General features: G+C 74.9%; 56 protein-coding genes and 1 pseudogene (1 of these 57 running past the window's edge). 33 read left to right on the forward strand and 24 right to left on the reverse strand.

The features are described from left to right. Both ACI6QG_RS15580 and ACI6QG_RS15585 read left to right on the forward strand, forming a co-directional pair. Positions 1–508, forward strand: a pseudogene (locus tag ACI6QG_RS15580) (hypothetical protein); the annotation flags it as partial. Next, positions 505–2,460 carry a molybdopterin biosynthesis protein gene (locus ACI6QG_RS15585; protein ID WP_407025502.1) on the forward strand — a complete coding sequence of 652 codons (1,956 nt, stop codon included), beginning with the start codon at positions 505–507 and terminating at the stop codon, positions 2,458–2,460. The pseudogene ACI6QG_RS15580 and the gene ACI6QG_RS15585, both read left to right, overlap by 4 nt. Here the strand turns inward: ACI6QG_RS15585 and ACI6QG_RS15590 are convergent. After that, positions 2,447–3,439 carry a LacI family DNA-binding transcriptional regulator gene (locus ACI6QG_RS15590; RefSeq protein ID WP_407025503.1) on the reverse strand — a complete coding sequence of 331 codons (993 nt, stop codon included), beginning with the start codon at positions 3,437–3,439 and terminating at the stop codon, positions 2,447–2,449. The genes ACI6QG_RS15585 and ACI6QG_RS15590 overlap by 14 nt on opposite strands. A gap of 109 nt (positions 3,440–3,548) precedes the next feature. Here ACI6QG_RS15590 and ACI6QG_RS15595 point away from each other — a divergent pair, with 109 nt between their 5' ends. From ACI6QG_RS15595 to ACI6QG_RS15635, 9 genes are all read left to right on the forward strand, one after another. Continuing rightward, the gene (locus ACI6QG_RS15595; protein WP_407025504.1) at positions 3,549–4,451 is read left to right on the forward strand and encodes a PfkB family carbohydrate kinase; all 903 of its coding nucleotides are present in this window, start codon (positions 3,549–3,551) and stop codon (positions 4,449–4,451) included. After that, a complete protein-coding gene (gene rpiB, locus ACI6QG_RS15600; protein ID WP_407025505.1) occupies positions 4,448–4,891 on the forward strand; it encodes a ribose 5-phosphate isomerase B in 444 nt (147 codons plus the stop codon). The genes ACI6QG_RS15595 and rpiB (ACI6QG_RS15600) overlap by 4 nt, the downstream gene beginning before the upstream one ends. Beyond that, the gene (locus ACI6QG_RS15605) at positions 4,888–5,742 is read left to right on the forward strand and encodes an NAD(P)-dependent oxidoreductase (RefSeq protein WP_407025506.1); all 855 of its coding nucleotides are present in this window, start codon (positions 4,888–4,890) and stop codon (positions 5,740–5,742) included. The genes rpiB (ACI6QG_RS15600) and ACI6QG_RS15605 overlap by 4 nt, the downstream gene beginning before the upstream one ends. Beyond that, positions 5,742–6,425 (forward strand): amino acid ABC transporter permease, encoded by a 684-nt coding sequence (locus tag ACI6QG_RS15610; RefSeq protein WP_407025507.1) that lies wholly within the window; start codon positions 5,742–5,744, stop codon positions 6,423–6,425. Before ACI6QG_RS15605 ends, ACI6QG_RS15610 begins: the two co-directional genes overlap by 1 nt. Beyond that, positions 6,425–7,093 carry an amino acid ABC transporter permease gene (locus tag ACI6QG_RS15615; protein ID WP_407025508.1) on the forward strand — a complete coding sequence of 223 codons (669 nt, stop codon included), beginning with the start codon at positions 6,425–6,427 and terminating at the stop codon, positions 7,091–7,093. Before ACI6QG_RS15610 ends, ACI6QG_RS15615 begins: the two co-directional genes overlap by 1 nt. Continuing rightward, positions 7,090–7,818 carry an amino acid ABC transporter ATP-binding protein gene (locus ACI6QG_RS15620; RefSeq protein ID WP_407025509.1) on the forward strand — a complete coding sequence of 243 codons (729 nt, stop codon included), beginning with the start codon at positions 7,090–7,092 and terminating at the stop codon, positions 7,816–7,818. Before ACI6QG_RS15615 ends, ACI6QG_RS15620 begins: the two co-directional genes overlap by 4 nt. 26 nt (positions 7,819–7,844) lie before the next feature. Further along, entirely contained in the window at positions 7,845–8,648 is an 804-nt protein-coding gene (locus ACI6QG_RS15625) for a transporter substrate-binding domain-containing protein (protein ID WP_407025510.1), read from the forward strand. Between the two features lie 48 nt (positions 8,649–8,696). After that, a complete protein-coding gene (locus ACI6QG_RS15630; RefSeq protein ID WP_407025511.1) occupies positions 8,697–11,768 on the forward strand; it encodes a TRCF domain-containing protein in 3,072 nt (1,023 codons plus the stop codon). A 69-nt stretch (positions 11,769–11,837) separates the two neighbouring features. Next, positions 11,838–12,029, forward strand: coding sequence for a YgaP family membrane protein (locus tag ACI6QG_RS15635; protein WP_407025512.1), 192 nt, complete (start codon positions 11,838–11,840; stop codon positions 12,027–12,029). Here ACI6QG_RS15635 and ACI6QG_RS15640 read toward each other — a convergent pair whose 3' ends face one another. The 10 genes from ACI6QG_RS15640 to ribD form a co-directional block, all read right to left on the reverse strand. Further along, entirely contained in the window at positions 12,030–13,877 is a 1,848-nt protein-coding gene (locus tag ACI6QG_RS15640) for an ABC transporter ATP-binding protein/permease (RefSeq protein WP_407025513.1), read from the reverse strand. Next, positions 13,874–14,503, reverse strand: a complete 630-nt coding sequence (locus ACI6QG_RS15645; protein WP_407025514.1) for a hypothetical protein — start codon at positions 14,501–14,503, stop codon at positions 13,874–13,876. Before ACI6QG_RS15645 ends, ACI6QG_RS15640 begins: the two co-directional genes overlap by 4 nt. 5 nt (positions 14,504–14,508) lie before the next feature. Then, on the reverse strand, positions 14,509–14,673 hold the full coding sequence (locus tag ACI6QG_RS15650) for a DUF1328 domain-containing protein (RefSeq protein ID WP_407025515.1): 165 nt from the start codon (positions 14,671–14,673) through the stop codon (positions 14,509–14,511). Positions 14,674–14,756: 83 nt separating this feature from the next. After that, positions 14,757–15,941, reverse strand: coding sequence for an MFS transporter (locus ACI6QG_RS15655; RefSeq protein WP_407025516.1), 1,185 nt, complete (start codon positions 15,939–15,941; stop codon positions 14,757–14,759). A 26-nt stretch (positions 15,942–15,967) separates the two neighbouring features. Continuing rightward, entirely contained in the window at positions 15,968–16,891 is a 924-nt protein-coding gene (gene thiL / locus ACI6QG_RS15660) for a thiamine-phosphate kinase (RefSeq protein WP_407025517.1), read from the reverse strand. Positions 16,892–16,893: 2 nt separating this feature from the next. Continuing rightward, positions 16,894–17,382 carry a transcription antitermination factor NusB gene (gene nusB, locus ACI6QG_RS15665; protein ID WP_407025518.1) on the reverse strand — a complete coding sequence of 163 codons (489 nt, stop codon included), beginning with the start codon at positions 17,380–17,382 and terminating at the stop codon, positions 16,894–16,896. Next, entirely contained in the window at positions 17,379–17,855 is a 477-nt protein-coding gene (gene ribH, locus ACI6QG_RS15670) for a 6,7-dimethyl-8-ribityllumazine synthase (RefSeq protein WP_407025519.1), read from the reverse strand. The genes nusB and ribH overlap by 4 nt, the downstream gene beginning before the upstream one ends. Then, complete coding sequence (gene ribB, locus ACI6QG_RS15675) at positions 17,852–18,976, reverse strand: 3,4-dihydroxy-2-butanone-4-phosphate synthase (RefSeq protein WP_407025520.1); 1,125 nt, start codon at positions 18,974–18,976, stop codon at positions 17,852–17,854. The genes ribH and ribB overlap by 4 nt, the downstream gene beginning before the upstream one ends. Continuing rightward, positions 18,973–19,575 (reverse strand): riboflavin synthase, encoded by a 603-nt coding sequence (locus tag ACI6QG_RS15680; protein WP_407025521.1) that lies wholly within the window; start codon positions 19,573–19,575, stop codon positions 18,973–18,975. The genes ribB and ACI6QG_RS15680 overlap by 4 nt, the downstream gene beginning before the upstream one ends. A 3-nt stretch (positions 19,576–19,578) precedes the next feature. Continuing rightward, positions 19,579–20,703, reverse strand: a complete 1,125-nt coding sequence (gene ribD / locus ACI6QG_RS15685) for a bifunctional diaminohydroxyphosphoribosylaminopyrimidine deaminase/5-amino-6-(5-phosphoribosylamino)uracil reductase RibD (protein ID WP_491630743.1) — start codon at positions 20,701–20,703, stop codon at positions 19,579–19,581. A gap of 240 nt (positions 20,704–20,943) precedes the next feature. Between ribD and ACI6QG_RS15690 the strand changes: the two genes are divergently transcribed. Further along, positions 20,944–21,138 (forward strand): hypothetical protein, encoded by a 195-nt coding sequence (locus tag ACI6QG_RS15690; RefSeq protein WP_407025522.1) that lies wholly within the window; start codon positions 20,944–20,946, stop codon positions 21,136–21,138. Positions 21,139–21,330: 192 nt separating this feature from the next. Here the strand turns inward: ACI6QG_RS15690 and ACI6QG_RS15695 are convergent, their stop codons facing one another. The 8 genes from ACI6QG_RS15695 to ACI6QG_RS15730 all read right to left on the reverse strand — a co-directional run bounded on the left by ACI6QG_RS15695 (position 21,331) and on the right by ACI6QG_RS15730 (position 27,604). Continuing rightward, entirely contained in the window at positions 21,331–21,861 is a 531-nt protein-coding gene (locus ACI6QG_RS15695) for a hypothetical protein (protein ID WP_407025523.1), read from the reverse strand. 58 nt (positions 21,862–21,919) lie between these two features. Beyond that, entirely contained in the window at positions 21,920–22,372 is a 453-nt protein-coding gene (gene nrdR, locus ACI6QG_RS15700) for a transcriptional regulator NrdR (RefSeq protein ID WP_407025524.1), read from the reverse strand. Between the two features lie 205 nt (positions 22,373–22,577). Further along, positions 22,578–23,876 carry a serine hydroxymethyltransferase gene (gene glyA, locus ACI6QG_RS15705; protein WP_407025525.1) on the reverse strand — a complete coding sequence of 433 codons (1,299 nt, stop codon included), beginning with the start codon at positions 23,874–23,876 and terminating at the stop codon, positions 22,578–22,580. Positions 23,877–23,916: 40 nt separating this feature from the next. After that, positions 23,917–24,357, reverse strand: a complete 441-nt coding sequence (gene rpiB, locus ACI6QG_RS15710; RefSeq protein WP_407025526.1) for a ribose 5-phosphate isomerase B — start codon at positions 24,355–24,357, stop codon at positions 23,917–23,919. A 46-nt stretch (positions 24,358–24,403) separates the two neighbouring features. After that, positions 24,404–25,315 (reverse strand): dienelactone hydrolase family protein, encoded by a 912-nt coding sequence (locus tag ACI6QG_RS15715; protein ID WP_407025527.1) that lies wholly within the window; start codon positions 25,313–25,315, stop codon positions 24,404–24,406. Then, positions 25,312–26,388: a methylated-DNA--[protein]-cysteine S-methyltransferase gene (locus tag ACI6QG_RS15720; protein ID WP_407025528.1), complete on the reverse strand. Its 1,077-nt coding sequence runs from the start codon at positions 26,386–26,388 to the stop codon at positions 25,312–25,314. The genes ACI6QG_RS15715 and ACI6QG_RS15720 overlap by 4 nt, the downstream gene beginning before the upstream one ends. Before the next feature lie 49 nt (positions 26,389–26,437). After that, a complete protein-coding gene (locus tag ACI6QG_RS15725; RefSeq protein WP_407025529.1) occupies positions 26,438–26,992 on the reverse strand; it encodes a tetratricopeptide repeat protein in 555 nt (184 codons plus the stop codon). A gap of 45 nt (positions 26,993–27,037) precedes the next feature. After that, a complete protein-coding gene (locus ACI6QG_RS15730; protein ID WP_407025530.1) occupies positions 27,038–27,604 on the reverse strand; it encodes a peroxidase-related enzyme in 567 nt (188 codons plus the stop codon). A 118-nt stretch (positions 27,605–27,722) separates the two neighbouring features. Here ACI6QG_RS15730 and ACI6QG_RS15735 point away from each other — a divergent pair, with 118 nt between their 5' ends. The 3 genes from ACI6QG_RS15735 to ACI6QG_RS15745 all read left to right on the forward strand — a co-directional run bounded on the left by ACI6QG_RS15735 (position 27,723) and on the right by ACI6QG_RS15745 (position 31,460). Further along, positions 27,723–29,351, forward strand: a complete 1,629-nt coding sequence (locus ACI6QG_RS15735) for a long-chain-fatty-acid--CoA ligase (protein WP_407025531.1) — start codon at positions 27,723–27,725, stop codon at positions 29,349–29,351. A 139-nt stretch (positions 29,352–29,490) separates the two neighbouring features. Beyond that, positions 29,491–31,089 (forward strand): ABC transporter substrate-binding protein, encoded by a 1,599-nt coding sequence (locus tag ACI6QG_RS15740; protein WP_407025532.1) that lies wholly within the window; start codon positions 29,491–29,493, stop codon positions 31,087–31,089. A gap of 44 nt (positions 31,090–31,133) precedes the next feature. Beyond that, entirely contained in the window at positions 31,134–31,460 is a 327-nt protein-coding gene (locus ACI6QG_RS15745; RefSeq protein WP_407025533.1) for an NIPSNAP family protein, read from the forward strand. Here ACI6QG_RS15745 and ACI6QG_RS15750 read toward each other — a convergent pair. Continuing rightward, positions 31,450–32,310 carry an HpcH/HpaI aldolase/citrate lyase family protein gene (locus ACI6QG_RS15750; protein ID WP_407025534.1) on the reverse strand — a complete coding sequence of 287 codons (861 nt, stop codon included), beginning with the start codon at positions 32,308–32,310 and terminating at the stop codon, positions 31,450–31,452. The genes ACI6QG_RS15745 and ACI6QG_RS15750 overlap by 11 nt on opposite strands. A 32-nt stretch (positions 32,311–32,342) precedes the next feature. Beyond that, on the reverse strand, positions 32,343–33,404 hold the full coding sequence (locus tag ACI6QG_RS15755; protein WP_407025535.1) for an alpha/beta hydrolase: 1,062 nt from the start codon (positions 33,402–33,404) through the stop codon (positions 32,343–32,345). 85 nt (positions 33,405–33,489) lie between these two features. On the opposite strand from ACI6QG_RS15755, the gene leuS reads away from it, so the two are divergent. The 7 genes from leuS to rplI all read left to right on the forward strand — a co-directional run bounded on the left by leuS (position 33,490) and on the right by rplI (position 39,946). Then, positions 33,490–36,048 (forward strand): leucine--tRNA ligase, encoded by a 2,559-nt coding sequence (leuS, locus tag ACI6QG_RS15760; RefSeq protein WP_407025559.1) that lies wholly within the window; start codon positions 33,490–33,492, stop codon positions 36,046–36,048. Next, positions 36,038–36,577 (forward strand): LPS assembly lipoprotein LptE, encoded by a 540-nt coding sequence (lptE, locus tag ACI6QG_RS15765; RefSeq protein ID WP_407025536.1) that lies wholly within the window; start codon positions 36,038–36,040, stop codon positions 36,575–36,577. The genes leuS and lptE overlap by 11 nt, the downstream gene beginning before the upstream one ends. Continuing rightward, a complete protein-coding gene (gene holA / locus ACI6QG_RS15770) occupies positions 36,577–37,587 on the forward strand; it encodes a DNA polymerase III subunit delta (RefSeq protein WP_407025537.1) in 1,011 nt (336 codons plus the stop codon). The genes lptE and holA overlap by 1 nt, the downstream gene beginning before the upstream one ends. 139 nt (positions 37,588–37,726) lie before the next feature. Beyond that, positions 37,727–38,194, forward strand: coding sequence for a 30S ribosomal protein S6 (gene rpsF, locus ACI6QG_RS15775; protein ID WP_407025538.1), 468 nt, complete (start codon positions 37,727–37,729; stop codon positions 38,192–38,194). A gap of 4 nt (positions 38,195–38,198) precedes the next feature. After that, the gene (gene rpsR, locus ACI6QG_RS15780) at positions 38,199–38,477 is read left to right on the forward strand and encodes a 30S ribosomal protein S18 (RefSeq protein ID WP_407025539.1); all 279 of its coding nucleotides are present in this window, start codon (positions 38,199–38,201) and stop codon (positions 38,475–38,477) included. A gap of 19 nt (positions 38,478–38,496) precedes the next feature. Continuing rightward, positions 38,497–39,381 (forward strand): hypothetical protein, encoded by an 885-nt coding sequence (locus ACI6QG_RS15785; protein WP_407025540.1) that lies wholly within the window; start codon positions 38,497–38,499, stop codon positions 39,379–39,381. A gap of 13 nt (positions 39,382–39,394) precedes the next feature. Beyond that, the gene (gene rplI, locus ACI6QG_RS15790) at positions 39,395–39,946 is read left to right on the forward strand and encodes a 50S ribosomal protein L9 (protein WP_407025541.1); all 552 of its coding nucleotides are present in this window, start codon (positions 39,395–39,397) and stop codon (positions 39,944–39,946) included. A gap of 225 nt (positions 39,947–40,171) precedes the next feature. Here rplI and acnA read toward each other — a convergent pair whose 3' ends face one another. Beyond that, positions 40,172–42,868, reverse strand: coding sequence for an aconitate hydratase AcnA (acnA, locus tag ACI6QG_RS15795; protein WP_407025542.1), 2,697 nt, complete (start codon positions 42,866–42,868; stop codon positions 40,172–40,174). A 56-nt stretch (positions 42,869–42,924) separates the two neighbouring features. On the opposite strand from acnA, the gene ccmA reads away from it, so the two are divergent. The 3 genes from ccmA to ACI6QG_RS15810 are packed head-to-tail and all read left to right on the forward strand — an operon-like array spanning position 42,925 to position 44,351. After that, positions 42,925–43,527, forward strand: coding sequence for a heme ABC exporter ATP-binding protein CcmA (ccmA, locus tag ACI6QG_RS15800; RefSeq protein ID WP_407025543.1), 603 nt, complete (start codon positions 42,925–42,927; stop codon positions 43,525–43,527). Continuing rightward, a complete protein-coding gene (ccmB, locus tag ACI6QG_RS15805; protein WP_407025544.1) occupies positions 43,524–44,174 on the forward strand; it encodes a heme exporter protein CcmB in 651 nt (216 codons plus the stop codon). Before ccmA ends, ccmB begins: the two co-directional genes overlap by 4 nt. A gap of 30 nt (positions 44,175–44,204) precedes the next feature. Next, complete coding sequence (locus tag ACI6QG_RS15810; RefSeq protein ID WP_407025545.1) at positions 44,205–44,351, forward strand: hypothetical protein; 147 nt, start codon at positions 44,205–44,207, stop codon at positions 44,349–44,351. Positions 44,352–44,439: 88 nt separating this feature from the next. Here the strand turns inward: ACI6QG_RS15810 and ACI6QG_RS15815 are convergent, their stop codons facing one another. Next, positions 44,440–45,435: an SGNH/GDSL hydrolase family protein gene (locus ACI6QG_RS15815; RefSeq protein WP_407025546.1), complete on the reverse strand. Its 996-nt coding sequence runs from the start codon at positions 45,433–45,435 to the stop codon at positions 44,440–44,442. A gap of 155 nt (positions 45,436–45,590) precedes the next feature. Continuing rightward, the gene (ubiG, locus tag ACI6QG_RS15820) at positions 45,591–46,304 is read right to left on the reverse strand and encodes a bifunctional 2-polyprenyl-6-hydroxyphenol methylase/3-demethylubiquinol 3-O-methyltransferase UbiG (protein WP_407025547.1); all 714 of its coding nucleotides are present in this window, start codon (positions 46,302–46,304) and stop codon (positions 45,591–45,593) included. A 66-nt stretch (positions 46,305–46,370) separates the two neighbouring features. Here ubiG and ACI6QG_RS15825 point away from each other — a divergent pair, with 66 nt between their 5' ends. From ACI6QG_RS15825 to ACI6QG_RS15860, 8 genes are all read left to right on the forward strand, one after another. Continuing rightward, a complete protein-coding gene (locus ACI6QG_RS15825; RefSeq protein ID WP_407025548.1) occupies positions 46,371–47,588 on the forward strand; it encodes an aspartate kinase in 1,218 nt (405 codons plus the stop codon). Between the two features lie 300 nt (positions 47,589–47,888). Next, positions 47,889–48,932, forward strand: a complete 1,044-nt coding sequence (locus ACI6QG_RS15830) for an NAD(P)H-dependent flavin oxidoreductase (RefSeq protein WP_407025549.1) — start codon at positions 47,889–47,891, stop codon at positions 48,930–48,932. Positions 48,933–48,942: 10 nt separating this feature from the next. Further along, on the forward strand, positions 48,943–49,989 hold the full coding sequence (locus tag ACI6QG_RS15835) for a helix-turn-helix domain-containing protein (protein WP_407025550.1): 1,047 nt from the start codon (positions 48,943–48,945) through the stop codon (positions 49,987–49,989). Positions 49,990–50,057: 68 nt separating this feature from the next. Further along, entirely contained in the window at positions 50,058–51,200 is a 1,143-nt protein-coding gene (gene ispG, locus ACI6QG_RS15840; protein WP_407025551.1) for a flavodoxin-dependent (E)-4-hydroxy-3-methylbut-2-enyl-diphosphate synthase, read from the forward strand. Positions 51,201–51,240: 40 nt separating this feature from the next. Continuing rightward, positions 51,241–52,491: a histidine--tRNA ligase gene (gene hisS, locus ACI6QG_RS15845; protein WP_407025552.1), complete on the forward strand. Its 1,251-nt coding sequence runs from the start codon at positions 51,241–51,243 to the stop codon at positions 52,489–52,491. After that, entirely contained in the window at positions 52,488–53,543 is a 1,056-nt protein-coding gene (prfA, locus tag ACI6QG_RS15850) for a peptide chain release factor 1 (RefSeq protein WP_407025553.1), read from the forward strand. The genes hisS and prfA overlap by 4 nt, the downstream gene beginning before the upstream one ends. Next, complete coding sequence (prmC, locus tag ACI6QG_RS15855) at positions 53,540–54,397, forward strand: peptide chain release factor N(5)-glutamine methyltransferase (protein ID WP_407025554.1); 858 nt, start codon at positions 53,540–53,542, stop codon at positions 54,395–54,397. Before prfA ends, prmC begins: the two co-directional genes overlap by 4 nt. Positions 54,398–54,532: 135 nt before the next feature. After that, positions 54,533–54,608, forward strand: partial view of a DUF4167 domain-containing protein gene (locus ACI6QG_RS15860; RefSeq protein ID WP_407025555.1) — the beginning only. 386 nt of this gene lie beyond the right edge of the window; 76 of the gene's 462 nt are visible here — the first part of the coding sequence; it begins with the start codon at positions 54,533–54,535; its stop codon lies off the right edge, out of view.

The following is a 54,608-nucleotide window of genomic DNA, read 5'->3' on the forward strand; positions in this document are numbered from 1 at the left end:
GCGCCGCCCGCGCCGGGCGGGGCGGGGCGGGGGCGGCGCGGCGGCGCTGCTGCGCGCCCTGTTGCCGGCGCCGCTGGACGGCCCGCCCGACCTGACCCTGGCGGTGGGCGAGGCGTCGCCGGGCGCCGCGTGGCTTTGCGCCGGGCTGGGCGCGCGCCCGGGGCTGGCGGTGCGCGCCGGCACGCTGGGTGGCGCGGCGGTCATCGCCCTGCCGGATTCGGCGGAGGAAGCCCTGGCCGCCTGGGCCCTGCTGGCCCGCCCGCTGTGGCGCGCCCTGGCCGGCGCGGCGCCGGAGCCGCCGCTGCGGCTGCGGCTGCGCGCCAGCTTGCCATCCGCCCCCGGCCTGGCCGAGCTGGCCCTGCTGGCGGTGCAGGGCGGGGAGGGGACGCCGCTGGCGGTGGGCGCCGCCCCGCTGGGGGCGCTGGCCGCCGCCGGGGCCTGGATGGTGGTCCCCGCCGCCTCCGAGGGCTACGAGGCGGGGCAGGAGATCGAGGCGGTGCCCTGGTGAGCGACGACCCCCTGCTGGCCCGCCTGCGCCGCGCCGCGCGCCAGGAGCAGTTCCTGGAGGTGGTGGACGAGGCCGAGGCCCGCCGCCGCTTCCACGCCGCGCTGGACCTCTCGCCCCTGCCGGCGGAGGAGGTGGCGCTGCACGCCGCGCTGGGCCGCGCCCTGGCGCGGGACGTGGCGGCGGCGGTGGACGCACCGCCCTTCGACCGCGCCCTGGTGGACGGCTTCGCCCTGCGCGCCGCCGACGCCGCCCAGGCCGGCGACGCCGCCCCGGTGCGCCTGCGCCTGAATGCCGAGGTGCTGGCCTGCGGCGCCGCCCCGGCCATCGAGGTGGGGCCGGGCACCGCCACCGCCATCGCCACCGGCGCCCCCCTGCCGCGCGGCGCCGACGCGGTGGCGATGATCGAGTGGACCGCGCTGGACGACGCCCCCGGCGGCCCGCACGTGCTGCTGCGGCGCGCGGTGGCGCCCGGCCAGTTCGTCGGCTTCGCCGGCGGCGACATCGCCCGCGGCGAGGTGCTGCTGCGCCGCGGCGCCGTGCTGGGCAGCCGCGAGATCGGGATGCTGGCCGCCGCCGGCCACGCCACGGCCCCCGCCGTGCGCCGCCCGCGCGTGGCCGTGCTTTCCACGGGGGATGAGCTGCACCCGCCCGGCGCGCCGCTGCCGCCCGGCGGCATCCCCGACAGCAACGCCGCCATCCTGGCCGCCATGGTGGCGGAGAATGGCGGCGAGCCGCTGCCCATGGGCATCTTCCGCGACGACGAGGCCACGCTGCGCGCGGCGCTGGAGGCGGCGCTGGCGCGGGCCGACATGGTGGTGATGTCCGGCGGCACCTCCAAGGGCGCGGGCGACGTCTCCCACCGCGTGCTGGGGGGGCTGGGGGCGCCCGGGGTGCTGGTGCACGGGGTGGCGCTGAAGCCGGGCAAGCCGCTGTGCCTCGCCGCGGTGGGCCGGACGCCGGTGGTGGTGCTGCCGGGCTTCCCGACCTCGGCGGTGTTCACCTTCCACGAGTTCGCCGTCCCGGTCCTCCGCGCCCTGGCCGGCCTGCCGCCGCGCGAGGAGACGGAGATGGCGGCGACGCTGGCCACCCGCACCCCCAGCGAGCTGGGGCGCACCGAATACGTCATGGCCTCGCTGGCCGAGGGCGGGGATGGCGGGCTGCGGGCGGTGCCGCTGGGCAAGGGCTCGGGCAGCGTCACCGCCTTCGGCCAGGCGGACGGCTTCTTCGCCATCCCCGCGCTGAGCGAGGGGATGGCGGCGGGCGCGCCGGTGCGGCTGCGGCTGATCGGCGGCGCGGCCCGCCTGCCGGAGCTGGTGGTGGCGGGCAGCCACTGCACCGGGCTGGACGTGGTGCTGGGCCGGCTGGGGCTGCGTGCGCGCGTGCTGGCGCTGGGCAGCCTGGGCGGGCTGGCGGCGGCGCGGCGCGGCGAGTGCGACCTGGCCGGCGCGCACCTGCTGGACGCCGCCACCGGCCTGTACAACACGCCCTTCCTGCAGCCCGGGCTGCGGCTGGAACGCGGCTGGGGGCGGATGCAGGGGGTGGTGTTCCGCCCCGGCGACGCGCGCTTCGCCGGGCTGGACGGCGCGGCGGCGGTGCGGCGCGCGGCGGCGGACGGGGCGCTGCTGCTGGTGAACCGCAACGCCGGCTCGGGCACGCGCATCCTGCTGGACGGGCTGCTGGCCGGGGCGCGGCCGCCCGGCTACGCCAACCAGCCGAAATCCCACAACGCCGTCTGCGCCGCGGTGGCGCAGGGCCGCGCCGACTGGGGCGTGGCCATCGCGACCGTCGCGCAGGGCTACGGGCTGGGCTTCCTGCCGCTGGCGGAGGAGCAGTACGACTTCTTCCTGCCCGAGGAACGCGCCGGCCGGCCGGCGGTGCAGGCCTTCCTGGGGGCGCTGCGCGACGACGCCGTGCGCGCCGCGCTGCGGGAAGCCGGCTTCACGCCGGCCTGACGGTGCCGCGCTCCACCCAGGCGCAGGGCAGCAGGCGGCGGGCGGGGGCGCCGTCCTCCAGCGCCGCCACCGCCGCGGCGGCCAGCCCGGCGACGTCCTGGCGCAGGGTGGTCAGGGCGTAGCCTTCCAGCGCCGCGGGGGCGATGTCGTCGAAGCCCAGCACGGACAGCTCCTCGGGCACGCGCAGGCCCAGCTCGGCGCGCGCGGCGTCCAGCACGCCCAGCGCCATCTCGTCGTTCGCGCAGAAGATGGCGTCGGGGCGCGGGCGGCGCCCGAGCAGGGCGCGTGCGGCGGCGGCGCCGCCGGGGCGGGTGTAGTGCCCCACCGCCCGCCCGGCCAGCGCCACTCCGCCCGCCGCCAGCCCGCGCAGGAACCCCGCCTCCCGCGCGCGGGAGGTGGCGGTGTCCTCGATGCCGGCGACGAAGGCGGGGCGGCGGTGGCCGCGCGCCAGCAGCGCCCGCGCCGCCAGCGCGCCGGCCGCCTCGTTGTCCGACGCCACCTCGCGCACGCCGCGCGGGCGCGCGGTGCCTTGCCGGTCCAGCAGCACCACGGGGATGCGCGCGGCGGCGCACAGCCGGGCCATGCGCGAGCCCAGCGTGGCGGAGGCGATGATGACGCCGTCCACCCGCCAGCCGGCCAGGCTGGGCAGCAGCTCGTCGGTGCGGTCGGCCGCCGGGGCCAGCAGCAGCAGGGGCGCGCGGCCGGCGGCGCGCAGCTCCTCGGCCACCGCCGCCGTCAGGGCGGCGTAGAAGGGGTTGGACAGCTCGGCCACCACCAGCCCCACCAGCCCGGTGCGCGCCGCCACCAGCCCGCGCCCGACGGCGGAGGGCGCGTAGCCCAGCCGCGTGGCCGCCTGCATGACGCGCGCCCGGGTGTCCGGCGCCACGGAGGCGCCATCGGTGAAGGCGCGCGACACGGCGGAGCGCGAGACGCCCGCCGCCTCCGCCACCTCCGCCGCCGTGACCCAGCGCCGCCGCATGCCCGAACCTTCCGTGCTTGACGGCGCATGGGCCGTGCGCCTAGCCTCGCATTGCACACGTGTGCAAAGCAAGGCGGCCCGAAGCCGCCGGACGGAGGGGAACCCAGCCTTGGCCACCGGCCACGTCGCCGTCATCGGCTCCTTCAACGCCGACCTGGTGCTGGACCTGCCGCGCATGGCCGCGCGGGGCGAGACGCTGGCCGCCCGCGCGCTGCACCGCTTTCCCGGCGGCAAGGGCTCCAACCAAGCCATCGCCGCGGCGCGCGCCGGGGCGCGGGTGACCATGCTGGCCAGCCTGGGCACGGATGCCGAGGGCGACGCCGCGCTGGCGCTGTGGGCGCGGGAAGGGGTGCAGGCGCGCGCCGTGCGCCACCCGGTCCTGCCCACCGGCATGGCGGTGATCCTGCTGGAAGGCGGGGACAACCGCATCATCCTGGCACCGGGCGCCAACATGGCCCTGGCCGCCGCCGACGCCGCGCCGCCGCCCTGCGACGTGGTGCTGGCGCAGCTGGAGGTGCCGGCCCCCGCCATCGCCGCCGCCTTCGCCGCCGCGGGCGGGGCGCGCCGCGTGCTGAACGCCGCGCCGGCCGACGCCGCCGCCGCCACGCGGCTGCTGCCGCTGACCGACATCCTGCTGGTGAACGCGGGCGAGGCGATGGCCCTTGCCCCCGCGGCCGGGCAGGACGCGGCCGCCCTGGCGCAGGCGCTGGCGGGGCAGGTGGGCCAGGCCGCGGTGGTCACGGCCGGGCCGGCCGGCGCCGTCCTGGCCATGCGCGGCGGCGCCGTGCTGCGCGCCCCCGCGCCCCCGGTGGCGGTGCGCGACACCACGGGCGCGGGCGACGCCTTCGCCGGCGCCTTCTGCGCCGCGCTGGCCGGCGGGGCGGACCACGCCGCGGCGCTGCGCGCCGGCGTGGCCGCGGGCAGCCTGGCCTGCACCGTGCTGGGGGCCGTGCCCTCCCTGCCGCACCGCGCCGCCATCGCGGCGCTGCTGGATGAAGGACTGGTGAGATGAAGGTTGTGATCGGCTGCGACCATGCCGGCTTCCCGATGAAGGCGCTGGTGATCGCGCGCGTGAAGGCGCTGGGGCACGAGGTGGAGGAGCTGGGCTCCTTCACGCCCGAGCCGGTGGACTTCCCCGACATCGCGCGCGCGGTGTGCGACAGCGTGCGCGAGGGGCGGGCGGCGCGCGGCATCCTGGTCTGCGGCACCGGGGTGGGCGCCTCCATCGCCGCCAACAAGCTGCGCGGCATCCGCGCCTCGGTGGTGCACGACGCCCACTCGGCGCACCAGTGCGTGGAGCATGACGACGTGAACGTCGCCTGCATCGGCGCGCAGATCATCGGGCCCTGGCTGGCGGCGGACCTGGTGGAAGGGTTCCTGAACGCCGAGTTCCACGCGACGGAGGACCACGTGCGCCGCGTGCGCAAGCTGGGCGAGATGGAAGGCGAATGAGCATCGCCTTCATCGGCCTGGGCACCATGGGCCGGCTGATGGCGCGCAACCTGGCGCGCGCCGGCCACGCCGTGCGCGGCTTCGACGCGCTGCCGGACGCGGCGGCCGAGGGCGTGGCGCGCGCCGCCACCCTGGCGGAATGCGTGGCGGGCGCGGACACCGTCATCCTCATGCTGCCCGACACGCCGGACGTGGAGGCGGTGGCGGCGGAGCTGGAAGGGCTGCTGCCGCCGGGCACGCTGGTGCTGGACATGTCCTCCATCGCCCCCGGCGCGGCGTGGGGCATCCAGGCGCGCCTCGCCGCGCGCGGCGTGGGCTTCGTGGACGCGCCCGTCTCCGGCGGGCCGATGGGCGCGGACCTTGCGCGGCTCACCATCATGGCCGGCGGCACGGCGGAGGATTTCGCCCGCGCCGAGCCCGTTTTCGCCGCCATGGGCACCACCATCACCCACATGGGCGGGCCCGGCGCCGGCCAGGCCACCAAGCTGTGCAACCAGGTGATGGTGGGCCTCAACATCCAGGCGGTGTGCGAGGGCCTGGCGCTGGGCCGCGCCGCCGGGCTGGACCTGGAGCGCCTGCGCGAGGTGCTGCTGGGCGGCTCCGCGGCGTCCTGGATGCTGGACGTGCTGGGGCCGAAGATGATGGCCGGCGACGTGGCGGCCGGCTTCCGCATCGACCTGATGCTGAAGGACCTGCGCCTGGCCGGCGAGGCGGCGCGCGCCCTGGACCTGCCGCTGCCCGGCACCGCGCTGGTGACGCAGCAATACGTGGAGTGCCGCGCCCATGGCGAGGGCGGCAACGGCAACCAGGCGCTGATGCGCCATTACGACCGGCTGGCGGGGCTGCCCTGATGGACCTCCGCCTCGATTTCGGGGTGGTGCTGGAGCGCTGGCCGCTGTTCCTGCAGGGCGCGCTGACGACGCTGGAACTCGCGCTGATCGCCACGGTGGGCGGCTTCGCGCTGGGGGTGCTCTGCGCCGTGGGCCGGCGCGGCTCCGTGCGCTGGGTGTCGGTGCTGTGCGGCGCCTATGTGGAGGCGATCCGGAACACGCCGCTGCTGGTGCAGCTGCTGCTGGTGTTCTTCGGCCTGTCCTCGCTGGGGCTGCAGCTGCCGGCCTTCGGGGTGGCGGCGGCGGCGCTGTGCATCAACGTCGGCGCCTATTCCAGCGAGATCATGCGCGCGGGCTTCGACAGCATCCCGGCCGGGCAGGTGGAGGCCGGGGAGGCGCTGGGCCTGTCGCGCGCGCAGCTCTACTGGCACGTGCTGCTGAAGCCGGCGATGGAGAAGGTGTATCCGGCGCTCACCTCGCAATTCGTGCTGCTGATGCTGGCTTCCTCCGTCACCTCGCAGATCAGCGCGGAGGAGCTGACGGCGGCGGCCAACTACGTCCAGAGCGACACCTACCGCGCCTTCGAGAGCTACATCCTCGTGGCGCTGGCCTACCTTCTGCTGGCCTTCCTGCTGCGCGGGATGTTCTGGGGCTTGGGGCTGTGGCTGTTCCCCCGCCGCCGCGCGCTGGGGACGCCGCTGTGATGGGCGGTTCCCTGGGCCCGCAACACCTGCAGTTCCTGGCGCAGGGCGCGGCCTGGACGCTCGCGCTCTCGCTGGTGGCGCTGCTGGGCGGGGGCCTGCTGGGCTTCGCCTTGGCGCTGTGCCGCGTCTCGCCGCTGCGCGCGGTGCGGGTGGGCACGGGCGTGCTGGTGCAGCTGGTGCAGGGCACGCCGCTGCTGGTGCTGATGTTCCTGGCATTCTTCGGCATGCCCGCGCTGGGCTGGCGGCTGACGCCCTTCCAGGCCGCCGGCGGCGCGCTGGTGATCTACACCGCGGCCTACCTGGGCGAGATCTGGCGCGGCTGCATCGAGGCGGTGCCGCGCCCGCAATGGGAGGCGGCGGAGGGGCTGGCGCTGTCGCGCCTGCAGCGCATGCGCCACGTGGTGCTGCCGCAGGCGGTGCGCATCGCCGCACCCCCCACCGTGGGCTTCCTGGTGCAGATCGTGAAGAACACCTCGCTGGCGTCCGTGGTCGGCTTCGTGGAGCTGATGCGGGCGGGGCAGGTGCTCAACAACACGCTGTTCCAGCCTTTCGCCATCTACGCGATCATCGCCCTGGGGTATTTCGCCATGTGCTACCCGTTGTCCCTGTGGTCCCGCCGGCTGGAGGCGCGCCGCGCCGCGCCGGCGCGGCTGGCGGCGGCGCCGTGACGCCGGCCGTCTCCCTGCAAGGGGTGCGCAAGAGCTTCGGCGCGCTGCGCGTTCTGGACGGCGTGAGCTTCGACGTGGCGCCCGGCGAGGTGGTGGCGGTGATCGGGCGCTCGGGTTCCGGCAAGTCCACGGCGCTGCGCTGCATCAACCGGCTGGAACGCATCGAGGAAGGGCGCATCCTCGCCTGCGGCCACGCGGTGCACGACCCCGGGCTGGACCTGCGGGCGCTGCGGCGCGACGTCGGCATCGTCTTCCAGGCCTACAACCTGTTCCCGCACCTCACCATCGAGGAGAACATCTGCCTGGCGCCCACCGTGGTGAAGCGGGTGGGCCGCAAGGAGGCGCGCGAGGTCGCGGCCAGGGTGCTGGCGCAGGTGGGCCTGGCCGACAAGGCGCAGTCCTGGCCCGAGCAGCTCTCCGGCGGGCAGCAGCAGCGCGCCGCCATCGCGCGCAGCCTGGCCATGCAGCCCAAGGTCATGCTGCTGGACGAGGTGACCAGCGCCCTGGACCCCGAGCTGACCGGCGAGGTGCTGCGCGTGATCGAGGCGCTGGCCGAGGGCGGCATGACCATCGTGATGGTGACGCATGAGATGGGCTTCGCCCGCCGCGTCGCCGACCGGGTGCTGTTCATGCACCAGGGCCGCGTGCACGAGCAGGGCGGCCCGGACATCCTGGACAGCCCCGCCACGCCGGAGCTGGCGCAGTTCGTCGGAAGCGCGCTGTGACGCGCGAAAGCAAGGAGGAAACAGGAATGAGCATCACCCGCCGCGGCGCCCTGGCCGCCATCCCCGCCCTGGGGGCGCTGGCCCTGGCCCGCCCCGCCCTGGCCAACCAGCTGGAGGCCATCCGCCGCGCCGGCCGCATCCGCGTCGCGACCGACCTCGCCATCCCGCCCTCCGGCATGATGGACGGGCAGATGCGTCCCACCGGCTCCGACGTCGAGGTCGCGCAGGCCCTGGCGCGCGACCTGGGCGTGACGCTGGAATTCATCCCCACCGTGGGCGCCACGCGCATCCCCAACATCCAGACCGACCGCGCGGACATCATCATCTCCACGCTCTCGGTCACGCCGGAACGGGCGCGGGTCATCCAGTTCTCGCGGCCCTATGCCGCGCTCGCCTCCGTGGTGGGCGGCCGGCGGGACGTCGCCGTGCGCGACCTCGCCGGGCTGCGCGGCCGCACCGTGGCCACCGTGCGCGGCACCACCCAGGACACCGAGCTGACGCCGCTGGCCAACGAGCACGGCTTCCGCATCCAGCGCTTCGACGACGACGCGACGATGGTCACCGCCGCCGTCACCGGGCAGGCGGAGCTGGTGGCCACCAGCGCCACCATCGTCGGGCAGATCGCGCAGCGCGCGCCGCAGCGCGGCTTCGAGCCCAAGTTCACCCTGCGCAACTTCGACCTCGCCATCGGGCTGCGCCAGGGCGAGACGCAGCTGCTGGAATGGGTGAACGCCTGGATCGAGACCAACGTGGCCAACGGCCGGCTGAACGAGATCTACAAGCGCTTCCACGGCGTCGACCTGCCGGAGAACCTGCGCGGCCGCGGCTGACCTGCCGCCGCCACCCATCCGTCCGCCCCGCCGCGCGTTGCGGCGGGGATGAACGACGCCCGCCTCGCCGCCCTGCTCCTCGAACGCGCCGCCGCAGCCGGCGCCCACCTGCATCTCTGCCGCTCGGAAAGCCGGGCGGCGCGGCTGGCGGCGGCCGCCGCGGCGCTGGGGGCGGGGGTGGAGGTGGTCCACCTGCCGGCCCCCGACGCCGCCCCCTATGACCGCGCCCCCGCCACCCCCGGCAGCCTGGGGGCGCGGCTGGACGCGGTGCGGCGGCTGCGCGCCACCCCCACCGGGCCGCGCCTGCTGCTCGCCGGGCCCGCCGCCGCCGTGCGGCGCTGCCCTGCCGACCTGCCCGGGGGCCTGCTGCTGCGCCCCGGCGACCTGCCGGAGGATTCGGCGCTGGCGGCGCTGGGCTACGCGGCGGAGGAAATCGTGGACGACCCAGGCGAGTGGGCCCGGCGCGGCCAGGTGCTGGACGTGTTCCCCGCCCTGCCCGGCGCCCGCCCGCACCGTCTCGAACTGGACGAGGAGGGGCGCATCCTCGCCATCCGGCCCTTCCACCCGCTGACCCAGCGCACGGAGGGCGAGGCGGCGTCGCTGCACCTGCCCCCCGCCGTCGCGGCGGAGGAGGGCGAGCTGCCCGGGCTGGCGGAACTGGCCCCCGGCATCGGCGCCACCGCCGACCCCGAGGCGGCGGAGGCCCGCGCCGAGGCCTGGCGCGAGGCGGAGGACGGCTTCCGCCTGCGCCTGGCCGCCGGGCTGGAGGAAGGCGAGACCCTGCGCGAGCCCGCCGCCCTGTTCACCCGCGACGCCCCGCCCGCCACCGTGCTGCCGGAGGGGGAGGAGGAGGACCCGCTGCCCTTCCTCGGCGCGCCCGACCCGGAGGCCGCCTTCCTGGACGCGGTGGCGGAAGCCCGCGCCGCCGGCCGCCGCGTGGCCCTGGCCGGCGCCGGCCGCCGCGCCGCCGCCCTGGCCGATGCCCTGCGCGAGCGCTTCGGCGAGCTGCCCGAATGCCCCGGCTGGCTGGCGCTGCGCGACTTGCCGCCGGGCACCCTGGCCTGGCTGCGCGCGCCGCTGGTCACCTCCTTCGGCACGGAGGAAGCGCTGGTGGCCGCGGCGGCCGAGATCCTGCCCCCCGGCGAGGCCGGACCCGCCCGCCTGCCGGTGGAGGAGGCCGCCCTGGCCCCCGGCGACCTGGTCATCCATGAGGAGCACGGCATGGCCCGCCTGCTGGGCCTGGCCGAGGCCGAGGGCATGGACGCGCTGCGCCTGGAATTCGCCGGCGGCACCACCCGGCTGGTGCCGGCGGAGGAGCTGGACCGCATCTGGCGCTACGGCCACGAGGCGCAGGGGGTGGCGCTGGACCGTCCGGGCGGCGAGGCCTGGGCCAGGCGCCGCGCCGATGCCGAGGCCGCCCTGGCCGACACCGCCCGCGGCCTGCTGGACAAGCTGCGCGAGGCCGCCGGGCGCACCGCCCCCGCCTGGGTGCCGCCCGCCCGTGCCTATGCCCGCTTCCGCGCCGGCTTCGCGCACGAGCTGACGCCCGACCAAGCCCAGGCGGCGCGCGAGGTGGAGCGCGACCTGGCGGCGGGCCGGCCGATGGACCGGCTGGTGTGCGGCGACGTCGGCTTTGGCAAGACGGAGATCGCGCTGCGCGCCGCCGCCTGCGTGGCCCTGGCCGGCGGGCAGGTGGCGGTGCTGGCCCCCACCACCGTGCTGGCGCGCCAGCACCTGGAGGCGTTCCGCCGCCGCTTCGCGCCGCTGGGCGTCGCGGTGGCCGGGCTGTCGCGCCTGACCCCGGCGCGGGAGGCGCGGCAGGTGCGCGAGGGGCTGGCGGAAGGGCGGTTGCTGGTGGTGGTGGGCACCCAGGCCGTGCTGGCCAAGGCCACGCGCTTCCGCAAGCTGGGCCTGGTGATCGCCGACGAGGAGCAGCGCTTCGGCGCCCGCCAGAAGGCGGCGCTGCGGGACCTGGCGGCGGATGCCCACACCCTGGCGATGACCGCCACGCCCATCCCGCGCTCGCTGCAAGGGGCGATGCTGGGGCTGCAGTCGCTGTCCGTGCTGGCCACGCCGCCGGCGCGCAAGCGCCCGGTGCGCACCGCCATCGCCGCGCTGGACGACGCCCTGCTGGGCGAGGCGCTGCGGCGCGAGGCGCGGCGCGGCGGCCAGTCCTTCCTGGTCGCCCCGCGCATCGAGGACCTGCCGGAACTGCGCGCCCGGCTGAAGCGCGCCGCCCCGCGCCTGCGCGTGGCGGAGGCGCATGGCGACATGCCCGCCGCTGAGGCCGACGACGCCATGCTGCGCTTCGCCGAGGGGCGGGCCGACGTGCTGCTGTGCACCGCCATCGTGGAAACCGGGCTGGACGTGCCGCGGGCGGGGACCATGCTGATCACCGGCGCCGAGCGCTTCGGCCTGGCGCAGCTGCACCAGCTGCGCGGGCGCGTCGGCCGCGGCGGGGCGCGCGGCACCTGCTGGCTGCTGACGGAAGGCCCCCCGCCGCCCGCCGCCGCGCGCCGGCTGAAGGCGCTGGCGGCGCAGACCGAACTCGGCGCGGGCTTCGCCATCGCCGCGCGCGACCTGGACCAGCGCGGCGCCGGCGACCTGCTGGGCGAGGCGCAGGCCGGCCACGTGAAGCGCCTGGGGCTGGAGCTGACGCGCCACCTGCTGGACCGCGCGCTGCGCCAGGCCCGCGGCGAGGCGGAGCCGCCGCCGCCCCCCGCCCTGGTGCTGGAGCTGCCCGCCGGCCTTCCCGCATCCTACGTGCCGGAGGAGGCGCTGCGCCTGTCCCTGCACGCGCGGCTGGGCGCCGCGGCGCGCGAGGCGGAGCTGGAGGACATCGCGGAGGAGATGACCGACCGCTTCGGCCCGCTGCCGGAGGCGGTGGAGAACCTCCTGCTCCGCGCCCGCCTGCGGCTGCGGGCGCGCCGGCTGGGGGTGGCGCGGCTGGAATGCGGCCCGCTGGCGGTGGCCGCGCGCCTGCACGCCGCGCCGCCCGAGGTGGCGCCGCCGCTGGAGCGCAAGGAGGACCGCGTGATCCTCCGGCGGGAAGCGGCGGACGGCGCCGCCATGGCCCGCACCGCCCTGGCCCTGCTGGCCCGGCTGCGCCGCGCCGCTTGATCCGGCGCAAGGCGGCGGCGCGGCCGCAGATATATAAGGCCTCCTGCATATCCAAGGCAGGAGGCGGTGATGTTCGAGGCGAACGTGGGTGGACTGGACCGGGTGCTGCGCGTGGCCATCGGCGCGGCGCTGGTGCTGGCCGCGGTGATGGGCTGGATCGGCGCCTGGGGCTGGATCGGCCTGCTGCCGCTGCTGACCGGGCTGCTGTCGCGCTGCCCGGCCTATTCGCTGCTCGGCGTCAGGACCTGCGGGCGGGCCTGATCACGCCGGCTCCTCCCGCCGCCGTTTCAGCGGGTTGCGCAGCTTGGGCACGTTCCAGCGGCGCTGGGGCTTGGGCAGGCGCGGCGGCCGGGTCAGCCGGGCGCCGCCCTCGGCCTTCTGCAGCTTCAGCGTGCGGGTGTGGAAGGCCTCCAGCCCCGGCCGGTGGCCGATGCTGACCAGCGCGCTGTCCGGCAGCTCGTCCAGCACCATCTGCATCATGGCGTCCTGGTTGCGCTCGTCCAGCGCCGCCGTCGCCTCGTCCATGAAGATCCAGGCGGGGCGTTGCAGCAGCAGGCGGGCGAAGGCCAGGCGCTGCTGCTCGCCCAGGGACAGCACGCGGTCCCAGCGCTCCAGCTCGTCCAGCCGCTCGGGCAGCATCACCAGGCCGACGCGCTCCAGCGCCGCGCGGCACTGCTCATCCGTGTAGGCGTCGGGGCCGGCGGGGTAGCACAGCGTCTCCTTCAGCGTGCCCAGCGGCAGGTAGGGGCGCTGGGGCATGAACATCATGCTGTCGCGCGGGGGGGTGATGATCTCGCCCGCGCCCCAGGGCCACAGCCCGCCGATCGCGCGGAACAGGGTGGACTTGCCGGTGCCGCTCTCGCCCTGGATCAGCACGCGCTCGCCGGCATGGATCTCCGCCGTGGCGTCCTGGATGACGGTGGTGCCGTTGGCGAAGGCGACCTCGATGCCCTTGAAGATCAGCTTGTCCTTCTCGCCCTCCGTCACCGTGATGGTGGGCTGGTCCTTGTCGGCCACCAGGGCGTCCAGCTCGTCCACCACGGCGCGGAAGTTCACGAGGCGCGTGACGGAGGACCGCCATTCGGCGATGCGGGGGAAGCTGTCCACGAACCAGGAGAGGCTGCCCTGCACCTGCCCGAAGGCGCCGCCGATCTGCATCAGCCCGCCCAGGGTGATGGCGCCGGAGAAATAGGCCGGCGAGGCGACGATGGTGGGGAAGATCATCGCCAGGGTGCCATAGGCGGAGGTGAGGTACATCAGGTTGCGCTGCGAGCGCATGAGGTCGCGCACACGCTCGCGCACGTTGCCGAAGGCGCGGGCCAGGCCGCGGCGCTCATCCGTCTCGCCGCGGATCAGCGCGATGCCCTCGCCGGATTCGCGGGCGCGGGTGAGGCCGAAGCGGAAATCGGCCTCCGCCGCCACGCGGGCGATGTTGTGCTGCACCATCGGCCGCCCGACCAGGATGGTGAGCGTGGAGCCCACCAGCGCGTAGGCCAGCGCCGCCCAGACCATGTAGCCGGGGATGGAGGCGTCCACCCCGATGAAGCCCAGGTGCAGCGGCCCGGAGACGGACCACAGGATGCCGACGAAGGCCGCCAGCATCATGGAGCAGGTCAGCAGCCCGCCCACGAAGTCCACCGCGAGGTCCACCGAGACGCGGATGTCCTCGGCGATGCGCTGGTCGGGGTTGTCGGCGCCCTCGCCGGCCATCTCCAGTTGGTACTGCCGCCCCTCGGCCAGCCAGGAGGACAGCACGCGCCGCGTCAGCCATTCGCGCCACGCGAGCTGGATGAGCTGCTTGGTGTAGAGCTGGTACACCGCCACCAGCATGGCGCCGACTGCCAGGCCCAGGAACACCACCATCTGCCAGCGGAAGGCGGCGAAGTCCCGGTTCTCCAGCGCGTTGAAGAAGTCGCGGTTCCACAGGTTCAGGCGGATCTGGATGGCCACCTGCCCCACGGTCAGCAGCACCAGCCACAGGATCAGCCAGCGCGCGTTGCCGCGGTCGGGCGCGGTCAGCCATTCCTTGGTGATGCCCCAGAAGGCCCGCATGGGCGAGCGGACGCGCTCGGCCTTCGGAAGGGGGGTGTCGGGGGTCGTCTCGCTCATCGGGTGGGCACCGCCTCCATGCGCTCGGGCGCCGGGCCCAACCGGGCGGCGTCCAGCGCGGCCATGGCCTCGCGCCGGGCGCCCAGGCCGGCGGCCGCCACCTCGGCGCCGGGCTTCAGCCAGTCCAGCCGGTCATACAGGCCGATGGGCAGGCGGATCACGCCGCCATCCTCCAGGATGACGCCCATCGCCTCGCCCTGGGGCGAGAGCAGGGGGGCGCGGACCTTGCCGCGCAGCGCCAGCTCCTCGCGGCCCACCGCGTCGGAGGCGAACCAGGAGGGCGAGGCGATGAAGTTCGCCGGCTCGGAATCGCTGCGGGCCCAGGCCAGCATGATGACCACGGGCGCGGTGCGGGCGCGCACGCCGTAGGCCACCAGCGTCTCGTCCTGCTTGACGGCGGCCATCAGGGCCTCGGCCTCCTCGGCGGGAAAGATCACCTGGGTGCCTTCGCGGAACAGGGCGCGGGTCACCGCCCCGTCGGGCGAGAGGAGCCAGCGCTCCAGCCGCCCGGAATAGGAGGGGAGCTGCGTCGGGTCGAACCACAGGCCGCGCGGGGCGCGTGCCAGGGCGGGGGCGGCGGCGGCCAGGGCCACGGCGCTGAGGAGCAGGGAACGGCGAGGGATCATGGTCGTCAGGCGGTGAAGCCGCGCCCGGTGATGAGCGAGACGGCGAAGAGGACGAGGAACACGAAGAACAGCACGCGGGCGATGCCGCCGGCGGTGGAGGAGATGCCGCCGAAGCCGAGCACCCCGGCCACCAGCGCCACCACCAGAAAGACGAGGGACCAGTAGAGCATGGCGGGAACTCCTGGGTTCGTGAGGGCTTGCCACGTCGAACGCCAGGGCTGGCACGGGGTTTGCTGCGCCGGCGCCGTGCCCCTCAGGCCACGGCGCGGCGCCGTCCGCCCGCGGCCACCAGCGCCAGCGCCGCCAGCGCCAGCGGCAGGAAGGACACCCACAGCACCGCGTCCCAGCCATGGCTGTTCAGCAGCCCGCCCGACAGGAAGGAGCCGACGGCCATGGTGCCGAAGACGATGAAGTCGTTCAGGGACTGCACCCGCGTGCGCTCCTCCGGCCGGTGGCAGTCCAGCACCATGGCCGAGGCGCCGGTGAAGCCGAAGTTCCAGCCCAGCCCCAGCAGGATCAGGCTGGCCCAGAAATGCCCGGCCTGCTGGCCCAGCAGCCCGGCCACGGCGGCGGCGCCGGTCAGCGCCAGCCCGGCGGCCACCACGCGCGGCGCGCCGAAGCGCGCGATCAGGTGGCCGGTGAAGAAGCCCGGGCCGTACATGGCGATGATGTGCCATTGCAGCCCCAGGTTGGCGGCTTCCTGCGGCAGGCCGCACAGGCGCATGGCCAGCGGCGCCGCCGTCATCAGGAAGTTCATCAGCAGGTAGGTGACGACGCCGCAGGTGACCGCCACCAGGAAGCGCGGCTGGCGCGCGATCTCGCCCAGGGGGCGGCCGCCGGCCATCTCGGCCGCGGTGGGCCGGGGCAGGCGCACGCCCAGCAGCACCAGGGCGCAGAGCGCGGCCACCGCCGCCTGGCCGAGGTAGGTGGCGGCGAACAGGAAGGGCGGCCACAGGTACATGGTGTGCGTCACCAGCTGCGGCCCGATGACCCCGGCGAAGACGCCGCCGGCCATCACCAGGGACAGGGCGCGCGCCCGCCCCTCGGGCGGCACGCCGTCGGCGGCGGCGAAGCGGAAGGACAGCACCACCGCGGCATAGGCCCCGCCCAGGAAGGTGCCCAGGCAGAACAGCGGGAAGGAGGCCAGCAGCACCGCCAGGAAGGCCACCAGCCCCGCGGCCACGCCGCAGCCGGTGCCGGCCAGGAAGGCGGCGCGGCGGCCGTGCCGGCGGGCGATGGCCCCGGCCGGCAGGGTGCAGGCCGCCATCCCCACCACGAAGACCGAGATGGGCAGGGTGGCCAGCGCCTTGTCCGGCGCCAGGGTGTTGCCGACCACGGCGCCGGTGGCGAAGATGACGGCGGCGTTGGCCCCGGCCAGCGCCTGCCCGATGGCGAGGCGCGCGGTGTTGCCGGTGGCGTGGCGATGGGCGTCGGACATGGCGTTTCCGTGATCAGGGCCGCTGGTCACACGTGGCTCCAGCCCAGCCGCGCCGGGGTGATGTCCCGGCCTTCCTCGTCCACCATGGTCACACGCGGCGGGCCCGCCGTGAAGCGGCCGATGCGCGCCAGCCCCAGGGCGGCGCAGCGCGCGGCGTCCTCCGGCGCGGCAGCCAGCAGCAATTCGTAGTCGTCGCCGCCGGTGGCCAGGGCCGCGACGGGCGCCGCGCGGTCGCTCACCGGGATGCATGCGGCCTCCACCACCGCGGCGCAGCCGCCGGCGCGGCACAGGTGGCCCAGGTCCTGCAGCAGCCCGTCGGAGACGTCCATCATCGCCCGCGCCACCCCGCGCAGCGCCTGCCCCGTCGCCAGCCGGGGCTCCGGCAGGCGGTAGCGGCGGGCCAGCCGCCCGTCCGGGTCCGGCCATTCGCCGCGCGCCGCGCGCAGCCCCAGCCAGCCATCGCCGATGCGGCCGGACACCCAGGCCTCGTCGCCCGGCCGCGCCCCGGTGCGGCGGATCGCCGCCCCGGCCGGCACCCGGCCCAGGATGGTGAGGGAGAGCGACAGCGGCCCGGGGGTGGAGACGGTGTCGCCGCCCAGCAGGTGCAGGCCGAAGGCGGCTTGGTCCTCCGCCAGCCCGGCGGCGAAGGCGGCCAGCCAGGAATCGTCCGTGCCCGGGGGCAGGGCCAGGGTCAGCAGGTAGCCCAGCGGCTCGGCGCCCATGGCGGCCAGGTCGCTCAGGTTCACCCGCAGCGCCTTGCGGCCCAGCGTTCCCGGCGGGTCGTCGGGCAGGAAGTGCACCCCGGCCACCAGGGCGTCGGCCGCCAGCACCAGCTCGGTGCCGGCGGGGCCGGGGAGCAGGGCGGCGTCGTCCAGCAGGGCCAGCGCGCCCGGCCCGGCCAGGGGGGCGAAGTGGCGGGCGATCAGGCCGAACTCCGCCGGCAGCGCCATCGCTAGAAGTCCTGCGGCTTCAGCGTCCGGGCCATGGCGTCCAGCACGCCGTTGCAGAAACGCGGCTCCTCGCCGCCGAAGAAGCCATGGGCGATGTCCATGTACTCCTTGATGACGACGCGGCCGGGCGGGCCGTCCTTTTCCCGCAGCTCGCCGCCGGCGGCGCGCAGGATGGCGCGGATCACCGGGTCCAGCCGGTGCATGCCCCAGCCCGGCGCCAGGTGGCCGGCGATGACCGTGTCCAGCGTGCCCGGCTCGGTGGCCGCGGCCCGGAGGATGCGCACGAACAGGGCGGCGTCCGCGTCCTCCACCCGCCCGTCCTCGAAGCCTTCCTGGCCCGGCACGGCGCCCAGGCGGTGGCGCAGGAACTGGTCCAGCACCGTCTCCACGCTCTCGCCCGAGGCCTCGGCGTTGAACAGCGCCTGCACGGCGGCGACGCGCGCGCCGGTGCGCTTGCGGCCCTTGGCCGGGTCCCTGGCCGCGCCGCTCACGCCGCGCCCCACGTGCGGCGCAGCGCCACCTGCATCAGGCAGGCGATGGCGGCCTCGGCGCCCTTGTTGTGGCGGTCGTCGCGGGAGCGCGCCTCGGCCTGCTCCAGCGTGTGCACCGTCAGCAGGCCGAAGCCCACGGCGGCGCCGGTCTCCGCCGTGATAGCCATGACGCCGCTGCACGCCTCGCGGCAGATGTGGTCGTAATGGTCGGTCTCGCCCTTCACCACGCAGCCCAGCAGCACCACGCCGTCATAGGGTTGCGAGAGCGACAGGCGCAGCGCCGCCGGCAGCTCGAAGGCGCCGGCCACGTCCACCTTGGCCAGCGTGCCGCCGGCCTCCGCCACCACCCGAGCCACGCCCGCGGCCATGCCGCCCACCACCTCCGCGTAATAGGGGGCCTGGATCAGCAGGATGCGGGGCGGGGCGCCCTCCAGCGTCGGGAGGGCGCGTTCGGGCGCGTCGGCGGTGCTCATTGGCGGCGTTCTTGCGCCAAGGGGCGGGTTTCGACAACCCGCAGCCCCCAGCCCTCCAGCCCCACCAGCGGCCGGGGGTTGTTGGAGAGCCGGATGATGTCCTTCAGTCCGAGGTCGGCCAGGATCTGCGCGCCGATGCCGTAGTCGCGCAGGTAGGGGGTGGCGTTGCGGTCCCGCGTGGCGCGCAGCTGGGTGGAAACGCCGTCCAGCCGCCAGTCGCGCAGCAGCACCACCACGCCGCGGCCTTCGGCGCTGATCGCCTCCATGGCGGCGTGCAGCTCCCGCACGCCCTTGCCGCCCACCAGGTCCGTCAGGATGTTGGAGGCGTGCATGCGCGTCAGCACCGGACCGGGCGCGCCGATGTCGCCCTTCACCAGCGCCACGTGCTCGCCGCCCTCGACGGTCGAGGCATAGGCGATGCAGCGCCAGTCGCCGCCCACCGCGTGCTGGATGGCGGCCTCCTCCACCCGCCTCACCAGCCGCTCGGTGCGGCGGCGATGCGCGATCAGGTCGGCGATGGTGCCGAGCTTGAGGTTGTGGTGCTGCGCGAAGGCGACGAGGTCCGGCAGGCGGGCCATCGAGCCGTCCTCGTTCATGATCTCGCAGATCACGCCGGAGGGGTTGAGGCCGGCGAGGCGGGCGAAATCCACCGCCGCCTCGGTGTGCCCGGCGCGGACCAGCGTGCCGCCGTCGCGCGCCACCAGCGGGAAGACGTGGCCGGGCGTGGTGATCTCCTCGCGCCCCAGCTCCGGGTTGATCGCCACGGCCACGGTGCGCGCGCGGTCGGCGGCGCTGATGCCGGTGGAGACGCCCTCGCGCGCCTCGATGCTCACGGTGAAGGCGGTCTGGTGGCGGGTGCCGTTGCTCTGCGCCATCAGCGGCAGGCCCAGGCGCTCCACGCGCGCGCGCGTCATCGCCAGGCAGATCAGGCCGCGGGCGAAGCGGGCCATGAAGTTGATGGCGTCCGGCGTGGCGAATTGCGCGGGGATGACCAGGTCGCCCTCGTTCTCCCGGTCCTCGTCATCCACCAGGATGAACATGCGGCCGCGGCGGGCCTCCTCCAGCAGCTCCTCGGTGGGGGAGATGAACTGGTGCAGGCTGGTGGCGAGCGGTGCGGTCAACGGCGGAACTCCAGCAGGCGGGCCACGTAGCGCGCCAGGGTGTCGATTTCCAGGTTCACCGCGTCGCCGGGCTGCAAGGTGCCGATGGTGGTGTGGGCGGCGGTGTGGGGAATGATGTTGACCCCGAACTCCCGCCCGTCAACCTCGTTCACCGTGAGCGACACGCCATCCACCGCGATGGAGCCCTTGGACGCGATGAAGCCCGCGATGGCCTCCGGCGCGCGGAAGCGCCAGCGCACCGAGGCGTTCTCCGGCGTGGCGGACAGCACCTCGCCCACCCCGTCCACATGGCCGGAGACGAGGTGCCCGCCCAGCTCGTCGCCCAGCTTCAGCGCGCGCTCCAGGTTGATGCGCCCGCCCGGGCGCCAGCCGCCCAGGGTGGTCTTGCTCAGCGTCTCGGCGGAGGCGTCCACCGCGAAGGCGTCGGCGTGCAGCTCGACCGCCGTCAGGCAGACGCCGGAGCAGGCGATGGAGCAGCCCAGCTCCGCGCCCTTCAGGAAGTCCGGTGCGACGCCGACCAGCAGGCGCATGTCCTGGCCCTCGCCGATGGGCTGGACCTCCCGCAAGGTGCCGAGCGCGGAAACGATGCCGGTGAACATGGGCTAATCCCTTTCGAACTCGGTGAGGATGTCGGGGCCGGCCGCCAGTCGCGCCAGGGGGCGGAAGCGCGGCATGGCCCCCAGCCGCGCGATGCCCAGCGCATCCAGCGCGGCGCGGGCATCGCCGCCCAGCAGGGCAGGGGCGTGGAACCAGGCCAGGCGGTCCACCAGCCCGGCGCGCAGCAGGGCGGCCGCCAGCGTGCCCCCGCATTCGGCCAGCACGCGGGTGACGCCGCGGGCCGCCAGCGCGGCCAGCATGGGGCGCGGCTGGAGGCCGCCGCCCCCCTCCATCGTCCTGGGGGCGCGGCGCACGGTGACGACCTCGACGCCGGCTGCGATGAAGGGCGCCAGCGCGGCCGGGCGGTGGCCGGCGCCGGTCAGCAGCCAGGTCGGCGCCGAACGCGCGGTGCGCACCAGCTTCGCCCCGGGCGGGGTGCGCAGCCGGGCATCGGCCACCACGCGCAGTGTCGGCGCGCGCTCCATGCCCGGGATGCGGCAGGTCAGGTCGGGGTCGTCCGCCAGCACGGTGCCGCTGCCGACCAGCACGGCGTCGTGGCGGGCGCGCAGGGCATGCACCTGCCGGCGGGCCTCGGGACCGGTGATCCAGCGGCTCTCGCCCGAGGCGGTAGCGATGCGCCCGTCCAGGGTGGAGGCCAGCTTGAGCGTGACCAGCGGCAGCCCCTCGGTGATGCGCTTGAGGAAGCCGGCCTGCATGGCGCGCGCCGCGTCCTCGCCCACGCCCTCGGTGACTTCGATGCCGGCGTCGCGCAGGCGGCGCAGGCCGCGGCCATCCACCCGCGGGTCGGGGTCGCGCATCGCCGCCACCACCCGCGCCACGCCCGCGCGGATCAGCGCCTCGCAGCAGGGGGGCGTGCGGCCGTGGTGGGAGCAGGGCTCCAGCGTCACGTAGGCGGTGGCGCCGCGCGCGGCGTCGCCGGCCTGGCGCAGCGCCTCCGTCTCGGCATGGGGGCGGCCGCCGGGCTGGGTCCAGCCGCGGCCCACCACCCGGCCCCCGCGCACCAGAACGCAGCCCACGGCCGGGTTCGGCCAGGCATTGCCCAGGCCGCGCCGCGCGAGGTGCAGGGCGGCGGCCATGTGGGCCGCGTCCTCGGGTCGGGCGTCGCTCACGCCCCCGCGGTTAGCCCCGCGCGGCGGCGCCGTCCATCCGGCGCGGGCGGCGCAGCGCGAGGCCGAGCAGGCCCACGGCCAGGAGAGGCAGCGCGGCGGGAGTCGGGACGTAGACGCGCACGTAGCCGAAGTACCCGTCGGGCGTGGAGGGCGACGGCGTGACGAGGAAGGTGTGGTCGCCCGGGAACAGCTCGAAGGCGAGCTTGCTGAGGGCCGGGTCGGCGTAGGCGTCGGGGGGGGTTGATCGCCGATGGCCCCGAACTCGTGCCCGGCTGCGACGACAGGAACTCCCGCACGCCCTGGGCGCTGATCCAGGTGACGGCGAAGCGGTCGCCGGGGCGTTCCGCGTCGGTCAGCACGAACACGGCGCGCAGCGTGCCCGGCGCGATCGTGGTGGTGAACGAGGCGATCGGCTCCTCCAGCCGGCAGTCGTAGACCCCGGCTGCCTGGAACGCGAAGCAGAAGGGCTGCCAGCTGATCCCGGGCGGCAGCACGGTGGCGGCGCGCACCGGCGAGGCGGCGAGGAGGAGGAGCGAGAGGGCCAGGACGATTCGGCGTATGCGGCGTCTCCAGGGAGAAGCGGAGATCTTGCCCGACGGGCAAGGCTCAAGGCCAGTCATCGCGCGGTCACGTCCTCAACCGCGGCCGCCCGGCTCCCCCAAGGCCGAGCAGGCCGAGGCCGAACAGCGCCAGGGCCCCGGGCACCGGCACCGCGGTCGGCGCGCTCACCACCCGGATGAAGCCCTGGCCGGCGCCGTAGGGGGAATCCTCCACGAACAGCGCGAACTCGTTGAAGCCGGGGTCGAGCGTGACAGACAGGCGGCTGAACAGGCCGGAGGCGAAGGCGGCGTCCGGGTCCGGCTGGTTGGGCGCGCCCAGCGGCACGGAGGAGGAGAGGAGGACGTCGAAGCCGTTCAGCACCAGGCGGAAGCGGTCGCCCGACAGGAAGGCGTCCGTCACCTCGATGGTGGTGGTGGTGCCGCCGGCGATGGTGAAGAAAGGGCTGCTTCCGCCCCCGCCCCCGACGCAGCCGGTGGCCTCGGTGCCGGCGGCGCCGAAGCAGAAGGGGGTCCAGGGCGCGTCGAGCGCCAGGAAGGTGGCGGCGCGCGACGGCGCGGCGGCCAGCAGCAGCAGGGCGGCGAGCAGCATGGGGCGCATGGGGGCGTCTCCGGCGGTGGCGGGCCGGCGGAGGTTGCCCGATGGGCAAGCCCGGGCGCTAGGGATTTTCGAGGTCGGACAGGAAGGCGCCGAAATCCTTGGCCTCGGAGAAGTTCTGGTAGACCGAGGCGAAGCGGACATAGGCCACTTGGTCCACCTCGCGCAGCGCCTCCATCACCATCTCGCCGATGCGGCGCGAGGGTATCTCGCCCTCCGCCTCCATCTCCATGCGGCGCTGGATGGCGTTGACGATGCGCTCGATGCGCTCCTCCTCCACCGGGCGCTTGCGGCAGGCGATGCGCACGGAGCGCAGCAGCTTGTCGCGGTCGAAGGGCACGCGGCGGCCATCGGTCTTGAGCACGGTGAGGTCACGGAGCTGCACGCGCTCGAAGGTGGTGAAGCGGTTGCCACAGCCGGTGCAGAAGCGGCGGCGGCGGATCGCGGTGCCGTCATCGGACGGGCGCGAGTCCTTCACCTGGGTGTCCTCGTGGCCGCAATAGGGGCACCTCATGCGGACGGCCCGGAGGTCGTGAAGGTGGTCGGTGCCATCCGCATGCGTGTGTTTCCTGTGCCGTCAGGCGCCGGGCGCGGCCTCCGGCCGCTTGGCTTCGCCGCGCCGCGGGGGCGCCGGCTGCCAAGGCGGCTGGGCGGCGCCGGCCGCGTCGCGGCCGGATTCTGCCGTGATGTGGCCGGGTTGGCCAGGGCGTCCCGGCTGCTCAGTACACCGGGAAGCGGGCGCAGAGGGCCTTCACCTCATCCGCCACCTGCTTCTCCACCGCCTCGTTCGCCTCGGGCGCATTGGCCTTGGCCAGCCCGTCCAGCACGCGGCCGATCAGCCGGCCGACCTCGCGGAACTCCGCCTCGCCGAAGCCGCGGGTGGTGGCGGCCGGCGTGCCCAGGCGGATGCCGCTGGTCACCATCGGCTTGGCGGGGTCGAAGGGGATGGCGTTCTTGTTGCAGGTCAGGTGGGCGCGGCCCAGCGCGGCCTCGGCCGCCTTGCCGGTCAGGCCCTTGGGGCGCAGATCCACCAGCATCAGGTGGCTGTCGGTGCCGCCGGAAACGATGGCCAGCCCCTGCCCCACCAGCTCATCGGCCAGGGCGCGGGCATTGGCCACCACCTGCCTGGCATAGGCGCGGAACTCGGGGCGCAGCGCCTCGCCGAAGGCCACGGCCTTGGCGGCGATCACGTGCATCAGCGGCCCGCCCTGCAGGCCGGGGAACATGGCGGAGTTGATCTTCTTCGCCAGCGCCTCGTCATCCGTCAGCACCATGCCGCCGCGCGGGCCGCGCAGCGTCTTGTGGGTGGTGGTGGTCGTCACGTGGGCGTGCGGCACCGGGCTGTCATAGGCGCCCGCCGCCACCAGGCCGGCGTAGTGCGCCATGTCCACCATCAGCACCGCGCCCACCTCGTCCGCCACGCGGCGGAAGCGCGCCCAATCGATCTGGCGCGAATAGGCGCTGCCGCCGGCGATGATCATCTTCGGCCGGTGCTCGCGCGCCAGCCGCTCCATCGCCTCGTAGTCCAGCAGCCCGTCCTCGGCCCGCACGCCATAGGCGATGGGGCGGAACCACTTGCCGGAGAAGTTCACGGGTGCCCCGTGGGTGAGGTGCCCGCCCGCGGCGAGGTCCATCGCCAGGAAGGCGTCGCCCGGCTGCAGCACGGCGAAGAACACGGCGAGGTTGGCCGAGGCGCCGGAATGCGGCTGCACGTTGGCGAAGCGGCAGCCGAACAGCTGCTTGGCGCGCTCGATGGCCAGGGTCTCGGCCACGTCCACGTACTCGCAGCCGCCGTAGTAGCGGCGGCCCGGATAGCCCTCGGCGTACTTGTTGGTCAGCACGGAGCCCTGCGCCTCCAGCACGGCGCGCGAGACGATGTTCTCCGACGCGATCAGCTCGATGCCGTCCTGCTGGCGCACCAGCTCCTGCTGGACGCAGGCGGCCAGCTCGGCATCGGCCTCGGCCAGCCCGGCCTGGAAGAAGCGGGCGGGGAGGAAGCGGGGGGTGCTCTCGTTCATCGCGGGGGCCTTCCGGGGGAAGTTCTTGCAGGCGCGCTTATCAGGCCAGGGCCACGGGCGAAAGCTTGTCCACGCGGGGCCGGTGGCGGCCGCCCTCGAAGGGCGTGGCCAGGAAGGCGCGCAGGGCGTCCAGCGCCACCTCCTCCCCCGTGGTGCGGGCGCCGAAGCAGGCGATGTTGGCGTCGTTGTGCTGGCGGGTCAGCCGCGCCTCGGTGGGCCCGTGCAGCACGGCGGCGCGGATGGCGGGGTGGCGGTTGGCCGCCATGGCCATGCCGATGCCGGTGCCGCAGGCCAGCACGCCCAGGGCGGCCTCGCCCGCCGCCACCTTCGCCGCCACCGCATGGGCGAAGTCGGGGTAGTCGCAGGATTCCGGGCCGTGGGTGCCGGCGTCGAGGACCTGGTGGCCCATGGCCTCCAGGGCGGAAGCCAGGCTGCGCTTCAGCGGCAGCCCGGCGTGGTCGGAGCCGATGGCGATGATCATGCCCCGCCTTCTAGCACGCCCCGCGCCCGGCACACCCGGGCTCCGCTCATGGGAGCCCCGCGACGAACTCCATGACCATCCGCCGCGATTCCGCCCGCGCCGGGCCGTCCGGGCCGAAGGACACGGTGCGCCCGTCCGGCAGCAGCCGCTGCCGCACCCCGCCGGACAGCCCGTCGAAGCCGTGACGGGCGCCGGGGAACAGGTGGGCCCGCACCAGGGGCGAGCGCGCCGCCCAGTCCTGGCAGGGCTGCGGGCGCGTCCAGTCGTCCTCGCCGCCCAGCAGCATCAGCAGGGGCGGGGCGGCTTGGCCCAGCGGCGCCGGGGCGCCGGTGTCACCCCGCGGCGCCGGCGCGCCGACTTCTCCCCGCGGCGCCGGCGCGCCGACTTCTCCCCGCGGCGCTGGCGCGCCGACCTCTGCCCGCGGCGCCGGCGCGCCGACGCACCCCGGATAGAACGCCACCGCCCCGGCCAGTTGCCCCGGCGCCGCCGCGGCCCAGGCGGCGAGGGTGGTGGAGCCGCCATGCGACCAGCCCAGCAGCACCGGCGCGCCCCAGCCCTGCGCCCGCGCCCAGTCGGCGGCGGCCAGCGCGTCCTGGCGCCGCAGGCCGAACGGGCCGGCGGGAAAGCCGCGAACGCCGCAGGCCTCGCCCAGCCCGCGCGAGCCGAAGCTGTCGGGCATCACCACCGGGTGGCCGGCCGCCACCAGCCGCGCCGCCCAGTCCACCTCGCGCGGGGGCGGGCGCAGCGGGCGGGCGCCGGTGCCGATGCCGCCGCAGCCATGCAGCGCCACCACCGGGGCGCCGGTGGGGCGCTCCGGCAGGGCCAGCAGGGCGCGCAGCGTCACGCCGCCGGGGCCGGGAATGGCCACCTCGCGCAGCGCCAGCGCGGGCGGCGCCTCGTCGGCCGCCACGGCGGCGCAGCCCGCCAGCAGCAGCAGCGGGGCCAGCGATCGCCTCATTCCCGTCCCTCCCCCTCCAGCAGCGCGCGCTTGGCCGGCACGCCCCAGCGATAGCCGGTCAGCGCGCCATCGGCGCCGACCACGCGGTGGCAGGGCACCGCCAGCGCCACCGGGTTCTGCGCGCAGGCGCGGGCGACGGCGCGGGTGGCGCGCGGCATGCCCATGGCGGCGGCCAGGCCGGAATAGGTGGCGGGCCGCCCGGGCGGGATGGCCCGCAGCGCCTCCCACACCCGGCGCTGGAAGGCGGTGCCGCGCAGGTCCAGCGGCAGGTCCAGCGCCAGCGCCGGCTCGCGCAGCTTGGCCGCCACCTGGGCGACGATGCCGGCCAGGGCGGGGTCGGCCACCACCTCGGCGCGGGGGAAGCGGCGGCGCAGGTCGCCTTCCAGCGCCTCGGGCGCCTCGCCGAAGCCGATGAAGCACACGCCCTGCGCCGTGGCGCCCACCAGCAGCGGGCCCATGGCGCTGTCGGCGTGGGCGATGCCGATGCGCTCGCCCGCGCCGCCGCGCCGCGCGGCGCCCGGCGTCATGCCCAGGGGCGGGCGCTCGTAGACGCGGCTCTCGCTGCCGAAGCCGGCGCCGGCCACGGCGTCGGCCACGCGCTCGCCGGCCGCCAGGGCGGCCATCAGGCGGCGGGCGCGCAGGCCCTCGGCGTAGGAACGGGGGGTGACGCCCGTCACCTCGCGGAACAGGCGCAGGAAATGGTGGCGGCCATAGCCGGCGCGCCTGGCCAGGGCGTCCAGGCTGGGGATGGCCTCGGCCTGCTCCATCATCGCGACGGCGGCGGCGATGGCGGCGCGATGCAGGGCGGCGCGCGCCCCCTCGGGGTCGCAGCGCAGGCAGGGGCGGAAGCCGGCGGCGCGGGCGGCCGGCGCATCGGCGAAGAAGCGGGCGTTGCGGCGCAGCGGCGGGCGGGCCGGGCAGCCGGGGCGGCAGAACACCCCCTGCGTCGTCACCGCGTACAGGAAGGCGCCACAAGCCGGGGCGGGGTCGCGCGCCAGCACGGCGGCCCAGCGGGCGGCGTCGGGGTCCAGGGCGTGGGGGTCCAGGGCTTCGGGCGTCAGGGCGTCGGGCATGGGGCCAGCCTGCCGCGGCGCGCCCGCGGGCGCCTTCCGGCCGTTGCCCTCAACTGGCCTCCCCCTCCACCTTGCGGCGCAGGTCGCGCAGCCGGGCCTCGCCGCCGGCCAAGCGGGGATGGATGGCCAGGGCGGCCTCCAGCGAGCGCAGGGCGCCGCGCTCGTCGCCCGCCTCCTCCTGCACGCGCGAGAGGGTGAGCAGGGCGGCGAAGTGCCGCGGCTCCAGCCGCAGGCATTCGCGCAGGTCGGCCAGGGCGGCGGGGGCGTCGCCGGTGCGGGCATGGGCCTGGGCGCGCCAGTGCCAGGCATCGGCCAAGCGGGGGGCCAGCACCAGGGCGGCGTCGAAATCCTCTAGCGCCTCGCCGGCCTGGCCGCCGCGCAGGTTGCGGATGCCGCGGTTCAGCAGCAGCGCCACCGCCGGGCTTGCCTGCCGGGCCCAGAGCTGGACGATGACGGATTCCGCCATCCGCCCGCCCGCCTCGTCGGGCGCGTCGCGCAGGGCGGCGAAGGCGCGGTCCAGGTCGCGGCCCGGCGCCTCGGCCGGGCGGGGCTGCGCGGCGGCGGGCAGCGCGAGGAGCAGCAGGAGGGCCAGGGCGGCGCGCATCCCGCCATGCTGGACCGCCTAAGCCGCCCGGCGCAACCGCGGGCTTCAGCGGCCCAGCGCGTAGAACTCGGCGTTGGGGCGCATGGAGGTGACGTTGGCCATGCGGTTGCTCATGCCGAAGAAGGCGGCGATGGCGGCCATGTCCCAGGCGTCCTCCTCCGTCCAGCCATGGGCGGCCAGGGCGGCGTAGTCGTCCTCGCCCACCGCATGCGCCGCGAAGGCCACCTTCATGGCGAAGTCCAGCATGGCCTTCTGCTTCGGGGTGATGTCGGCCTTGCGGTAGTTGATGGCCACCTGGTCCGCCACGTGCGGGTCCTTGGCGCGGATGCGCAGGATGGCCCCGTGCGCCACCACGCAGTACTGGCACTGGTTGGCGTTGGAGGTGGCGACCACGATCATCTCGCGCTCGGCCTTGGTCAGCCCGCCGGGCTTGTCCATCAGCGCGTCGTGATAGGCGAAGAAGGCGCGGAACTCGTCGGGCCGGTGGGCCAGCACCAGGAACACGTTGGGGATGAAGCCGGACTTGTCCTGCACGGCCTGGATGCGCGCGCGGATGTCCTCGGGCATCTCCGCGAGCGTGGGGACGGGGAAGCGGCTGATGGCGGCGGTCATGCCCGCAGGGTGGCGGGGCGAGGGGCACCGGGCAAGGGGGCGCCGGCACGCGGCCCTTCCCGCCGCCGGCCGATGCGCTACGCTCGGCGGGCAAAAGAACACGGGAGGTCCGACGACCATGCTGCGCGGCCTGATGCAGGAGCACCCGCTCCTGGTCTCCTCCATCCTCGCCCATGCGGCGAAGCACCACGCCGGCTCGCGCATCGTCGCCGCCACGCCCGAGGGCGGGCGCGAGCGCACGACCTGGCCGGGCATCGAGCACGCGGCCAAGCGCATCGCCCAGGCGCTGGGGCGGCGCGGCGTCCAGCAGGGCGAGCGCATCGCCACCCTGGGCTGGAACTGCCAGCACCACCTGGCGCTGTACTACGCGGTGTCGGGCATGGGCGCGGTGCTGCACACGGTGAACCCGCGCCTGTTCGCCGACCAGGTGGCCTTCATCCTGGAGGACGCGCAGGACACCCACCTGTTCGTGGACCCCTCCGTGCTGCCGGCGCTGACCGCGGTGGCCGACCGCCTGCCGAAGTCGCTGCGCGCGGTGGTGCTGATGCGCGACGCGCCGAAGCCCGGCCTGCCCTGCGAGGTGCTGACCCTGGAGGAGCTGGTGGCCGGCGAGGACGGCGACACGCCCTGGCCCACGCTGGACGAGCGCGCGGCGTCGTCGCTCTGCTACACCTCCGGCACCACGGGCATGCCCAAGGGGGTGCTGTATTCGCACCGCTCCACCGTGCTGCACGCCATGGCGGCGGTGCAGCCGGACGTGTTCAACCTCGGCGCGCGCGACGTCTCGATGCCGGTGGTGCCGATGTTCCACGTCAACGCCTGGGGCATCCCCTATGCCGCGCCGATGGTCGGCGCCTCCATGGTGCTGCCCGGCCCGCGCCTGGACCCGGCCAGCCTGTTCGCCCTGTTCGAGGAGGAGGGCGTCACCGCCTCCGCCGGGGTGCCGACCATCTGGACCATGCTGCTGCAATGGCTGCGCGCCGACCCCGCGCGCCGCTTCACCCGGCCGCCGCGGCTGGTGGTGGGCGGCACCGCCCTGCCGGTAGCGGTGACCGAGGGCTTCCTGAAGGAATACGGCGTGGAGATCCTGCATGCCTGGGGCATGACGGAGATCTCGCCGCTGGGCAGCGTCAACGCCCGCAAGGCCGAGAACGCCGAGTGGGACCAGGACCGCTTCCTGGCCTACAGCCGCAAGCAGGGCCGGCCGCAATTCGGCGTGGACTTCCGCGTGCTGGACGCCGGGGGCGCGGAGATCGCGCATGACGACCTGGCCTTCGGCGAGCTGGAGGTGCAGGGCCACTGGACGGCCGGCGGCTACTTCAACCGCCCCGGCGACCCCGCCATCACCGCCGATGGCTGGTTCCGCACCGGCGACGTGGTGACGGTGGACGCGCTGGGCTCCATCGAGATCGTGGACCGCGCCAAGGACGTCATCAAGTCGGGCGGCGAGTGGATCTCCTCCATCACGCTGGAGAACCTGGCCTTGGCGCACCCGGACGTGCAGCTGGCCGCCGCCATCCCGGTGGCGCATCCCAAGTGGGACGAGCGGCCGCTGCTGGTGGTGGTGCCCAGGCCCGGCACGGCGCCCACCCCCGACAGCATCCTCGCCACGCTGGAGGGCAAGGTGGCGAAGTGGTGGATGCCCGACGCGGTGGAATTCGTGGACAGCCTGCCGCTGACCGCCACCGGCAAGCTGTGGAAGGCCGAGCTGAAGAAGCGCTTCAAGGACTACGCCTTGCCCGGCTGAATGCGCAGGCGCCGGGCAGCCTGCCCGATTCCTGCCCAGCCCCCGGCACGGCGGGCCGCAGGCGGCGCGCATCGGCGCTTGCGGCGGCCGCGCCGGCCCTGCTGCCATCGTGGCGCCGCTTTCCGAAAGGCCCGCCACGATGGGATTTCCGCTCGCCCTCGGTCTCTCCGTGCTGCTTTCCGCCCTGCCGGCCGCCGCGCAGCCGGCGCGGGAGAAGGTCCTGCGCATCGCCATGACGGCGGCCGACGTGCCCACCACCACCGGCATGCCCAACAACGGCTTCGAGGGGATGCGCTTCCTCGGCTACCCGGTCTTCGAGGGGCTGGTGCTGTGGGACCTGTCGCGCTCCGACCGCCCCGCCGGGCTGCGCCCCGGCCTCGCGGAGTCCTGGCGGCAGGACCCGGCCGACCCGCAAAGCTGGATTTTCACCCTGCGCGAAGGGGTGCGCTTCCACGACGGCACGCCCTTCGACGCCGACGCCGTGATTTGGAACCTGGAACGCTACTTCAACAACCAGGCGCCGCAATTCGAGGCGCAGGGCGCCGGCATCTCCCGCGCGCGGGTGCCAATCCTGGAATCCTACCGAAAGGTGGATGCGCGCACCGTCGCCTTCCGCACCAGCCGCGTCGCCTCCTACTTCCCCTACATGGTGGTCTACCTGCTCTTCACCTCGCCGCAGAGCTTCGAGGCAGCGGGGCGGGACTGGGCGCGCGCCGCCGCGCTGCCGGCGGCCGGCACCGGGCCCTTCCGCCTCTCGCGCTTCGTGCCGCGCCAGTCGGCCGAGCTGTCGCGCAACGCGGAGTACTGGGACCGCGCGCGGGTGCCGCTGCTCGACCGCGTGGTGCTGCTGCCGATGCCCGAGGCGACGACGCGCCTGGCCGCGCTGCGCTCCGGCCAGGTGGACTGGATTGAGGTGCCGCCGCCCGACGCCATCCCCTCGTTGCGGCAGGCGGGCTTCACCATCTCCACCGGCTCCTACCCGCATGTCTGGCCCTGGATGTTCCAGACCGCGCAGCCGCCCTTCAACGACGTGCGGGTGCGCCAGGCGCTGAACTGGTGCGTGGACCGCGCCGGGCTGGTGCAGCTGCTGAACGGCACGGCCGAGCCCAGCGTGGGCTGGCTGAAGCCCACCGACCCGCAATTCGGCGCGCCGGAGAACCGCTACGGCTTCGACCCCGCCCGCGGCCGCCGCCTGCTGGCCGAGGCCGGCTTCACGGCCCAGCGCCCCCTGGCCTTCAAGGTGATGATTTCGACCTCCGGCTCGGGCCAGATGCTGCCGCTGCCGATGAACGAGTTCCTGCAGCAGAACCTGCGCGAGGCCTGCGGCGTCAACGTCACCTTTGAGGTCACGGAGTGGAACACGCTGCTGCAGGCCGCGCGCTCGGCGCCCGGGGCGGCGGTGCTGGCGGGCTCGGCGGCGCTGAACCCCTCCTCGCCTTCCTCCGACCCCTCGGTGATGGCGCGCTACTTCCTGCAGGCCTTCGTGCCGCCCAACGGCTTCAACTGGCCGCAATGGAACGACCCGGCCTTCGAGGCCGCCTTCGCCGCGCTGGAGCGCGCCGGCGACGAGGCCGCCTTCAACGCCGCCTATGCCCAGGCCCATGCGCGGCTGGTGGACAACCCGCCGTGGCTCTACATCGTGCACGACCTCAACCCGCGCGCCATGTCGCGCCGGGTGCGCGGCTTCCAGCCGGCGCAGAGCTGGTTCCAGGACCTGGTGACGGTGGACATCCAGTAGCGTGGGCGCATCATCGGCGCGTCCATGTCCAGGGAGGGACGCCGGTGATTGTCGACGTGCGCATCTACACCTGCGCGGTGAACCGCGTGGCCGAGTTCGTGAAGCTCTACGAGGAGAAGGCCTGGCCGCTGCAGCGCAAGTACCTGGGCAACTGCCTGGGCTGGTACGTGACGGTGGAGGGGGAGCTGAACACCGTGGTCCACCTCTGGGGCTACGACAGCCAGGCGGACCGCGAGGCGCGGCGCAACGCCATGGCCGCCGACCCCGCCTGGGCCGAATACCTGGACGCGGTGCGCGAGGGCGGGATGCTGGTGCGGATGGAGAACCGCATCACCCGCCCGGCGGCGCACTTCGCCGCGCTCAGCCGGTAGGCCCCGCCTGCGCCAGCACCCGGCGCGCCGCCTCGGCCACCGGGTAGTCCACGAAGGCGCCGTCCAGGCTGATGGAGGCGAGGCCGCGCGCCTCCGCCTCCGCGAAGGCGGCGACCACGCGCCGCGCGTGCTCCAGCTGCGCGTCGCTGGGGGAGAAGGCGCGGTTGGCGGGCTCCACCTGGTCGGGGTGGATGCACAGCTTGCCGCCGAAGCCCAGCACCCGCGCCCGCTCCAGCGAGGCGGCGAAGCCCTCCGCGTCCTTCAGGGCGGTCCAGACGGTGTCCACCGGCGCCTCCAGCCCGGCGGCGCGGGAGGCGAGCACGCACTGCGCCCGCCAGGGGGCCAGTTCCGCCTCCTCGCGCGTCCAGCTCAGCCCCATGTCCATGTTGAAGTCGGCGGCGCCGAAGGCGACGCGGCGGGCGCGCCGGGCGGCGCGGGCGATGGCGTCCAGCGCCTGCATGCCCCTGGCCGTCTCGATGATGGGCAGCAGCTCCAGCCGGCCGGCGGGCAGGCCGGCGTCGCGCTCCAGCGCCGCCAACAGCCATTCCGCGGTGGCCATCTCCTCCGCGCCCTCCACCTTGGGCAGCACGATGCCGTCCAGGCCGGGGCGCACCACCGCCAGCAGGTCGGCCAGCGCCCAGGGGGTGGACAGGGCGTTGACGCGGATGAACAGCCGCCCGCGGCGCGGCAGGGCGCAGGCGGCCACCGCGTCGGCGCGGGCGGCCTCCTTCTCGCTGACGGCCACCGCGTCCTCCAGGTCCAGGATGACGGCGTCGGCGGGCAGGGACAGCGCCTTCTCGGCGCGGCGGGCGTGGTTGGCGGGGGCGAACAGCAGGGAGCGCATGGGCATGGCGCGGACGGTGCGGGCGGCGCCGCCCCCCGTCAACCGCCGCCGCAGCTGTCGCGCCGCAGGCCGCGCGGCGCGCCGGCGGCGGGGGCCTGCACCAGGGTCAGGATGCAGGCGGCGTGGTCGCGGGTGAAGCGCCAGTCGCCGGCGCCGGCGTGGCCCGCCACCGGGCGGCGCGGCCAGATCGCCAGGGCCGGGGCCTCCCGCCCCTCGTCCAGCAGGGCCACGGCGCGGGCGCGGCCGGCGGGGTCGGGGTCGAAGGGGTCGTCCTCGAACACCGCCACCGCCAGCCGCACCGGGGTGGCGGCCAGGGCGGCCAGGGCGCGGCGCCAGTCATCGGGGGCGGCGCCGTGGTTGTTGGGCCGGCCGGCATCGCCGTGCGCCGCCGGGGCGGTGGCGATGACGGCGGCCACCAAATCCGGCTGCTCGGCCGCGGCCAGCATCGCCTGCCAGCCGCCGCGCGACTGCCCGCCCAGCACGATGCGCGCGTAGCCGGCCTCCCGCAGGGCGGGCAGGGCGCGGGCCAGCCGGGGCAGCGAGGTGGCCAGCCCGTCATCCCCCGGGTGGCGGTCGAAGCGCAGGATGTCCCACCCTGCCTCGTTCAGCGCCGACAGGAAGCCGGGCAGGGCGGCGTCGCGCAGGTCGCGCTCCGGCCCGCCATAGCCGTGGCCCCACACCACGGCGCCCCGCGCCGCCCCGCCGTGCCGGGCGTGGAAGGGGCTGAAGCGGAAGGGGCCGATGCGTCCCTCCACCGGCGCGGCCTCCGGCCCGCCGGGGATGGCGGCGTCGCGGGCCAGCACCTGGCAGGGGGCGGCGCCGGGCAGGCCGGCGGCCCGGGCCTGGCAGCGGGCCAGGGCATCGCGCTCCGCCGCCTCCGGGCTGGCGCGGCCGCCGACGAAGGCCCAGGCGCTGCGCCCGTCCTCGCCGCGGCTGAAGGCGATGGCGGCGTGCGGCACCGCCCCGCGGTAGTCCTTGGTGAAGGCGATGCCCAGGCCCCCGGCCGGCCCGCCGGGGATGCGCGCGGCGGTGAACACCTCCTCGAAAGGGGCGGCCCGGGCGGGGGCGGCGAGCAGCAGGAGCAGGAGCAGGAACCGCATGCGCCACAGCTTTGGCCCGGCGCCGGGGCTTGCAAGCCCTTCCGCCCAGGGCGGCGCGGCGCTAGGACGGGCCATCATGAACGACATGCCCGAGGGCGCGTCCGCCCGCTACGACTTCGCCGCCGCCGAGCCCCGCTGGCAGGCGGAATGGGAACAGGCGCGCTGCTTCTCCGTGCCCGACGTGCCGGCGGCCGACGCGCGCAAGTACTACGTGCTGGAGATGTTCCCCTACCCCTCGGGCAAGATCCACATGGGGCACGTGCGCAACTACACGCTGGGCGACGTGGTGGCGCGCTACAAGCGCGCCCGCGGCTTCAGCGTGATGCACCCGATGGGCTGGGACGCCTTCGGCCTGCCGGCGGAGAACGCGGCGCGCGAGCGCGGCGTGCATCCGGGCGAGTGGACCTACGCCAACATCGCCAACATGCGCGCCGAACTGAAGCGCATGGGCCTGTCCCTGGAATGGGAGCGCGAGTTCGCCACCTGCGACCCCGCCTATTACGGCCAGCAGCAGCGCCTGTTCCTGCGCTTCATGGAAGCCGGGCTGGTGGAGCGCAAGGAAAGCTGGGTCAACTGGGACCCGGTGGACGGCACGGTGCTGGCCAATGAGCAGGTGATCGACGGCCGCGGCTGGCGCTCCGGCGCGCCGGTCGAGAAGAAGAAGCTGTCGCAATGGTTCTTCGCCATCACCAAGTTCGCGCCTGACCTGCTGGCGGCGCTGGACGGTCTGGACCGCTGGCCCGAGCGGGTGAAGCTGATGCAGGCCAACTGGATCGGCCGCAGCGAAGGCGCGCGGGTGCGCTTCAAGCTGGCCGAGCCGGTCGAGGGCGCCACCGAGGTCGAGGTCTTCACCACCCGCCCCGACACGCTGTTCGGCATGAGCTTCCTGGCCGTCGCCGCCGAGCATCCGCTGGCCGCCGCCGCCGCCGTGCGCGACCCCCAGGCCGCCGCCTTCATCGCCGAATGCCGCGCGCTGGGCACCAGCGAGGCCGCCATCGAGCAGGCGGAGAAGCGCGGCCACGACACCGGCTTCCGCGTGGTGAACCCGCTGAACGGCGAGAGCTACCCGGTCTGGATCGCCAACTTCGTGCTGATGGAATACGGCACCGGCGCCATCTTCGGCTGCCCCTGCGGCGACCAGCGCGACCTGGACTTCGCCCGCAAGTACGGCCTGCCGGTGCCGCAGGTGGTGATGCCGCGCGGCGAGGACCCGGCGAGCTTCCGGGTGGGCGACACCGCCTTCACCGATGACGGCGTCCTCGTCAACTCCGGCTTCCTGGACGGGCTGGACGTGGCCGCCGGCAAGCGCGCCGCCATCGCCGAGATCGAGCGGTTGGGCGCCGGGCAGGGCGTGACGAACTGGCGCCTGCGCGACTGGGGCGTCTCCCGCCAGCGCTACTGGGGCTGCCCGATCCCGGTGATCCATTGCGACGATTGCGGCGCCGTGCCGGTGCCCGACGAGCAGCTTCCCGTGGTGCTGCCGCAGGACGTGGACTTCACCCGGCCGGGCAACCCGCTGGACCACCACCCGACGTGGAAGCACGTCTCCTGCCCGCGCTGCGCCAAGCCGGCGCGGCGCGAGACCGACACCTGCGACACCTTCGTGGACAGCTCCTGGTACTTCGCCCGCTTCTGCTCGCCGCGCGCCGAGCAGCCGATCCTGCGCGAGGCGGCGTCCTGGCTGCCGGTGGACCAGTACATCGGCGGCATCGAGCACGCGATCCTGCACCTGCTCTACGCCCGCTTCTTCACCCGCGCGCTGCACGGCATGGGCGCGCTGCCCTCGCCCGAGCCCTTCGCCGGGCTGTTCACCCAGGGCATGGTCACCCACGCCTCCTATCGCGCCGCCGATGGCCGCTGGCTGTACCCGGAGCAGGTGTCCGTGGACGCCGAGGGCCGCGCCACCGAGACCGCCACCGGCGCCGCCGTGGCGGTGGGGCGCGGCGAGAAGATGTCCAAGTCCAAGAACAACACGGTGGACCCGGGCGCCATCATCTCCCGCTACGGCGCCGACACCGCGCGCTGGTTCATCCTGAGCGACAACCCGCCCGAGCGCGACATGGAATGGAGCGAGGCCGGGGTGCAGGGCGCCTTCCGCTTCACCCAGCGCGTCTGGCGGCTGGCCGCCCAGCTGCGCGAGGCCGACGCGCCGGACGAGGCGGCGGGGCGCAAGCTGCGCGCCGCCACCCACCGCACGATCGCCGCGGTGACCGAGGCATGGGAGAGCTTCGCCTTCAACGTGGCGGTGGCCCGCCTGCACGAGCTGGCCAACGCCGTGGCCGACGCCCCCGCCGCCCCGCTGGAGGCCCGGCGGGAGGCGGTGGAGATGCTGCTGCGCCTCGCCGCGCCGGCCATGCCGCACCTGGCGGAGGAAGCGATGGCCCTGGTGCGCCCCGGCGCCGGGCTGGTGGCCGCCATGCCCTGGCCGGAGGCCGACCCGGCCTTGCTGAAGGCGGAGACGGTGACCCTGGCGGTGCAGGTGCTGGGCAAGCTGCGCGCCACCATCGAGGTGCCGGCCGGCGCCGACGAGGCCACCATCTTCGCGCTGGCCGAGGCGGAGGAGAACGTGCGCCGCGCGCTGGACGGCAAGCCCATCCGCAAGCGCATCCACGTGCCCGGCCGGGTGGTGAACCTTGTCGCGTAGGGCGCTGCTGGGCGCGCTGCTGGGCCTCGTCCCGCTGGGCGGCTGCGGCTTCCGGCCGGTGCACGCCCCGGGCCGCGGGGAAGGGCGGGCCGCGGCCCCGGCCAGCGCCGCCCTGGCGGCCGAGCTGGCGGCGGTGCGCGTGGCGCCGATGTACGAGCGCTACGGCCAGCTGTTCCGCCGCAGCCTGCAGAACCAGCTGGAAGGGCGGGCGCCGGGCACCGCCGCGCGCTATCTGCTCACCGTGGCGGTGCAGAACGAGGCCGAGCCGCTGGGCTACCGCCAGGACGGCACCATCACCCGCATCCGCATGGTCAGCACCGCGCGCTGGACCCTGACCACCGACGCCATCCCCCCCGTGCCCATCGAGCAGGGCAGCGCCCGCACGCTGGATTCCTTCAACATCCCCGACCTGCAGTTCTACGCCGCGGAAATCTCGCGCGAGGCGATGGACCGCCGCCTCATCGAGGAGTTGAGCGACCGGGTGGTGCAGGGCGTGGCCATCGCGCTGGGCCGGCGCCTGCGGGCCTGATGGCCGCGCGGCCCGACCCCCGGCGCCTCGCCGCCTTCCTGGACGGGCCGCCGGAATCCTGCCGGCTGGTCCTGCTGCTGGGCGACGACGAGGGCCTGATCAGCGAGCGCGCGGCGCGGCTGGTGGCCGCCGTGGCCGGCGACGACCCCCTGTGCCGGGAGGAGGCGGGGCGCGAGGCGCAGCGCGACGCCGGCGCCCTGCCCGCCCTGGCCGCCGCGCAGCCGCTGATGGGCGGGCGCGTCGCCGTGCGGGTGCGCGGCGCCACCGACGCCTGGGCCGAGGCCGCCAAGGCCGCGCTGGCCGGCCCCGGCCCCGGGCTGGTGGTGATGGAGGCGCCGGGGCTGAAGAAGACCGGCAAGCTGCACGGCGCCGTCGCGGCGCACGCGGCCGGCACCGTGGTGGAATGCTACGCCGAGCGCGGGGCGGAGCTGCGGGGCAGCATCGCCCGCATCCTGGGCGAGCTGGACGCCCAAGCCGAGCCGGAGGCGCTGGACTGGCTGGCCGAGCGCGCCGGCGAGGACCGCCTGGCCCTGCGCCGGACCCTGGAGGTGCTGGCCCTGCACGCCGAGCCCGGCGCCCGCATCGCGGTGGAGGACGCCATGGCGGTGCTGGGCGAAACCTCCCTGCTGGACCTGGACGAGGCGCTGCTGGCGGCCGGGCAGGGGGACGTCGCCGCGGCCGACCGCGCCATCGCCCGCGCCATGGCGGAGGGGGCCAACCCCATCCAGGTGATCCGCGCCGCCTTGCGGCAGGTGCAGCGGCTGCACCAGGCGGCGCTGGCGGTGGCAGCGGGGGTGCCGGCGGGGGAGGCCGTGGGCGCGTTGCGCCCGCCGGTGTTCTGGAAGAGCAAGGCGGCCTACGAGCGCGCCCTGCGCAAATGGAGCCCGGCGCGGCTGGAGGCGCTGGGCGCCGCCCTGCTGCGGGCCGAGCGCCAGGCCAAGACCACCGCCCTGCCGGACGCCACCGTGGCGCGCCACGCCATCCTGGGCATCGCCCGCGGGGCGCGCTGAACGCCGGCGCTGGACTCGCGCCCCGGCCCGTGCTTCAAGCCGCCCACCCTGCCGCCGGCGTTGGCACGCCCGCGGCTATGCCCGTTCGCGCGCCGTCATCCCGACCGCCGCCAGGGCTGAGCATCCACAGGGAGACACCATGCCGCTCTACGAATGCGTGTTCATCGCGCGCAACGACGTCACCCAGCAGCAGGTCGAGGCGATCGCGGACAGCGTGGCCGCCGTGGTCGGCGAGGCCGGCGGCGAGGTCCGCAAGCGCGAGTACTGGGGCCTGCGCGGCCTGGCCTACCGGGTGAAGAAGAACCGCAAGGGGCACTACATGCTCCTCGGCCTTTCCGCCCCCGCCGGCGCCATGCAGGAGGTCGAGCGCCAGCTCGGCCTGAACGAGGACGTGCTGCGCGAGATGACCATCCGCGTCGAGTCCATCTCCGACGAGCCCTCCGCCATCCTCGCCAAGCGCGGCGATGACCGCGAGCGCGGCTTCCGCGGGCCCAAGCCCGCCGGCCGCTTCTCCTCCGGCCGCACCGGCGGCGGGCGGGACGACCGCGAGGAGTTCCGCGCCCGCTCCCGCGACGAGATGGACATCAACCTGAACGAGGAGGTCTGAGACCATGAGCGAGACCGCCGAGCCGAGCATCGCCAACCGCCGCACGGCCGTTGGCGCGCGCCGCCCCTTCTACCGGCGCAAGAAGTCCTGCCCGTTCTCCGGCGCCAACGCGCCGAAGATCGACTACAAGGACGTGCGCCTGCTGAGCCGCTTCCTGAGCGAGCGCGGCAAGATCGTTCCCGCCCGCATCACCGCGGTCAGCGGCAAGAAGCAGCGCGAGCTGGCCCAGGCCATCAAGCGCGCCCGCTTCCTGGCCCTGCTGCCCTACGTGATCAACGACTGACGGAAGGCGGGGCGCACCCATGAGCGGGCAGGCGCAGGGGGGGCTGTTCGGCAGCCCGGCATCGCTGGCGGCGGGCGCCGCCGGCGCGTGCTCGGCCCTGTGCATGCTGTGGGCGCTGCGCGGCCTGCCCCTGGGCGGGCTGCTGCTGTGGGCCACGCCGCTGCCGCTGCTGCTGGCCGGGCTGTCCTTCGGGGCGCGCGCGGCCGCCTATGCCGCCGCGGCGGCCGGCCTGGCCATGCTGCTGCTGGGCCCGCTGCTGGGCTTTGCCATCCATGCCGTGGCCTTCGGGCTGCCGGCTGCCCTGCTGGTGGCGCTGGCCACTGCGGGGTCGCGGCTGCGGCTGTCGCTGCCGCTGGCCGCGCTGGGGCTCTGGCCCCTGGCGGCGCTGCTGCTGCTGGCCGCCTTCGTGCCCGACCTGGAAGGGGCGATGCGCGAGGCGGTGGAGATGGGCGTGCAGCGCATGGGCCTGGACCTGCCCGAGGGCATGATCGTCCAGGTGGCGCAGGTGAAGGCGGCGGCCGCCGGCTTCTGGCTGGTGGTGGTGATGGTGCTGAACGCCCTGCTGGCCCAGCTGCTGCTGCGCCGCTGGGGCCTGGCGGGGTGGGAGACGCCATCGCTGTCCGAGGCCCGGCTGCCGGGCTGGTACCTGCCGCTGCCCGCCCTGGCCTTCGGGGCCTGGCTGGCGCTGGGCGGGGCGGTGGCGCTGTCGGCGCTGCTGATCCTGCTGGTGCCGCTGTTCCTGCTCGGCGTGCTGTCGGTGCACGCCCGGGCGCGGGGCAAGCGGGCGCTGCTGGCCGGCTTCTGGGTGCTGATGCTGGTCTTCCTGCAAGTCATGGCCCCGCTGATGGTCGGCCTGGGCCTCTACGAACAGATCCGGCGGCGCGCCGCGCCGCCCCAGACGTGAACGGGACCGTGTGATGATTGACCTGATTCTGATGCAACGCGTGGAGAAGCTCGGCCAGATGGGCGAGCTGGTGAAGGTGAAGCCGGGCTACGCGCGCAACTTCCTGCTGCCGCAGGGCAAGGCGATCCGCGCCACCAAGGCGAACATCGCCAAGTTCGAGACGGACCGCGCGCAGCTCGAGGCGCAGAACCTCAAGCGCCGCGGCGAGGCCGAGCGCGTGGCCGAGCGCATGGAGGGCCTGGCGGTCGTCCTGATCCGCTCCGCCGGCGAGGGCGGCAACCTGTACGGCTCCGTCTCGGTGCGCGACATCGCCGACGCCTGCAAGGCGGCCGGGCTGAGCGTCGGCCGCCAGCAGGTTCTGCTGGAGCAGCCGATCAAGACCCTGGGCCTGACCACCGTGCGCGTGGAGCTGCACCCGGAGGTGCTGCTGCCCGTGGTGGTGAACGTCGCCCGCTCCGCCGAGGAGGCCGAGAAGCAGGCCCGCGGCGAGGAGATCGCCCGCGAGGAGGAGATCACCCTCGAGGACGAGCTGGTGGCCGAGCTGGGCGCCGCCACGCGCGACTGAGCGCCCCGCGGCGCCGCGCCGGGCGGGGGAGAACGCCTGGTCCGGCAAGGCCTGGCCCATCCTGCCATGGCTTCGCCATGGCAGGGCGCCGCGCCTGCCTTGGCACCGCGGGCTCGCCCGGGATGATGAAGGGGCCTTCGGGCCCCTTTTTCGTGTCCGGCGCCCGGCCACGAAAAAGGGCGCGGCCCGCGAAGGCCGCGCCCTGGTCATGGCGTGGGCTGCGGCCTACGCCGCGCGGGCCATGCCGCGCAGCACGTAGTGCAGGATGCCGCCGTTGCGGTAGTACTCGACCTCGTCCGCCGTATCCACGCGGCACACCACGCCGGTGCGCAGCGTGGTGCCGTCGGCGCGGGTGATGGCCAGCTCCAGCTCCATGCGCGGGCGCAGCTCCTCGATGCCGAGGATGTCCACCAGCTCGTCGCCGCGCAGGCCCAGGGTCTGGCGCGTCTCGCCCTCGCGGAACACCAGCGGCAGCACGCCCATGCCCACGAGGTTGGAGCGGTGGATGCGCTCGAAGCTCTCGGCGATCACCGCCTTGATGCCCAGCAGGAAGGTGCCCTTCGCCGCCCAGTCGCGCGAGGAGCCCATGCCGTATTCCTTGCCGCCGAACACCACCAGCGGCACGCCCTCGGCCTTGTAGCGCATCGCCACATCGTAGATCGGCGCCACCTCGCCGGAGGGGTAGTGCTTGGAGATGCCGCCCTCCACGCCGGGCACCATCTCGTTCTTGATGCGGATGTTGGCGAAGGTGCCGCGCATCATGACCTCATGGTTCCCGCGGCGGGCGCCGTAGGAGTTGAAGTCGAAGGGCCGGACCTGGTGCTCCAGCAGGTATTCGCCGGCCGGGCTCACCTTGCGGATGTTGCCGGCGGGCGAGATGTGGTCGGTGGTGATGTTGTCGCCCAGCAGGCCCAGGATGCGCGCGCGGCGGATGGAGGAGAGCGCGTGCGTCTCCATCGTCATGCCCTCGAAATAGGGCGGGTTCTGCACGTAGGTGGAGCCGCCGTTCCAGCGGTAGGTGTCGCTGCCGGCATCCACCTGGATGGCCTGCCACTGCTCCGTGCCCTTGAACACGTCGCCGTAGCGGGTGGTGAACATCTCCGGCGTCACGTTGCCGTGGACGATGGAGACGATCTCCGCCTGGGAGGGCCAGATGTCGCGCAGGAACACCGGCTGGCCGTCGCTCCCGGTGCCGATGGGGTCGGTCGTCAGGTCCAGCTTGGTGGAGCCGGCCAGCGCATAGGCCACCACCAGCGGCGGCGAGGCGAGGTAGTTGGCGCGCACGTTGGCGTGCACGCGCCCCTCGAAGTTGCGGTTGCCCGACAGCACGGCGGAGACGACCAGCTTGTTGTCCTCGATGGCGTTCACCATCGGCTCGGGCAGCGGGCCGGAATTGCCGATGCAGGTGGTGCAGCCATAGCCCACGGTCTGGAAGCCGATGGCGTCCAGGTCGGCCTGCAGGCCGGCGCTGTCCAGGTAGTCGGTCACCACCTGGGAACCGGGGGCCAGCGAGGTCTTGACCCAGGGCTTGGGCTTCAGGCCCTTGGCGCGCGCCTTGCGGGCGACGAGGCCCGCGGCCACCAGCACGTAGGGGTTGGAGGTGTTGGTGCACGACGTGATGGCGGCGATCACCACGTCGCCGTGGCCGAGGTCGAAATCGGCGCCCTCCACCGGCACGCGCAGCTCCGCCTGCTCGCCCGGCACGCCCATGGCGCCGGCGGCGAGGTCCTTCTTGAAGGAGGTGGCCACCGAGCCGAGGCCGATGCGGTCCTGCGGGCGCTTCGGCCCGGCCAGCGAGGGCTCGACCGTCGAGAGGTCCAGCTCCAGCGTGTCGGTGAACACCGGGTCGGGGGTGGTGGCGTCGCGCCACATGCCCTGGGCCTTGTGGTACTCGCGCACCAGCTTGATGCGGTGCTCGTCGCGGCCGGAGAGGCGCAGGTAGTCCAGCGTCACCTCGTCCACCGGGAAGAAGCCGCAGGTGGCGCCGTATTCGGGGGCCATGTTGGCGATAGTGGCGCGGTCGGCCAGCGGCATGGAATCCAGGCCGGGGCCGAAGAACTCGACGAACTTGCCCACCACGCCCTTCTTGCGCAGCATCTGCGTGACGGTCAGCGCCAGGTCGGTGGTGGTCACGCCCTCGCGCAGCTTGCCGGAGACGCGGAAGCCGATCACGTCGGGGATCAGCATGGCGATGGGCTGGCCGAGCATGGCGGCCTCGGCCTCGATGCCGCCGACGCCCCAGCCCAGCACGCCCAGGCCGTTGATCATCGTGGTGTGGCTGTCGGTGCCGTAGCAGCTGTCGGGGTAGGCGTAGGTGACGCCGTCCTCGTCCGAGGTCCAGACCACCTGGCCCAGGTATTCCAGGTTCACCTGGTGGCAGATGCCCGCACCCGGCGGCACCACGCGGAAGTTCTTGAACGCCTCCTGGCCCCAGCGCAGGAACTCGTAGCGCTCGCCGTTGCGCTCGAACTCGATCTCCACGTTCTTCTGCAAGGCCTGGGCGGAGCCGGCGACGTCCACCATCACCGAGTGGTCAATGACCAGGTCCACCGGGACCAGGGGGTTCACCTTGGCCGGGTCGCCGCCCAGCTTGATGATGCCGTCGCGCATGGCTGCGAGGTCCACCACGGCCGGCACGCCGGTGAAGTCCTGCATCAGGATGCGGGCGGGGCGGAATGGGACCTCCTTCTCCGAGCGGCCGCTCCGCACCCATTCGGCGATGGCGCGCGCGTCGGCCACCGTGTAGGAGCGCCCGTTCTCGAAGCGCAGCACGTTCTCCAGCAGCACCTTGAGGGAGTAGGGAAGCCGGGAGACGTCGCCGATCTCCTTCGCCGCCTCGGGCAGGGAGAAATAGGTGTAGCTCTTGCCGTCCAGGGTGAGCTGCCGCCCGGCCTTGAGGGTATCCTGCCCGATCATGCGCATGTGTGTGGTCCCCACTCTTGCGCCGCGCCTTTAAGCATGGCGAAGCTGGATGGTCCATGGAGGCGAGCCTGCTGCAAGCGCAAGATTTGGCCTGTTGGCGAGCGGAGCGCTTGGTCTTCGCCGGGCTGTCCTTCACCCTGGCCCCCGGCGAGGCCCTGCTGCTCACCGGGGCGAACGGCGCCGGCAAGTCCTCCCTGCTGCGGCTGCTGGCCGGGCTGGTGCCGGCGGCCGAAGGGCGCCTGCTGTGGGAGGGCGAGGACGCCCTGGCCGACCGCCCGGCCCATGCCCGCCGCCTGCGCTACCTCGGCCACCAGGACGCGCTGAAGCCCGGGCTGACCGCGCGGGAGAACCTGCGCTTCTTCGCCCGCCTGTGGGGCGGCGCGGCAGAGGAGGCGCTGGCCGCGCTGGACCTGCTGCCCCTGGCCGACCTGCCGGCGCGCGTGCTGTCCTCCGGCCAGAAGCGGCGGCTGGCCCTGGCCCGGCTGGCCCTGGCCCCGGCGGCGCTGTGGCTGCTGGACGAGCCGACGGTGGGCCTGGACGCCGCCTCGGTGGAGCGGCTGCGGCCGCTGCTGGCGGCGCATCGCGGGCGCGGCGGCATGGTGGTGGCCGCCACCCACCTGCCCCTGCCGCTGGACGACGCGCGGGAGCTGCGGCTGTGAGGGCCCTGCTGGCGCGCGAGCTGCGCCTGGCGCTGCGCCACCCGGCGGACACGCTGTCCGCCGTGCTGTTCTTCGTGCTGGTGGCGGCGCTGTTCCCCTTTGGCGTCGGGCCCTCGCCCGAGTTGCTGGCGCGGCTGGCGCCCGGGGCGCTGCTGGCTTCCGCCCTACTGGCGGCGCTGCTGCCGCTGGACCGGCTGTGGGGCGCCGATGCCGAGGACGGCACGCTGGACCAGCTTTTGCTGTCCGGCCTGCATCCGGCCGGGCTTGCGGCGGCGAAGGCGCTGGCCCACTGGCTGACCACCGGGCTGCCGCTGGTGGCCGCCACGCCGGTGGCCGCGGCCCTGCTGAACCTGCCGGTGGAAGCCTGGGGGGCGGCGCTGGCGGCGCTGGCCCTGGCCTCGGCGCTGCTGTCGGTGCTGGGCACCGCGGGGGCGGCGCTGACCCTGGGGGCCCGGCGGGGCGGGGTGCTGCTGCCCCTGCTGGTGCTGCCGCTGGCCATCCCGGTGGTGATCTTCGGCGCCGCGGCCATCGAGGCGGCGGCGACCGGGTTGCAGGCGCGCCCCTACCTGCTGCTGGCGGCGGCGCTGCTGGCGCTGGCGCTGCCCCTGGCGCCGCTGGCCGCCGGCGCGGCGCTGCGCGGCGAGTGACCGCGGCGCCCGCCGGGCGTTGGGCCAGGCATGAGCGACACCCCCAAGGCCCCCGACGCCCCGCCCGGCACCACGGAGGAGGAGGCGGCCGTGCCCCCCGCCGCGCCCAAGCCCACCGCCGAGCAGATGCGCGAGGCGATGGAGCGCGAAGGCGGCAACATGACGCGCGACGACTGACGGGCGCCGCCTTTCGGAGCACGACGCCACCTCAAGGTAGCGCGCTCCGGCCGTGCCGGGAGGACGCCCTACCGCAGCGGAGCATGGGTCAGGCCGGTTGCGCCGCCGCCGCGCGCCGGCCGGGGCGCGCGGCCAGCCCCAGGGCCAGCAGCGCCGCCGCCAGCAGGCCGAGGGCGGCGGGCTCCGGCACCGGGACCAGGGCCGCCAGCGCCGCCTGCGCGAGGATGTCGTGGCCCGCCGCCGTCGGGTGGATGCCGTCCCAGAACAGGAAGGAGCCCGGGGTGCTGCACACGGACTGCGAGGCGGCGTCGAGGCAGGCGTCCACCACGTTGGTGAAGCCGTAGCGCGCCGGGTCGGCCACCGCGTCGCGCAGCAGGCCGAAGATGTCCAGCGAGGTGACCTGCGCGTCCGGCCGCAGCGCCGCGAAGGCCGCCAGATCGGCCAGCAGCTCCGCCCGCAGCGCCTCGCCCAGGAAGGCCCGGAGGGCGCGGACGGCGGCGAGCGCGGCGCCGGTGCCCTGCACCTCGGGCAGCAGGCTCACATCCGGCGGCGTCGCCACCAGGAAGTTGCGCGCCCCGGCGGCGTAGAGCGCGGCGAGCGCGGCGGCGATGTTGTCCGCCGCATTCTGGGCGATGGCCAGGTCGGCGGAGGTCGCGCGGCGGAGGTCGTTGCCGCCGCCGCCCAGGATGTACAGCGCCTGCGGGTCGGCGGCGCCGCCGGTAGCGGCCAGGAAGCCCGCGGCCTGCGCCGCCACGCCCGGGATGCTGCCCCCGCCCGTCAGCGCGCCGGCGAAGGAGAAGTTGGTGCCCCCCGCCAGGGAGGGCTGGAGCGGCAGGCCCAGGGACTGCGCCAGCCCCTCCACCCAGACCGGGCCGTTGCTGTAGCGCCCGGTGAGGTAGGGCGGCAGCGGCAGCGCCACCCCCTGGAAGGCCGCGGGGTTGGCGGCGGCCAGCCGCAGCAGGTTGCCCGTGTCGCTCAGGCTGTCGCCGAACACGTATTCCGCGGTGTAGGGCGCCGCCTTCGCGGGCGGCGGGGTTGCGGCGGCGCACAGGGCGAGCGTGATCGCCGCGATCCAGTTCCGCATGGGTTCCTTTCGTCCGGGGCGGGTGGCGGCGGCAGGCTAGCCAGCGGATCCGGCCGGCGCCAAGGAATTCTGCACCGCCGGGCAAGCAGGCCGCGCCTCGGCGCGCCCTGTCCAGGCGGCGCTGCCGGACCACGGAAGGAGGCGGCGGAACCGGCCTATGGCCGGCGGGCCGCCACCAGGTAGTTCACCCCGATGTCGCGCGTCACCGCGAAGCCGCCGCCCAGCCGGGGGGACAGGCCGGCCATGTCCTCCACGAACAGGCCGGCGCCGCGCAGCAGGGCGGCGGTTTCGGCCGGGCGGGGGAACAGGCGCCAGTCATGCGTGCCCACCGGCAGCCAGCGCAGCAGGTATTCCGCCGCCAGCTTGGCGGTGACCCAGGCGCGCGGGGTGCGGTTGAGGGTGGACAGCACCACCGCCCCGCCCGGCCGCACCAGCCGCGCCAGGGCGGCGCAGAAGGTCGCGCGTTCCTCCGGCGGGACGTGCTCGATCACCTCCAGGGAGATCACGGCGTCGAAAGCCTCGCCGGACAGGTCCTCCGGCCGGCCCTCGCGGTAGTCCACCACCACTCCGGAAGCGGCGGCATGGGCGCGGGCGGCCTCCAGCGCCGCCCCGGCGGCGTCCAGCCCGGTGACGCGCGCCCCGCGCCGGGCCAGCCATTCGGCGGCCAGGCCGGCGCCGCAGCCCACGTCCAGCACCCGCAGCCCGTCCAGCGGGCCCAGTTGCCGGGCCACCCAGCCCATGCGGGCCGGGTTCATGGCGTGCAAGGGGGCCATGGGGCCGCGCGGGTCCCACCAATCCGCGGCCAGCGCGTCGAACTTGGCGATTTCGCCGGCGGTGGCGGTGCCGCCCCTGTTGCCCGTCTCGGTCATGCCCGGTATCTGACCCGCCCGGAAACCGCCCGCAAGGCTCCCGCAGGCGGTCCAGCAGGACCCGCAATGCCCCGTATCGTCATGAAGTTCGGCGGGACCTCCGTCGCCGACCTCGATCGCATCCGAAACGTCGCCAACCGCGTGAAGCGCGAGGTGGATGCCGGCCACCAGGTGGCCGTGGTCGTCTCGGCCATGTCGGGCACCACCAACCAGCTGGTGAAGTGGTGCCAGGAACTGTCCCCCCTGCATGACGCCCGCGAGTACGACACGGTGGTGGCGACCGGCGAGCAGGTGACGATCGGCCTGCTGGCCATCGCGCTGCAGGCCATCGGCGTCGAGGCGCGGTCCTGGCAGGGCTGGCAGGTCCCGATCCGCACCGACGCCGCCCATGGCAAGGCGCGGGTGGAGGAGATCGAGGGCGCCGAACTGATCAAGCGGATGGAGGGGGGGCAGGTGCCCGTGGTCGCCGGCTTCCAGGGCATCGAGCCCGGGCGCAACCGGGTGACGACGCTGGGCCGCGGCGGCTCCGACCTGTCGGCGGTGGCGCTGGCGGCGGCGCTGAAGGCCGACCGCTGCGACATCTACACCGACGTGGACGGGGTCTACACCACCGACCCGCGCATCGTGCCCAAGGCCCGCAAGCTGGAGCGCATCTCCTACGAGGAGATGCTGGAGCTGGCTTCCGTGGGCGCCAAGGTGCTGCAGACGCGCTCCGTCGAGCTGGCCATGAAGGCCCGCGTGCGGGTGCAGGTGCTATCGAGTTTCGAGGACAAGCCAGGCTCCCTGGTCGTGGATGAGGACGAGATCATGGAGAAGCCGATCGTTTCCGGCATCGCCTATTCGCGGGACGAGGCGAAGGTGACGCTGCGCCGCGTGCCCGACCGGCCGGGCGTGGCCGCGCGGGTGTTCGGCCCGCTCTCGGCCGCCAACGTCAACGTGGACATGATCGTCCAGAACCTCGGCGCCGACGGCTCGACGGACATGACCTTCACGGTGGGCAAGTCCGACCTGCCGCGCGCGCGCGACATCCTGGAGAAGGCGAAGGCCGAGCTGGGCTTCGAGGCGATGCTGGCCGACGACAACGTGGCCAAGATCAGCGTCGTGGGCATCGGCATGCGCACCCATGCCGGCGTCGCCTCCACCATGTTCGCCACGTTGGCGGAAAAGGGCATCAACATCCAGGTCATCTCGACCAGCGAGATCAAGGTGAGCGTGCTGGTGCCGGCCGAGTACACCGAACTGGCGGTGCGCGCCCTGCACACCGCCTATGGGCTGGATGGCTGACCGGCGCCGGTTGAGGCGGCCCCCACGGGGGTCCATGCCGGATCACCGCCCCACGCGGCCGGGCCGGGGCGGCTGAGAGGGACGCGCGCTTCCGCGGGAGCCGCGCGCCAGGCCCCAACCGCCCGCCCTGGCGCGGAACTGCCCGCCGGCCCTGGTGCGCGCGCCCTGCTTCGCGGCGCCGCCGCGCCCCCATGACCTGCTGCCGGGCCGGGGGGGCGGGCTGCCCCATGCGCCTGCCGGTGGGGCCGGGCGACGCATCCCCGTTTGCCCATCCCGGGCGCAGGGGATAAACGCGCGCCCATGGACGCCCTGGTCACCCCCGCCCCCGAAGCCCTGGCCGAGATCGGCCGCCTGATGGCGCGCGGGGCGGCCTTCCTCGGCTCGCGCACCGCCATCCTCGGCGGCGCCATGTCCTGGGTGAGCGAGCGCAACCTGGTGGCGGCGCTGAGCAACGCCGGCGCCTTCGGCGTGATCGCCTGCGGGGCGATGGAGCCGCCGCGGCTGGCGGAGGAGATCGCCGCCACCCAGGCGCTGACCGACCGACCCTTCGGCGTCAACCTCATCACCATGCATCCGCGGCTGGAGCAACTGGTGGACGTGTGCCTGGCGGCGAAGGTCTCGCACATCGTGTTCGCCGGCGGCATCCCGCCCGGCGCCGCGCTGCGCCGCGCCAAGGAGGGCGGGGCCAAGGTGGTGTGCTTCGCCCCGGCCCTGGCGCTGGCGAAGAAGCTGGTGCGCTCCGGCGCCGACGCGCTGGTGATCGAGGGCAGCGAGGCGGGGGGGCACATCGGCCCCGTCTCGCTCAACGTGCTGGCGCAGGAGATCCTGCCGCACGTGACGGAGGTGCCGGTCTTCGTCGCCGGCGGCATCGGCCGCGGCGAGGCCATCCTGTCCTATCTGGAGATGGGGGCGGCCGGGGTGCAGATCGGCACGCGCTTCGTCTGCGCCACCGAATCCATCGCCCACCCCCACTTCAAGCGCGCCTTCATCCGCGGCGCCGCCCGCGACGCCCTGCCGACCGTGCAGCTGGACGAGCGCTTCCCGGTGATCCCCGTGCGCGCCCTGCAGAACGAGGGCACCAAGCGCTTCATGGAGCACCAGGCCAAGGTGCTGGCCCGCTTCCAGTCCGGGGAGCTGTCCAAGGAGGCGGCGCAGCTCGACATCGAGCATTTCTGGGCCGGGGCCCTGCGCCGCGCGGTGGTGGAGGGCGACGTCGAGCAGGGCTCGCTGATGGCCGGCCAGTCCGTCGGGATGGTGAGCCGGGAGCAGCCGGCGGCCGAGATCATCGCCGAGCTGATGGAGCAGGCCGCCGCGGCGCTGGCAAGCCGGCGCGCGCTGCGCTAGACGCCCGCCCGTGTTCGACAACGTCAAGCGCTTCGCCCGCTCCCAGGATGTCAGCCTCGCGGTGGATGCCGCCCGGCTGGGCGACGAGCTGCGCGAGGCGCGCGAGGCCATGGGCGCCTCGGTCGAGGACATGTCGCGCCAGCTGCGCATCCGCCGGGTCTACCTGGTGGCGCTGGAGGAAGGGCGCCTGAAGGACCTGCCCTCGGCCGCCTACGCCCTGGGCTTCGTGCGCAACTACGCCGGGGCGCTGGGCCTGGACGCCACGGACATGGTGCGCCGCTTCCGCGACGCCGCGATGGGCCAGGCGGCCCGGCGCACCGACCTCGTCTTCCCCGAGCCGGTGCCGGAGCGCGGCTTCCCGGCGGGCGTCACCACCCTGGCCGGGCTGGCCATCCTCGTGGTCGCCTACGTCGCCTGGTACAACTGGAGCGGCAGCGGCAGCCGCACGGTGGACGCCGTCCCGCCGGTGCCCGCGCGGCTGGAACCGGCGGCGCGCGACGGCGAGGCGATGCGGCCCCAGCCCGGCCCCGCGCCCGCCCCGGTGGCGCAGGCTCCGGCAGCGCAGCTCCCGGCGGCGCCGGTGCAGGCCACGCCCAGCCTGCCGCCCCTGCCCACCCCCACCCCGGTGCCGGTGCAGGTGCCCGCGCCGCCCGCCCCGCCGGCCGCCGCCGCCCCGCCGGCGGACGCCGCGCGCATCGTGCTGCGCTTCCGGGCGGATGCCTGGACCCAGGTGCGCGACCCGCGCACGGGCCAGCAGCTGCTGAACCGGGTGATGCGGGCCGGCGAATCCTTCACCGTGCCCAACCGGGAGGGGCTGCTGCTGTCCACCGGCGTCGCCCAGGCCATGGACGTGCTGGTGGACGGCGTCCCTTCGCCGGTGCTGGCGGGCTGGACCGGGGTGCGGCGCGACATCCCGCTGGTGCCGGACCAGCTGCGCGCCGCCCCGGCGCCCCGCCCGGCCGCCAATGGCGCGCCCGCCGCAGCGCCGCCGCCGCCCGCCCAGGTCGGCCCGGCGCCCCGCCCGGCCACGCCCGCGGCGCCGCCGCCGCGGCAGTAGGCGCCCCCGGGCTTCGGTTCGGCGGCGGCCGGCGCTATATGCGAGGCCAGCACGCCGAGGGTCCCCGCATGAGCTACCGCCCCTACCAGCACATCGAGCGCCGCAAGTCGCGGCAGATCCGCGTCGGCAAGGTGCTGGTGGGCGGGGATGCGCCGGTCAGCGTGCAGACCATGACCAACACCCTGACCAGCGACCCGGCGGCGACCATCGCCCAGATCCGCCGCTGCGAGCTGGCCGGGGTGGACATCGTGCGCGTGAGCTGCCCCGACGAGGAAAGCACCGCCGCCCTGGCCGAGATCGTGCGCGAGGTGAACGTGCCGATCGTCGCCGACATCCACTTCCACTACCGCCGCGCCATCGAGGCCGCCCAGGCCGGCGCCGCCTGCCTGCGCATCAACCCGGGCAACATCGGCTCGCCCGAGCGGGTGAAGGAAGTGGTGAAGGCGGCGAAGGACCATGGCTGCTCCATCCGCATCGGCGTGAACGCCGGCAGCCTGGAGCGGCACCTGCTGGAGAAGTACGGCGAGCCCAACCCGGACGCCCTGGTGGAAAGCGCCCTGTGGCACGCCGACCACCTGCTGCAGAACGACTTCCACGAGTTCAAGATCAGCGTGAAGGCCAGCGACGTGTTCCTGGCCGTCGCGGCCTACCAGCAGCTGGCCGAGGCCTGCGACCACCCGCTGCACATCGGCGTGACCGAGGCCGGTGGCCGCCGCACCGGCACGGTGAAGAGCGCCATCGGCCTGGGCAACCTCCTCTGGGCCGGCATCGGTGACACCATCCGCGTGTCGCTCTCCACCGAGCCGGAAGAGGAGGTGCATGTGGGCTGGGAAATCCTGAAGTCCCTGCACATCCGCCACCGCGGGGTGAAGATCGTCTCCTGCCCCTCCTGCGCGCGGCAGGGCTTCGACGTGGTGAAGACGGTGGCGATGCTGGAGGAGCGGCTGGCCCATATCGAGCAGCCGGTGACGCTGTCCATCATCGGCTGCGTGGTGAACGGCCCCGGCGAGGCGCTGATGACCGATATCGGCCTGACCGGCGGCGGGGCGGACAAGCACATGGTCTATGCCAGCGGCAAGACCAGCCACCAGACCAGCACGGAAGAGATGGTGGAGCACTTGGTCGGCCTGGTGGAGCGCCGCGCCGCGCTGCTGAAGGCCGAGGCGGAGGCGAAGAAGGCGGCCGAAGCGGCGGTGCTGGCGGCGGAGTAGCTTCCGGGGCTAGCGTGCCGGTGCTATCCGCCCCGGCATCATGGCCACCAAGCTCCAGCCCGTCCGCGGCACGCACGACCTCATCGGCGAGGGGTTCCGCCGGCATCATCGCGTGGTGAAGACGGCGCGGCGCATCAGCGCCCTCTGGGGCTTCGAGGAATGGGCAACGCCGGTCTTCGAGGACACGCGGGTGTTCAACCGCGGCCTTGGCGAGACCTCCGACGTCGTCTCCAAGGAGATGTATTCCTTCGACGACCGCGGCGGCGAGAACATCACCCTGCGCCCCGAGATGACGGCGGGCATCTGCCGCGCCCTCGTCTCCAACGGGCTGGCGCAGTCGGTGCCACTCAAGGTCTTCGCCGCCGGGCCGGTCTTCCGCTACGAGCGCCCGCAGGCCGGGCGGCAGCGCCAGTTCCACCAGATCGACCTGGAAATCCTGGGTTCCGCCGAGCCACTGGCCGATGCGGAGGTCATCGCCTGCGGCTGGCACATCCAGCGCGAACTGGGCATCAGCGAGGGCGTGACGCTGGAGGTGAACACCCTGGGCGACACCCCCAGCCGCGATGCCTACCGCGCCGCCCTCATCGCCCACTTCACCGCGCACCGGGAGGCGCTGAGCGAGGATAGCCAGCGCCGCCTGGACAAGAACCCGCTGCGCATCATCGACAGCAAGGACGCCAAGGATCGCGCCCTGGTGGCCGGTGCGCCCACCATCGAGCCCTTCCTGACCGACGAGGCCCGCGCCCACTGGGACGCGCTGCGCCGCCACCTGGACAGCTTCGGCGTGCCCTTCCGCGAGAACCCGCGCATCGTCCGCGGCCTGGACTACTACAGCCACACCGCCTTCGAATTCGTGACCGACCGCCTGGGCGCCCAGGGCACCGTGATGGGTGGCGGCCGCTACAACGGGCTGGTGGAGGAGATGGGCGGCCCGCCGACGCCCTCCGTCGGCTGGGGCGCGGGCATCGAACGGCTGGCGATGCTGCTGGAAGCCGGGGGGCTGACCCCCGCGGCGCCGCGGCTGGTCCACGTCATTCCCGTCTCCCCGGCGGAGGAGGCGCTGGCCCTGCGCGCGGCCGGCGCGCTGCGCGAGGCCGGGATCGGCACCGAGATGGGCCACAAGGGCAACCTGAAGCGCCGGATGGAGCGGGCGAACAAGGCCAAGGCCCGCGCCGCCGTCATCATCGGCGAGAGCGAGGCCGCGCGCGGCGTGGCGATGCTGCGCGACCTGGATGCGGGCACGCAGGAGGAGGTGACCATCCCCGACCTCCCCGCCCGCCTGCGCGCATGAGCCTGCCCGCCAGCCTGGATCGCGTGCTGCGCCGCGCCGAGGAGCTGCGCGCCCTGCTGGAAACCGCGGATGGCGCCCAGGTCGGCACCCTCTCGCGCGAATTATCGGCGCTGGAGCCCATCGTGGAGAAGGTCTCCGCCTTCCGCGCCCTGGACGCCGCCCGCGCCGAGGCCGAGGCCCTGCTGGCCGACCCCGAGATGCGCGAGCTGGCCGAGGCCGAACTGGCCGACGCGAAGGCCCGCCTGCCGGGGCTGGAGCGCGAGATCCGCCTGGCCCTGCTGCCGAAGGATGCCGCGGACGAGCGCAGCGCCATCCTGGAAATCCGCCCTGCCGCGGGTGGCGACGAGGCCGGGCTCTTCGCCGCCGAGCTGTTCCGCGCCTACCAGCGCTACGCCGAGGCGCGCGGCTGGCGCTGGACCCTGCTGGACTACGACGAGAACGAGCTGGGCGGGGTGAAGGGTGCCACCGCGGAAATCCAGGGGGAGGGGGTGTTCGCCCGCCTGAAGTTCGAAAGCGGCGTCCATCGCGTCCAGCGCGTGCCGGCCACGGAGACGCAGGGGCGCATCCACACCTCCACCGTCACCGTCGCCGTGCTGCCGGAGGCGGAGGAGGTGGATGTCCGCATCGAGGACAAGGACCTGCGGGTGGACACCTACCGCGCCTCCGGCGCCGGCGGGCAGCACGTGAACAAGACGGACAGCGCGGTGCGCCTGACCCACATCCCCACCGGCATCGTGGTGGCGATGCAGGAGGAGAAGTCCCAGCACAAGAATCGCGCCAAGGCGATGAAGGTGCTGCGCTCGCGCATCTTCGACGCCCAGCGGCAGGCGCTGGATTCCGCCCGCGCCGCCGACCGCAAGGGCCAGGTCGGCACCGGCGACCGCAGCGAGCGCATCCGCACCTACAACTTCCCCCAGGGCCGCGTGACCGACCACCGCATCGGCCTGACGCTGCACAAGATCGACCGGGTGATGCTGGGCGAGCTGGACGAGATCCTCGACGCGCTGCTGAGCGAGGACGAGGCCGCCCGCCTGGCCGCCGCCGGCGAGTGACGGTCGGCGGCCTGCTCTGCGAGGGCGGCGCTGCCTTGCGCGCCGCGGGCATCGAGGGCGCGCGGCAGGAGGCGCGGCTGCTGCTGGCCCATGCCCTCCAATGCCCGCAGGAGGCGCTGCTGCGCGACCCCCGCGCGCCGGTGCCGCCCGAGGTCGCTGCCACCTTCCGCGCCCTGCTGGCCCGCCGCACCGCGCGGGAGCCGCTGGCGCTGCTGACCGGCATCGCCGGCTTCTGGACGCTGGAGCTGGAGGTGAGCGGCGCCACCCTGCTGCCCCGGCCGGATTCGGAGGCGCTGATCCGCCTCGCCGGCACCCTGGCGCCCGATGCGCGCCGCATGCTGGACTTGGGCACCGGCACCGGCTGCCTGCTGCTGGCCGCGCTTGCGGAACGCCCCGCCGCCTGGGGCCTCGGCCTGGACCTGCGGCCGGAGGCGGCGGCACTGGCCCGGCGCAACGCCGCGCGCAACGGCCTGGCTGCCCGCGCCGCCTTCGCTGCCGGCGATTGGGATGCGCCTTTGGCCGGCCGCTTCGACCTGGTGCTGTCCAACCCCCCCTACATTCCCAGTGCCGATGTGCCGGGGCTGATGCCCGAGGTGGCGCGGCACGAGCCCGCCACGGCGCTGGATGGTGGGCCGGACGGGCTGGACGCCTATCGCCGCATCCTGCCCGCGCTGCACCGGCTGCTGGCGCCCGGCGGGGTGGCGGTACTGGAGATCGGCTGGGACCAGGAGCCCGCCCTGCAAGCCCTGGCGGCCGCGCACGGCCTGGCGCCGCGGGGCCGGGAGGGGGATTTCGGCGGCAATCCGCGGGCCATTGCCCTGGCCCCCATTGGCGGCGGGGGCGGGGCGTCCTAATATGCAGCGCCGGCAGGGCATCTTGGCCAGCCGGCGGACCATCCTTCGGGAATGGTGGGCGCGGACCTCCCGCATCAGGGCGCCTTGGCCCGGAGCAGGACAGCGGAAGCACGACAGCGAATGAACATGAAGCGCATGCGCCGTGGCCACCGCCACGGCGGCGGGGGTGGCGGCGGGTTCCGGCCCAGCGGCGGCGGCAGCGGCAACAACG

It is taken from the genome of Sabulicella flocculans (assembly GCF_045449635.1).
Lineage (GTDB): Bacteria > Pseudomonadota > Alphaproteobacteria > Acetobacterales > Acetobacteraceae > Roseococcus.

Coding starts and splice junctions, on each gene's coding strand:
- ACI6QG_RS15590 (WP_407025503.1), bottom strand. CDS start 3,439: ATGCGGCGGCGCTGGGTCACGGCGGCGGAGGTGGCGGAGGCGGCGGGC.
- rpiB (WP_407025505.1), top strand. CDS start 4,448: ATGAAGGTTGTGATCGGCTGCGACCATGCCGGCTTCCCGATGAAGGCG.
- ACI6QG_RS15605 (WP_407025506.1), top strand. CDS start 4,888: ATGAGCATCGCCTTCATCGGCCTGGGCACCATGGGCCGGCTGATGGCG.
- ACI6QG_RS15610 (WP_407025507.1), top strand. CDS start 5,742: ATGGACCTCCGCCTCGATTTCGGGGTGGTGCTGGAGCGCTGGCCGCTG.
- ACI6QG_RS15615 (WP_407025508.1), top strand. CDS start 6,425: ATGGGCGGTTCCCTGGGCCCGCAACACCTGCAGTTCCTGGCGCAGGGC.
- ACI6QG_RS15625 (WP_407025510.1), top strand. CDS start 7,845: ATGAGCATCACCCGCCGCGGCGCCCTGGCCGCCATCCCCGCCCTGGGG.
- ACI6QG_RS15630 (WP_407025511.1), top strand. CDS start 8,697: ATGAACGACGCCCGCCTCGCCGCCCTGCTCCTCGAACGCGCCGCCGCA.
- ACI6QG_RS15635 (WP_407025512.1), top strand. CDS start 11,838: ATGTTCGAGGCGAACGTGGGTGGACTGGACCGGGTGCTGCGCGTGGCC.
- ACI6QG_RS15640 (WP_407025513.1), bottom strand. CDS start 13,877: ATGAGCGAGACGACCCCCGACACCCCCCTTCCGAAGGCCGAGCGCGTC.
- ACI6QG_RS15645 (WP_407025514.1), bottom strand. CDS start 14,503: ATGATCCCTCGCCGTTCCCTGCTCCTCAGCGCCGTGGCCCTGGCCGCC.
- ACI6QG_RS15650 (WP_407025515.1), bottom strand. CDS start 14,673: ATGCTCTACTGGTCCCTCGTCTTTCTGGTGGTGGCGCTGGTGGCCGGG.
- ACI6QG_RS15655 (WP_407025516.1), bottom strand. CDS start 15,941: ATGTCCGACGCCCATCGCCACGCCACCGGCAACACCGCGCGCCTCGCC.
- thiL (WP_407025517.1), bottom strand. CDS start 16,891: ATGGCGCTGCCGGCGGAGTTCGGCCTGATCGCCCGCCACTTCGCCCCC.
- ribH (WP_407025519.1), bottom strand. CDS start 17,855: ATGAGCACCGCCGACGCGCCCGAACGCGCCCTCCCGACGCTGGAGGGC.
- ACI6QG_RS15680 (WP_407025521.1), bottom strand. CDS start 19,575: ATGTTCACCGGCATCGTTTCCGCGCTCGGCACCTTGCGGGAGGTCCAG.
- ACI6QG_RS15695 (WP_407025523.1), bottom strand. CDS start 21,861: ATGCGCCCCATGCTGCTCGCCGCCCTGCTGCTGCTGGCCGCCGCGCCG.
- nrdR (WP_407025524.1), bottom strand. CDS start 22,372: ATGAGGTGCCCCTATTGCGGCCACGAGGACACCCAGGTGAAGGACTCG.
- glyA (WP_407025525.1), bottom strand. CDS start 23,876: ATGAACGAGAGCACCCCCCGCTTCCTCCCCGCCCGCTTCTTCCAGGCC.
- rpiB (WP_407025526.1), bottom strand. CDS start 24,357: ATGATCATCGCCATCGGCTCCGACCACGCCGGGCTGCCGCTGAAGCGC.
- ACI6QG_RS15715 (WP_407025527.1), bottom strand. CDS start 25,315: ATGAGGCGATCGCTGGCCCCGCTGCTGCTGCTGGCGGGCTGCGCCGCC.
- ACI6QG_RS15720 (WP_407025528.1), bottom strand. CDS start 26,388: ATGCCCGACGCCCTGACGCCCGAAGCCCTGGACCCCCACGCCCTGGAC.
- ACI6QG_RS15725 (WP_407025529.1), bottom strand. CDS start 26,992: ATGCGCGCCGCCCTGGCCCTCCTGCTGCTCCTCGCGCTGCCCGCCGCC.
- ACI6QG_RS15730 (WP_407025530.1), bottom strand. CDS start 27,604: ATGACCGCCGCCATCAGCCGCTTCCCCGTCCCCACGCTCGCGGAGATG.
- ACI6QG_RS15735 (WP_407025531.1), top strand. CDS start 27,723: ATGCTGCGCGGCCTGATGCAGGAGCACCCGCTCCTGGTCTCCTCCATC.
- ACI6QG_RS15740 (WP_407025532.1), top strand. CDS start 29,491: ATGGGATTTCCGCTCGCCCTCGGTCTCTCCGTGCTGCTTTCCGCCCTG.
- ACI6QG_RS15750 (WP_407025534.1), bottom strand. CDS start 32,310: ATGCCCATGCGCTCCCTGCTGTTCGCCCCCGCCAACCACGCCCGCCGC.
- ACI6QG_RS15755 (WP_407025535.1), bottom strand. CDS start 33,404: ATGCGGTTCCTGCTCCTGCTCCTGCTGCTCGCCGCCCCCGCCCGGGCC.
- leuS (WP_407025559.1), top strand. CDS start 33,490: ATGCCCGAGGGCGCGTCCGCCCGCTACGACTTCGCCGCCGCCGAGCCC.
- holA (WP_407025537.1), top strand. CDS start 36,577: ATGGCCGCGCGGCCCGACCCCCGGCGCCTCGCCGCCTTCCTGGACGGG.
- rpsF (WP_407025538.1), top strand. CDS start 37,727: ATGCCGCTCTACGAATGCGTGTTCATCGCGCGCAACGACGTCACCCAG.
- rpsR (WP_407025539.1), top strand. CDS start 38,199: ATGAGCGAGACCGCCGAGCCGAGCATCGCCAACCGCCGCACGGCCGTT.
- ACI6QG_RS15785 (WP_407025540.1), top strand. CDS start 38,497: ATGAGCGGGCAGGCGCAGGGGGGGCTGTTCGGCAGCCCGGCATCGCTG.
- rplI (WP_407025541.1), top strand. CDS start 39,395: ATGATTGACCTGATTCTGATGCAACGCGTGGAGAAGCTCGGCCAGATG.
- acnA (WP_407025542.1), bottom strand. CDS start 42,868: ATGCGCATGATCGGGCAGGATACCCTCAAGGCCGGGCGGCAGCTCACC.
- ccmA (WP_407025543.1), top strand. CDS start 42,925: ATGGAGGCGAGCCTGCTGCAAGCGCAAGATTTGGCCTGTTGGCGAGCG.
- ACI6QG_RS15810 (WP_407025545.1), top strand. CDS start 44,205: ATGAGCGACACCCCCAAGGCCCCCGACGCCCCGCCCGGCACCACGGAG.
- ACI6QG_RS15815 (WP_407025546.1), bottom strand. CDS start 45,435: ATGCGGAACTGGATCGCGGCGATCACGCTCGCCCTGTGCGCCGCCGCA.
- ubiG (WP_407025547.1), bottom strand. CDS start 46,304: ATGACCGAGACGGGCAACAGGGGCGGCACCGCCACCGCCGGCGAAATC.
- ACI6QG_RS15825 (WP_407025548.1), top strand. CDS start 46,371: ATGCCCCGTATCGTCATGAAGTTCGGCGGGACCTCCGTCGCCGACCTC.
- ACI6QG_RS15830 (WP_407025549.1), top strand. CDS start 47,889: ATGGACGCCCTGGTCACCCCCGCCCCCGAAGCCCTGGCCGAGATCGGC.
- ispG (WP_407025551.1), top strand. CDS start 50,058: ATGAGCTACCGCCCCTACCAGCACATCGAGCGCCGCAAGTCGCGGCAG.
- hisS (WP_407025552.1), top strand. CDS start 51,241: ATGGCCACCAAGCTCCAGCCCGTCCGCGGCACGCACGACCTCATCGGC.
- prfA (WP_407025553.1), top strand. CDS start 52,488: ATGAGCCTGCCCGCCAGCCTGGATCGCGTGCTGCGCCGCGCCGAGGAG.